The organism is Cryobacterium sp. TMT4-31, from assembly GCF_004403385.1.
Lineage (GTDB): Bacteria > Actinomycetota > Actinomycetes > Actinomycetales > Microbacteriaceae > Cryobacterium > Cryobacterium zongtaii.
The window spans coordinates 113904-169803 of the sequence record NZ_SOGI01000058.1 but is presented as its reverse complement, the minus strand read 5'-3'; the positions used below and the strand labels follow the sequence as shown (position 1 = coordinate 169803).

At 69.5% G+C, this 55900-nt stretch carries 53 protein-coding genes (1 of these 53 running past the window's edge); 29 read left to right on the top strand and 24 right to left on the bottom strand.

The features are described from left to right. Nucleotides 1-32 precede the first annotated feature (32 nt). The 3 genes from pflB (at nucleotide 33) to E3T19_RS13810 (ending at nucleotide 3902) form a co-directional block, all read left to right on the top strand. Nucleotides 33-2300, top strand: coding sequence for a formate C-acetyltransferase (gene pflB, locus E3T19_RS13820; RefSeq protein ID WP_088455935.1), 2268 nt, complete (start codon nucleotides 33-35; stop codon nucleotides 2298-2300). A gap of 46 nt (nucleotides 2301-2346) precedes the next feature. After that, nucleotides 2347-3231 (top strand): pyruvate formate-lyase-activating protein, encoded by an 885-nt coding sequence (gene pflA, locus E3T19_RS13815; RefSeq protein ID WP_088455936.1) that lies wholly within the window; start codon nucleotides 2347-2349, stop codon nucleotides 3229-3231. Nucleotides 3232-3416: 185 nt separating this feature from the next. Then, nucleotides 3417-3902, top strand: coding sequence for an aromatic ring-opening dioxygenase LigA (locus E3T19_RS13810; RefSeq protein WP_088457954.1), 486 nt, complete (start codon nucleotides 3417-3419; stop codon nucleotides 3900-3902). Nucleotides 3903-3982: 80 nt separating this feature from the next. Here E3T19_RS13810 and E3T19_RS13805 read toward each other — a convergent pair whose 3' ends face one another. Next, nucleotides 3983-4546, bottom strand: coding sequence for a hypothetical protein (locus E3T19_RS13805; protein ID WP_088455937.1), 564 nt, complete (start codon nucleotides 4544-4546; stop codon nucleotides 3983-3985). Between the two features lie 212 nt (nucleotides 4547-4758). Here E3T19_RS13805 and E3T19_RS13800 point away from each other — a divergent pair, with 212 nt between their 5' ends. Then, a complete protein-coding gene (locus tag E3T19_RS13800; RefSeq protein WP_166788881.1) occupies nucleotides 4759-7029 on the top strand; it encodes a transglycosylase domain-containing protein in 2271 nt (756 codons plus the stop codon). Between the two features lie 3 nt (nucleotides 7030-7032). On the opposite strand, the gene E3T19_RS13795 is transcribed toward E3T19_RS13800, so the two are convergent. Both E3T19_RS13795 and E3T19_RS13790 read right to left on the bottom strand, forming a co-directional pair. Continuing rightward, a complete protein-coding gene (locus E3T19_RS13795; RefSeq protein ID WP_166788880.1) occupies nucleotides 7033-10506 on the bottom strand; it encodes a DNA polymerase III subunit alpha in 3474 nt (1157 codons plus the stop codon). 7 nt (nucleotides 10507-10513) lie between these two features. Beyond that, nucleotides 10514-10822, bottom strand: a complete 309-nt coding sequence (locus E3T19_RS13790) for a hypothetical protein (RefSeq protein WP_088455940.1) — start codon at nucleotides 10820-10822, stop codon at nucleotides 10514-10516. 149 nt (nucleotides 10823-10971) lie between these two features. Between E3T19_RS13790 and E3T19_RS13785 the strand changes: the two genes are divergently transcribed. The 4 genes from E3T19_RS13785 to E3T19_RS13770 all read left to right on the top strand — a co-directional run bounded on the left by E3T19_RS13785 (nucleotide 10972) and on the right by E3T19_RS13770 (nucleotide 16982). Further along, nucleotides 10972-12213, top strand: coding sequence for a glutamate decarboxylase (locus E3T19_RS13785; RefSeq protein ID WP_134409089.1), 1242 nt, complete (start codon nucleotides 10972-10974; stop codon nucleotides 12211-12213). Nucleotides 12214-12547: 334 nt separating this feature from the next. After that, on the top strand, nucleotides 12548-13327 hold the full coding sequence (locus tag E3T19_RS13780; protein WP_166788879.1) for an SDR family NAD(P)-dependent oxidoreductase: 780 nt from the start codon (nucleotides 12548-12550) through the stop codon (nucleotides 13325-13327). Nucleotides 13328-13506: 179 nt separating this feature from the next. Further along, nucleotides 13507-15657 (top strand): glycosyltransferase, encoded by a 2151-nt coding sequence (locus E3T19_RS13775; RefSeq protein ID WP_134409087.1) that lies wholly within the window; start codon nucleotides 13507-13509, stop codon nucleotides 15655-15657. Then, a complete protein-coding gene (locus tag E3T19_RS13770) occupies nucleotides 15654-16982 on the top strand; it encodes a glycosyltransferase (protein ID WP_088455944.1) in 1329 nt (442 codons plus the stop codon). The genes E3T19_RS13775 and E3T19_RS13770 overlap by 4 nt, the downstream gene beginning before the upstream one ends. A 17-nt stretch (nucleotides 16983-16999) precedes the next feature. Here E3T19_RS13770 and E3T19_RS13765 read toward each other — a convergent pair whose 3' ends face one another. Beyond that, nucleotides 17000-17542: a DUF2017 domain-containing protein gene (locus E3T19_RS13765; RefSeq protein WP_088455945.1), complete on the bottom strand. Its 543-nt coding sequence runs from the start codon at nucleotides 17540-17542 to the stop codon at nucleotides 17000-17002. A gap of 13 nt (nucleotides 17543-17555) precedes the next feature. Next, nucleotides 17556-17840 carry an ATP-dependent Clp protease adapter ClpS gene (clpS, locus tag E3T19_RS13760; RefSeq protein ID WP_088455946.1) on the bottom strand — a complete coding sequence of 95 codons (285 nt, stop codon included), beginning with the start codon at nucleotides 17838-17840 and terminating at the stop codon, nucleotides 17556-17558. Between the two features lie 104 nt (nucleotides 17841-17944). Here clpS and E3T19_RS13755 point away from each other — a divergent pair, with 104 nt between their 5' ends. Next, nucleotides 17945-18796, top strand: coding sequence for an HNH endonuclease family protein (locus E3T19_RS13755; protein WP_241980225.1), 852 nt, complete (start codon nucleotides 17945-17947; stop codon nucleotides 18794-18796). Nucleotides 18797-18847: 51 nt separating this feature from the next. On the opposite strand, the gene E3T19_RS13750 is transcribed toward E3T19_RS13755, so the two are convergent. After that, complete coding sequence (locus E3T19_RS13750) at nucleotides 18848-19564, bottom strand: YoaK family protein (RefSeq protein WP_341476132.1); 717 nt, start codon at nucleotides 19562-19564, stop codon at nucleotides 18848-18850. A 136-nt stretch (nucleotides 19565-19700) separates the two neighbouring features. Between E3T19_RS13750 and E3T19_RS13745 the strand changes: the two genes are divergently transcribed. The 5 genes from E3T19_RS13745 (at nucleotide 19701) to E3T19_RS13725 (ending at nucleotide 25820) form a co-directional block, all read left to right on the top strand. Further along, nucleotides 19701-20798 (top strand): acetamidase/formamidase family protein, encoded by a 1098-nt coding sequence (locus E3T19_RS13745; RefSeq protein WP_088455948.1) that lies wholly within the window; start codon nucleotides 19701-19703, stop codon nucleotides 20796-20798. Further along, nucleotides 20791-22383 (top strand): AtzH-like domain-containing protein, encoded by a 1593-nt coding sequence (locus tag E3T19_RS13740; RefSeq protein ID WP_134409085.1) that lies wholly within the window; start codon nucleotides 20791-20793, stop codon nucleotides 22381-22383. The genes E3T19_RS13745 and E3T19_RS13740 overlap by 8 nt, the downstream gene beginning before the upstream one ends. Nucleotides 22384-22507: 124 nt before the next feature. Further along, nucleotides 22508-23698: an alanine--glyoxylate aminotransferase family protein gene (locus E3T19_RS13735; protein ID WP_134409102.1), complete on the top strand. Its 1191-nt coding sequence runs from the start codon at nucleotides 22508-22510 to the stop codon at nucleotides 23696-23698. Then, the gene (locus E3T19_RS13730; RefSeq protein ID WP_134409084.1) at nucleotides 23695-24978 is read left to right on the top strand and encodes an allantoate amidohydrolase; all 1284 of its coding nucleotides are present in this window, start codon (nucleotides 23695-23697) and stop codon (nucleotides 24976-24978) included. Before E3T19_RS13735 ends, E3T19_RS13730 begins: the two co-directional genes overlap by 4 nt. Next, the gene (locus tag E3T19_RS13725; protein WP_103431617.1) at nucleotides 24975-25820 is read left to right on the top strand and encodes a MurR/RpiR family transcriptional regulator; all 846 of its coding nucleotides are present in this window, start codon (nucleotides 24975-24977) and stop codon (nucleotides 25818-25820) included. Before E3T19_RS13730 ends, E3T19_RS13725 begins: the two co-directional genes overlap by 4 nt. Here E3T19_RS13725 and E3T19_RS13720 read toward each other — a convergent pair. Then, nucleotides 25774-26463 (bottom strand): NTP transferase domain-containing protein, encoded by a 690-nt coding sequence (locus E3T19_RS13720; protein ID WP_134409083.1) that lies wholly within the window; start codon nucleotides 26461-26463, stop codon nucleotides 25774-25776. The two genes, E3T19_RS13725 and E3T19_RS13720, sit on opposite strands and share 47 nt — an antisense overlap. Nucleotides 26464-26586: 123 nt before the next feature. On the opposite strand from E3T19_RS13720, the gene uraD reads away from it, so the two are divergent. After that, a complete protein-coding gene (gene uraD, locus E3T19_RS13715; protein ID WP_134409082.1) occupies nucleotides 26587-27135 on the top strand; it encodes a 2-oxo-4-hydroxy-4-carboxy-5-ureidoimidazoline decarboxylase in 549 nt (182 codons plus the stop codon). Further along, a complete protein-coding gene (gene uraH, locus E3T19_RS13710) occupies nucleotides 27135-27479 on the top strand; it encodes a hydroxyisourate hydrolase (protein WP_088457957.1) in 345 nt (114 codons plus the stop codon). Before uraD ends, uraH begins: the two co-directional genes overlap by 1 nt. On the opposite strand, the gene E3T19_RS13705 is transcribed toward uraH, so the two are convergent. Then, complete coding sequence (locus tag E3T19_RS13705) at nucleotides 27480-27998, bottom strand: hypothetical protein (RefSeq protein ID WP_121678480.1); 519 nt, start codon at nucleotides 27996-27998, stop codon at nucleotides 27480-27482. It abuts the gene before it with no gap. A 145-nt stretch (nucleotides 27999-28143) separates the two neighbouring features. On the opposite strand from E3T19_RS13705, the gene E3T19_RS13700 reads away from it, so the two are divergent. Beyond that, complete coding sequence (locus tag E3T19_RS13700; RefSeq protein ID WP_088455955.1) at nucleotides 28144-28362, top strand: sigma-70 family RNA polymerase sigma factor; 219 nt, start codon at nucleotides 28144-28146, stop codon at nucleotides 28360-28362. Nucleotides 28363-28407: 45 nt separating this feature from the next. After that, nucleotides 28408-28932: a Clp protease N-terminal domain-containing protein gene (locus E3T19_RS13695; RefSeq protein ID WP_134409081.1), complete on the top strand. Its 525-nt coding sequence runs from the start codon at nucleotides 28408-28410 to the stop codon at nucleotides 28930-28932. Here E3T19_RS13695 and E3T19_RS13690 read toward each other — a convergent pair. Both E3T19_RS13690 and E3T19_RS13685 read right to left on the bottom strand, forming a co-directional pair. After that, a complete protein-coding gene (locus tag E3T19_RS13690) occupies nucleotides 28929-29654 on the bottom strand; it encodes an SOS response-associated peptidase (protein WP_088455957.1) in 726 nt (241 codons plus the stop codon). The genes E3T19_RS13695 and E3T19_RS13690 overlap by 4 nt on opposite strands. 95 nt (nucleotides 29655-29749) lie before the next feature. Beyond that, nucleotides 29750-30205, bottom strand: a complete 456-nt coding sequence (locus E3T19_RS13685; RefSeq protein WP_166788877.1) for a VOC family protein — start codon at nucleotides 30203-30205, stop codon at nucleotides 29750-29752. A gap of 54 nt (nucleotides 30206-30259) precedes the next feature. Between E3T19_RS13685 and E3T19_RS13680 the strand changes: the two genes are divergently transcribed. Beyond that, complete coding sequence (locus E3T19_RS13680) at nucleotides 30260-30775, top strand: DinB family protein (RefSeq protein WP_088455958.1); 516 nt, start codon at nucleotides 30260-30262, stop codon at nucleotides 30773-30775. Between the two features lie 104 nt (nucleotides 30776-30879). Here the strand turns inward: E3T19_RS13680 and E3T19_RS13675 are convergent, their stop codons facing one another. The 4 genes from E3T19_RS13675 to add form a co-directional block, all read right to left on the bottom strand. Further along, the gene (locus E3T19_RS13675; protein WP_134409080.1) at nucleotides 30880-32316 is read right to left on the bottom strand and encodes an amidohydrolase family protein; all 1437 of its coding nucleotides are present in this window, start codon (nucleotides 32314-32316) and stop codon (nucleotides 30880-30882) included. After that, a complete protein-coding gene (gene pucL / locus E3T19_RS13670; RefSeq protein WP_088455960.1) occupies nucleotides 32316-33224 on the bottom strand; it encodes a factor-independent urate hydroxylase in 909 nt (302 codons plus the stop codon). Before pucL ends, E3T19_RS13675 begins: the two co-directional genes overlap by 1 nt. A gap of 51 nt (nucleotides 33225-33275) precedes the next feature. Then, nucleotides 33276-34637 carry an allantoinase AllB gene (gene allB, locus E3T19_RS13665; RefSeq protein ID WP_134409079.1) on the bottom strand — a complete coding sequence of 454 codons (1362 nt, stop codon included), beginning with the start codon at nucleotides 34635-34637 and terminating at the stop codon, nucleotides 33276-33278. A gap of 165 nt (nucleotides 34638-34802) precedes the next feature. After that, complete coding sequence (add, locus tag E3T19_RS13660) at nucleotides 34803-35834, bottom strand: adenosine deaminase (RefSeq protein ID WP_134409078.1); 1032 nt, start codon at nucleotides 35832-35834, stop codon at nucleotides 34803-34805. A 353-nt stretch (nucleotides 35835-36187) separates the two neighbouring features. Between add and E3T19_RS13655 the strand changes: the two genes are divergently transcribed. The 6 genes from E3T19_RS13655 (at nucleotide 36188) to E3T19_RS13630 (ending at nucleotide 41593) form a co-directional block, all read left to right on the top strand. Then, the gene (locus tag E3T19_RS13655; protein ID WP_088455963.1) at nucleotides 36188-37276 is read left to right on the top strand and encodes an ABC transporter substrate-binding protein; all 1089 of its coding nucleotides are present in this window, start codon (nucleotides 36188-36190) and stop codon (nucleotides 37274-37276) included. A 106-nt stretch (nucleotides 37277-37382) separates the two neighbouring features. After that, nucleotides 37383-38216, top strand: a complete 834-nt coding sequence (locus E3T19_RS13650) for an ABC transporter ATP-binding protein (protein WP_240632439.1) — start codon at nucleotides 37383-37385, stop codon at nucleotides 38214-38216. Further along, nucleotides 38216-39019 (top strand): ABC transporter permease, encoded by an 804-nt coding sequence (locus tag E3T19_RS13645; protein ID WP_134409077.1) that lies wholly within the window; start codon nucleotides 38216-38218, stop codon nucleotides 39017-39019. The genes E3T19_RS13650 and E3T19_RS13645 overlap by 1 nt, the downstream gene beginning before the upstream one ends. After that, on the top strand, nucleotides 39016-39891 hold the full coding sequence (locus E3T19_RS13640) for an ABC transporter permease (protein ID WP_088455965.1): 876 nt from the start codon (nucleotides 39016-39018) through the stop codon (nucleotides 39889-39891). The genes E3T19_RS13645 and E3T19_RS13640 overlap by 4 nt, the downstream gene beginning before the upstream one ends. 2 nt (nucleotides 39892-39893) lie before the next feature. Continuing rightward, a complete protein-coding gene (locus E3T19_RS13635; protein WP_103461913.1) occupies nucleotides 39894-41009 on the top strand; it encodes an XdhC family protein in 1116 nt (371 codons plus the stop codon). A gap of 122 nt (nucleotides 41010-41131) precedes the next feature. Further along, nucleotides 41132-41593: a hypothetical protein gene (locus E3T19_RS13630; protein ID WP_088455967.1), complete on the top strand. Its 462-nt coding sequence runs from the start codon at nucleotides 41132-41134 to the stop codon at nucleotides 41591-41593. Between the two features lie 32 nt (nucleotides 41594-41625). Here the strand turns inward: E3T19_RS13630 and E3T19_RS13625 are convergent, their stop codons facing one another. The 6 genes from E3T19_RS13625 to E3T19_RS13600 form a co-directional block, all read right to left on the bottom strand. Further along, nucleotides 41626-44484 (bottom strand): molybdopterin-dependent oxidoreductase, encoded by a 2859-nt coding sequence (locus E3T19_RS13625; protein WP_134409076.1) that lies wholly within the window; start codon nucleotides 44482-44484, stop codon nucleotides 41626-41628. Continuing rightward, nucleotides 44481-45332 (bottom strand): FAD binding domain-containing protein, encoded by an 852-nt coding sequence (locus E3T19_RS13620; protein WP_134409075.1) that lies wholly within the window; start codon nucleotides 45330-45332, stop codon nucleotides 44481-44483. Before E3T19_RS13620 ends, E3T19_RS13625 begins: the two co-directional genes overlap by 4 nt. A 262-nt stretch (nucleotides 45333-45594) precedes the next feature. Further along, complete coding sequence (locus E3T19_RS13615) at nucleotides 45595-46035, bottom strand: molybdenum cofactor biosynthesis protein MoaE (protein WP_174776720.1); 441 nt, start codon at nucleotides 46033-46035, stop codon at nucleotides 45595-45597. Beyond that, nucleotides 46025-46660 carry a molybdenum cofactor biosynthesis protein B gene (locus E3T19_RS13610; RefSeq protein ID WP_134409074.1) on the bottom strand — a complete coding sequence of 212 codons (636 nt, stop codon included), beginning with the start codon at nucleotides 46658-46660 and terminating at the stop codon, nucleotides 46025-46027. The genes E3T19_RS13615 and E3T19_RS13610 overlap by 11 nt, the downstream gene beginning before the upstream one ends. Beyond that, nucleotides 46657-47163, bottom strand: a complete 507-nt coding sequence (gene moaC / locus E3T19_RS13605) for a cyclic pyranopterin monophosphate synthase MoaC (RefSeq protein WP_134409073.1) — start codon at nucleotides 47161-47163, stop codon at nucleotides 46657-46659. The genes E3T19_RS13610 and moaC overlap by 4 nt, the downstream gene beginning before the upstream one ends. Further along, on the bottom strand, nucleotides 47156-48517 hold the full coding sequence (locus tag E3T19_RS13600; RefSeq protein ID WP_134409072.1) for a molybdopterin molybdotransferase MoeA: 1362 nt from the start codon (nucleotides 48515-48517) through the stop codon (nucleotides 47156-47158). Before E3T19_RS13600 ends, moaC begins: the two co-directional genes overlap by 8 nt. A 157-nt stretch (nucleotides 48518-48674) precedes the next feature. On the opposite strand from E3T19_RS13600, the gene E3T19_RS13595 reads away from it, so the two are divergent. Next, nucleotides 48675-49259 (top strand): dihydrofolate reductase family protein, encoded by a 585-nt coding sequence (locus E3T19_RS13595; RefSeq protein ID WP_088455973.1) that lies wholly within the window; start codon nucleotides 48675-48677, stop codon nucleotides 49257-49259. Continuing rightward, on the top strand, nucleotides 49256-49564 hold the full coding sequence (locus E3T19_RS13590) for a MoaD/ThiS family protein (protein ID WP_241980223.1): 309 nt from the start codon (nucleotides 49256-49258) through the stop codon (nucleotides 49562-49564). The genes E3T19_RS13595 and E3T19_RS13590 overlap by 4 nt, the downstream gene beginning before the upstream one ends. Before the next feature lie 21 nt (nucleotides 49565-49585). Here E3T19_RS13590 and E3T19_RS13585 read toward each other — a convergent pair whose 3' ends face one another. Beyond that, a complete protein-coding gene (locus tag E3T19_RS13585; protein ID WP_134409071.1) occupies nucleotides 49586-51406 on the bottom strand; it encodes an alkyl/aryl-sulfatase in 1821 nt (606 codons plus the stop codon). A 196-nt stretch (nucleotides 51407-51602) separates the two neighbouring features. Then, nucleotides 51603-52823, bottom strand: a complete 1221-nt coding sequence (locus tag E3T19_RS13580) for a ThiF family adenylyltransferase (RefSeq protein ID WP_134409070.1) — start codon at nucleotides 52821-52823, stop codon at nucleotides 51603-51605. A gap of 120 nt (nucleotides 52824-52943) precedes the next feature. Between E3T19_RS13580 and E3T19_RS13575 the strand changes: the two genes are divergently transcribed. Both E3T19_RS13575 and sufU read left to right on the top strand, forming a co-directional pair. Next, nucleotides 52944-54305 carry an aminotransferase class V-fold PLP-dependent enzyme gene (locus E3T19_RS13575; RefSeq protein WP_134409069.1) on the top strand — a complete coding sequence of 454 codons (1362 nt, stop codon included), beginning with the start codon at nucleotides 52944-52946 and terminating at the stop codon, nucleotides 54303-54305. Continuing rightward, entirely contained in the window at nucleotides 54302-54799 is a 498-nt protein-coding gene (gene sufU / locus E3T19_RS13570; protein WP_134409068.1) for a Fe-S cluster assembly sulfur transfer protein SufU, read from the top strand. Before E3T19_RS13575 ends, sufU begins: the two co-directional genes overlap by 4 nt. Nucleotides 54800-54825: 26 nt before the next feature. Here sufU and E3T19_RS13565 read toward each other — a convergent pair whose 3' ends face one another. Further along, nucleotides 54826-55755 (bottom strand): BadF/BadG/BcrA/BcrD ATPase family protein, encoded by a 930-nt coding sequence (locus E3T19_RS13565; RefSeq protein ID WP_134409067.1) that lies wholly within the window; start codon nucleotides 55753-55755, stop codon nucleotides 54826-54828. Beyond that, nucleotides 55752-55900, bottom strand: partial view of a 1,4-beta-xylanase gene (locus tag E3T19_RS13560; RefSeq protein ID WP_241980235.1) — the end only. Its footprint extends 883 nt past the window's final position; 149 of the gene's 1032 nt are visible here — the last part of the coding sequence; its start codon lies beyond the right edge, outside the window — the gene reads right to left on this strand; the stop codon is at nucleotides 55752-55754. The genes E3T19_RS13565 and E3T19_RS13560 overlap by 4 nt, the downstream gene beginning before the upstream one ends.

Here is a 55900-nt window from a genome sequence, read left to right as displayed (position 1 = left end):
AAAGCCTCGATCCTACAAGGAGAGCACACCATATGACCGTCACAGATGGCATCCGAAGCGACCAGCAGGGTCTTGCAGAAACCGGCGCCGCCGAATTCGTCAGCGGCCCGTGGCAGGACTCGATCAACCTGCGCGACTTCATCCAGCGCAACTACACGCCGTACCTCGGCGACGCGAGCTTCCTCGCCGGCGCCACCGAGCGCACCACCGGCATCTGGGCAAAACTGTCCGCGATGTTCCCGGTCGAGCGCGAAAAGGGTGTCTACGACATCGACGCGACGACCCCGTCGTCCATCACCGCGCACAAGCCCGGCTACATCGACGAGGCCAACGAGGTCATCGTCGGACTCCAGACGGATGCGCCGCTCAAGCGTGCGATCATGCCGTTCGGCGGCTGGCGCATGGTCGCCACCTCCCTCGAGACCTATGGCTACCCCGTGTCGCCCGAGCTCGAGACGATCTTCACCGACTACCGCAAGACGCACAACACCGCGGTCTTCGACGTCTACCCTCCCGGTGTGCGTCGTGCGCGCAGCAGCCACCTGATCACGGGACTCCCGGATGCCTACGGCCGCGGCCGCATCATCGGTGACTACCGCCGTGTCGCCCTCTACGGTGTCGACGCGCTGATCGCCGGCAAGAAGAACGACCGCGCCGAGCTGGACATGGAGCCCTCGACCGAGGACATCATCCGTGCCCGCGAGGAGAACTCGGAGCAGATCCGGGCCCTCAAGGAACTCGTGCAGATGGCAGCCAGCTACGGCTCCGACATCTCCAAGCCCGCCACCACCGCCAAGGAAGCCGTTCAGTGGCTGTACTTCGCGTACCTCGGTGCGGTCAAGGAGCAGAACGGTGCGGCAATGTCGTTCGGCCGTAACGCGGCCTTCCTCGACGCCTACATCGAGCGCGACCTCAAGGCCGGCACCCTGACCGAATCCGGCGCCCAGGAGCTCATCGACGACCTCGTCATCAAGCTGCGCATCGTCCGGTTCCTCCGCACCCCCGAGTACGACGACATCTTCGCCGGCGACCCCACCTGGGTCACCGAGTCGCTCGCCGGCATCGGTGAAGACGGTCGCCCGCTCGTCACCAAGACCGCGTTCCGCTTCCTGCAGACCCTGTACAACGTGGGCCCCGCACCCGAGCCGAACCTGACCGTGCTGTGGAGCGACAAGCTGCCCGAGGGCTTCAAGCGCTTCTGCGCCCAGGTCTCGATCGACACGTCGGCCATCCAGTACGAGTCCGACGACCTCATCCGCAACGAGATGGGTGACGACGCCGCGATCGCATGCTGCGTCTCGCCGATGCGCGTCGGCAAGCAGATGCAGTTCTTCGGAGCCCGCGTCAACGCTGTCAAGGCGCTGCTGTACTCGATCAACGGCGGCCGCGACGAGGTGTCCGGCAAGCAGATCGCACCGGCCACCGCAGCGAACACCGACGAGGTCCTCGACTACGACACCGTCTTCCCGGCCTACCTCGAGACCCTCGAATGGCTCGCCGAGACCTACGTCACCGCGCTGAACTGCATCCACTACATGCACGACAAGTACGCGTACGAGCGCCTCGAGATGGCCCTGCACGACCAGAAGATCATCCGCACCCTGGCCTGCGGCATCGCCGGCCTGAGCGTGGTTGCTGACTCGCTGTCCGCCATCAAGTACGCCACGGTCCGTCCGGTGCGCGACGAGACCGGTCTGGTTGTCGATTACACCGTCGAGGGCGAGTTCCCCGCCTTCGGTAACGACGACGACAGGGTCGACGCCATCGCGATCGACGTCATGGAACGCTTCATGACGATGATCCGCAAGCACCCGACCTACCGCGACGCCATCCACACCCAGTCGATCCTGACGATCACGTCCAACGTGGTCTACGGCAAGGCCACCGGCAACACGCCGGACGGCCGTCGCAAGGGTGAGCCGTTCGCACCGGGTGCAAACCCGATGAACGGCCGCGACACCCACGGCATGCTCGCGTCGGCACTCAGTGTCGCCAAGCTCCCGTACAGTGAAGCGCAGGACGGCATCTCGCTGACCAACACCGTCGTTCCCAGTGGCCTCGGTCACACCAAGGACGAGCAGGTCACCAGCCTGGTCGGACTGCTCGACGCGTTCACCTCGGCCAGCGGATACCACCTCAACGTCAACGTGCTCAACAAAGAGACTCTCGAAGACGCCATGGAGCACCCGGAAAACTACCCGCAGCTGACGATTCGCGTCTCCGGCTACGCGGTGAACTTCGTCCGGCTCACCCGCGAGCAGCAGATGGATGTCATCAGCCGCACGTTCCACTCGCACTAAGAGAACACCCTTACAGATGACCGGCAACGCTAGGTAGGACGAGACCATGACCGCAATCAACCTCGGCTTCCCTAGCGTTGCCTGTCCTGTAGTCGTCGAGCACGTCGACCTTTCGGTCGACGTGGCCGACGAGATCAGTGCCCTGAACGACGTCGACCGCAAGGCCGAACTGCACACCCTCGAAATGAAGGCAATCCGCGAGGGCACCGTCGCCAGCGTGCACTCCTGGGAGCTCGTGACGGCCGTTGACGGCCCCGGCACCCGCATGACCCTGTTCCTCTCCGGCTGCCTGCTGCGCTGCCAGTACTGCCACAACCCGGACACCTGGAAGATGCGCGACGGCCTGGTCACGCCCATCGACGACCTGGTCGCCCGCATGACCCGCTACCTGGGCGTCTTCAAGGCCACCAACGGTGGCCTCACCATCTCCGGCGGCGAACCGCTGATGCAGCCCGCTTTCGTCAAGCGGATGTTCAAGGAGGCGCACGCCCTGGGCGTGCACACCACCCTGGACACCTCCGGCTACCTCGGCAAGAGCGCCTCCGACGAACTTCTCGACAATGTCGACCTGGTTCTGCTCGACGTCAAGTCGGGCCTGCCGGACACCTACAAGAAGGTCACCGGCCGCGAACTTGCACCGACGATCGCCTTCGGCGACAGGCTCGCCGAGCGCAACATCCCGGTCTGGGTGCGCTTCGTGCTGGTGCCCGGGCTCACCGACGCCGTCGACAACGTCGAAGCCGTCGTCGACATCGTCGCGAGCTGGCCCAACGTTCAGCGCGTCGAGGTCCTGCCCTTCCACCAGATGGGCGAGGACAAGTGGGACCGCCTGAGCATCCCGTACCCGCTGCACGGCGTGCACCCGCCGGAGAACGACGTGCTCACCCGGGTGCGCGGCCAGTTCGAGGCACGGGGACTGACGGTCTTCTAGGAGTCGAGAAATCTGACACACCGACGAATATCGGCCTTACGCATATAAATGTGTGAGGCCTTTTTTCGTTCTGATCAGCGCCTTAAGTGTTACGAATTTGAAGCCAGGGACTTTGTACCCTGACTGGGAAAACCGGATGCTGCCAGACTGTGAGCATCTTCAGAATCGCAACGAAAGGCAACATCGTGTCAACAGCAACCGTTCCGGCCACCACCCTGGGAGCCACCAAGGTCAAGGTCCTCAAGCTCATCGGCTGGGCCGGAATTCTTGGCGCCGTCGTCATGATCATCGGTGGAGGTGTGGTCTGGGGCGTTGTCAGCTCGCAGCTCTCCGCCGAGAAGATCACCGTCTCCGAAGACGCCGCGTTCCTCGCCGGCGCCCCGGTCGTCGGACCGTTCTCCGCATTCGCCCAGGCCGACATCATCAACCACCACGCGCTGGACATGGCCGAGGGCAAGACCTACGCCGAACTCGACAAGGAAGACCCGCTGCGTGCGACGGTCATGAACGCGTCGTTCCTGCGCACCTCGCTCTTCACCTCCGTGGTGTCGTTCGGTGTCTCGGCCTTCGCCATCGGCATGGGCGTCCTGTCCGGCCTGTTCGGTTGGGCCATCCTTACCCTCGCTCCGGCCTGGCCCAAGAAGACCACGGCCACGGGCGTTCGCGCGTAGTCGTACCCGCTTCACGAACGACCCGGCAGCTTTCGCTGCCGGGTCGTTTCGGGTTTAAGGGGGTTGGCTCGCTCTGGAGCTCAGTACTCGGTCGCGCCCTCGGTGTCTTCGCCCCAACTCACGATGCGCGGCGGCAACGGGTACTCGTGGGTGCCGCTGGCGGCCAACACCTCAACACTCACCACGCGGGGAGCCGTGGTGCCGGCCCGGCTCACAAACCAACCGCCGACGAGCACCACATCGCTCACCGTCGACGCGACAGCCACCCCGGTGACGGTGAACGGCCCGTAGGCCGGGTCGACGAAGAGCACCGAGATCAGGTCGCCGTGTGCCACGGCGGGTGCTGTGAGGTCCTGTTCGATGCCCGGCGCCTCATCCGCCGTCTCACCGTCGCTCGGCTCAAGGGTGCGCAGTGCCTGCAGGGACTTGTGCGGCTTGAGATTCTGCTCGATGGAGCGGCCGCCGACGGTGAGTGTCTTGACCGACGCGGAGATGAATGCGGTGCCGTCGATCGTGAAGGCGCCGTAGCGCTTGGTCAGGAACATGGCGGACACGCCGGTTCCGGATTCGAGGGCGATGATCGCATCCGTGAGCACCTTGACGTTGCGCCTGCTGGGCACATTGGGCATTGCCGGTCCGGCCATCTTTCCTCCAGAGAACGTGACACGCAACTCTAACGCCGCCCGAAACCCGCGCCGTCCGTCCAGCGGCGCACTGCCCCTGTTCGAGGGGTTCGGCAAGCCCCTAGCGAAGCGTTCCCGAGCGGCATTGAGTGGATGACTACTGGCGCGATTGGGCGTGCCTGGTGTGTGGAGGGGCGGACGGCGGAACCATGGTGAGCAACGGCACAAACGGGATGAACGGAACCGGAGTCACCCCACCGCGATCCTTCGGCGGTGTGGTCGGCGGCCTGATCGGTCTGGCCGCGACGAGCGCCATTGCCGGGCTGTTGGTCACTGTGAGCCTGACACCGGTCGTTGCGCTCACCGGCGTGGCGGCGACCAGCACGATCAACGTCTTCGAGACCCTGCCGAACTACCTCGAGATCGAGCCGCTCGCCCAACGCAGCAACGTCTATGCCACCGGCCCGGACGGAACGTCGATCCTGCTCGCGACCCTGTACGACCAAAACCGGGTCGAGGTCGGCTGGGACGACATCGGCCAGAACGTGAAGGACGCCGCGATCGCCGGGGAAGACCCGCGCTTCTACGACCACGGCGGCGTCGACCTGCAGGGAACCATGCGCGGCGCGTTGACGACGGCGTTCCGGGGAAGCGTGCAGGGCGGATCGTCGATCACCCAGCAGTACGTCAAGAACGTGCTCGTGCAGAAGTGCGAGATGCTCCCCACCGAGGAGGAGATCTCGGACTGCTACGCGGCGGCCACGGTGACGACGGCATCGCGCAAGCTCAAGGAGATGCGACTGGCGATCGGCGTGGAAAAGAAATACGCAAAAAACGACATCCTGCGCCAGTACCTCAATATCGCCGGCTTCGGCGGCCGCGTGTACGGCATCGAGGCCGCGGCCGCCTATTACTACGGGAGCACGGCGGCCGATCTCACGGTGGCGCAGGCGGCCAGCCTCGTGGCCATCGTCAACAATCCCGGCAAGTTCAGGCTCGACCGGCCGGCGAGCGAGACCAATGGCGTGGCCAATGGCTACCTGGACAACCGGCAGCGCCGCGACTACATCCTCGGGGAGATGCTCAGATACGGCAAGATCACCCAGGTCGAGTTCGATGAGGCCATGGCGGCCCCCATCGAACCGACCATCCATGAGCCCAGCACCGGATGCCAGACCGCCGGGGCAAACGCGTACTTCTGCGACTACGTGATCCATGTCCTGGCGAACGACCCGGTCTTCGGCGACGACGAGGATGCGCGGATCAAGAACATCCGCCGGGGCGGCTTCGACGTGTACACCACCCTCGACCTCGACCTTCAGAACGCCGCAGTCGCGACGATGAACGAGAACGTGCCGAAGACCCGCGCCGGCTGGGACGTGGGCGGTGTCATCTCGAGCGTCGAGGTCGGCACCGGCCGAGTGCTCGCCATGACGCAGAACAAGGACTACAGCCAGGACCCCGAGGTGCAGGCCACCGGGAGCAACTGGAGCAGCGTGAACTACAACACCGACTTCGTCGCCGGGGGATCCCGCGGGTTCCAGCCCGGCTCCACCTACAAGGTCTTCACCCTCGCGGACTGGCTGAACACCGGCCATTCCCTGGACGAGCGCGTCGACTCCGCGCCCAGATCACAATGGGGAACCTTCAACGACAGTTGTTTCGGCCCACAGAACTACGATTCGGAGGGCTGGAGCCCCAAGAACGACGCCAACGAATCCGGTCGCAACTACAGCGCGCTGGAGGCCACCATCGGGTCGATCAACACGGGGTTCATCGCCATGGCCAAGCGGCTCGACCTCTGCGGGATCCGGAAGATGGCCGAGGCCTTCGGAGTGCACCGCGCCGACGGCGAACCGCTGAGCCAGAGCGCGGCATCCGTGATCGGCACGAACGAGATCGCCCCGTTGAGCATGGCCGTCGCCTTCGCCGGCATCGCCAACAACGGGACAACCTGCAGCTCGATCGTGATCGACCGGATGATCGGCGCCGACGGCACCGAGGTGCCCATCCCCGTCTCGCGGTGCGAGGACTCAGTGCTGCCGGAAACCCAACGTCAGATGGTGGCCGCTCTCAGTCAGGTGATGTCGAGGGGAACCGCCGTGCAGTCGAACACCGGCACGGTGCCGTGGGTGCCGATGTTCGGCAAAACCGGAACCACCGACAACGCCAAGGACACCTGGATGAGCGGAGCGAGCAGCAAGGTGGCGACCGTCGTCGGCGTCGTGACCGTCACGGGGAACGCCAATCAGCGCGCAATCAACTTCGAGAGCGGGCCCGCCGCCACCGCGCGGCACCGGATGTGGCCGGCCGTGATGTCGGTGGCGAACGCGAAGTACGGTGGAGATCCGTTCCCCGGGGTGTTCGTCACTCCACCGGCGGTCGCGGAGGAGGAAGACGTGGGTGTGGACGTCGACGAAGACGTCGATGCAGACCAGGATCTCGGGGGCGACGACACCGAGCAGAACGATCCGGCACCTGACGTTCCAGAGGGGACCGACTAGAGATCACGCGCTCTGCGTCGACCACAGGTCGAATTCAGTCGTACCGGAGCCGGCCGCCCGCCGCATCGGCGGCCGGGCCACCGCGGCCGCCGTTGCCTCGGCGACGGACGGTTCGGCGTCCAGCGCCGCCGCCCTGGCCGCCTTGAGAGCCTTGGCCTGTGCCCTGGCCCGGTCCCTGGCCACCGTGACGAGGTCCCACATGCCCTCACCCGTCACCGAGACCCCGCGGGCACCCGAGCGCCGGGTGCGGCCACGCACCAGCATCAGTTCGGTCTGGAAGACGCCGCCGCCGATGCGTTCCTGGGCGTCGTGGAAGAACACCACGTTGGCCACCGGACCGGTGCCGTCGTCGAGGCTGACGAACACCACCCGGCGCCCGTCACGCATCGGCGGGGTATTCGTGGCCCGGCGCACGCCGGCCAGGAGCACATCGGTGCCGCCGGGCAGGGTGGCCAGCTGGGCGGCCGGGGTGACGCCGAGTTCGGCGAACAGCGGGTAGTACTTGCGCATCCGGTGGCCGGCGACGGCCAGACCGGTGTCGAGCAGCTCGAGGTCGGACTGGGTGCGCCCGCGCAGCTGCAGCGAGGTGACGGTGTCGAAGCGCGCACCCTCGTAGTCGAGCACCGGCAACGGAACCTCGAAGGCGAGCTGGTCATCGGCGATGGTGATGGCCGTGCCCCGCAGCGACTGGATGTGCGCGAGCAGCTCGTGCCGGCGGGTGCGATCGTGATCGATGAAGCTGTCCAGCGCGCCGACGCGGGCGAGGGCCTCGAAGGTACGCCGACGCGGGTGCACCCGGTCCCGAAAGTCCTGCAGCGACGTGAACGGCTGGTGCCGCACGATGCGGGCGCGCTCGGCGTCGCTCGATCCGGAGAGCTCCGGCAGCGGCATCCGGATGCCCTGGCCCTCACCGACGGACTCCACCCTGTAGTCGAGGGCGCTGTGCTGCACGTCGAGGCCCAGAACCGGCACGCCGAGCACCCGGGCTTCGGCCACGAGCAGGTCTTTGGGCCACATGCCCGGATCGTGCGTGAGCAGTCCGGCCAGGAACGCCGCCGGGTGGTGGGTCTTCAACCAGGCGGACTGGTAGGTGGGCAGGGCGAACGCCGCCCCGTGCGCCTTGGCGAAGCCGAAGCTGCCGAACCCGGCCAGCACGGTCCAGACCCTGTCGATGGTGCCGGCATCGAAGCCACGGCCGAGGGCGTTCTCGCGCACGTACGCCTCGATCACGCTCAGCTGCTCCGGCCGGCCCAAGTGCCGGCGCAGCACGTCGGCGTGACCGAGCCCGCAGCCGGTGAGCTCGTCGAAGAGGCGCATCACCTGTTCGTGGAAGATGACGACGCCATTGGTCTCGCGCAGGATCGGTTCGAATCGAGGATGGATGTAGTCGGGCGCGACCTCACCGTGCCGAGCCTCGAGGTAGCGCAGCGGCATGTTGTTCTTCATCGGCCCGGGGCGGAACAGCGAGATCTCCACGGTGAGGTCGTTGAACACCTCCGGCTGCAGCTTGCCCACCAGCTCCATCTGGCCGGGGGACTCGATCTGGAAGATGCCTAAGGTGCGGGTGGAGCGGATGAGCTCGAAGGTGGCCGGGTCATCCAACGGCACCCGGTCCAGGTCGATGTGTTCGCCGGTGAGCCGGTGGTGTTCCTCCACGGCGTGCGCCATGGCCGACTGCATGCGCACACCGAGGATATCGAGCTTGATCAGGCCCATCGGGTCCATGTCGTGCTTGTCGAACTGGGACATCGGCAGGCCCATCCCCGAGGCCTGCACCGGGGTGCGATCCAGCAACGAGGCATCGGAGAGGATGACGCCGCAGGGGTGCACCGAGATGTGCCTGGGCAACCTGTCGAGCCTGGCGGTGAGGTCCACGAGCAGGTCGAGCTGCGAGGACTCCCGCACCTCGGCGGCCAGCTCCTCCAGCTCCGGCTTCTCGGCCAGGGCCGCACGAAAGTCGCGGGCGTTGAACCGCCACATCTGCTTGGCGATCGTGGCGACCTGGGCGTCCGGCATGCCCAGGGCGAGGCCCGCGTCCCGCACGGCGCCCCGACCCCGGTAGGCGTTGGTCATCGACATCAGCGAGACCCGGCTGGCGCCGAACGTCTCGAAGACCTTCCGATAGATGTCGTGTCGCCTGGCCGACTCCACATCGAGGTCGATGTCCGGCAGCGTCTGCCGTTCGGGGGAGAGGAAGCGTTCCCAGAGCAGGCCGTTGCCGATCGGTTCCACCGACGAGGTGTGCAGGGCGTAGTTGAGCACCGAACCGACCCCGGAGCCGCGGGCCTGGATGCGGATGCCCATGTCACGCACGAGGTCGGCGACGGTGGCCACGGTGAGGAAGTAGCTGGCGAAGCCGAGCGATTCAACCGTCGACATCTCGTGGGCGAGCCTGTCGTGGGCCGCCGTGAGCCCGCGGCGCCCGGCGTCGGCGTAGCGCTCGTCGATGCCGTGACGGGCGCGGGCCCACAGCTCGGCGAGCGGGTCGCGGGTGACCCCGATCACGCTCGCCTCCGGCATCCGCGGCCGGCCGAGCCCGATGTCACCGACAGGGTCGAGCGCACAGCGTTCCGCGAGGTCGTGGGTGTCGCGCAGCAGCCGGGCCAGCGCTCCGTCGCTGTGCTGCCCGGCGTCGACCACCATGCGGGCCACCTGCCGCATGGCGGCCGCCGGCTTCAACCAAGCTTGGCCGTTGACCTGCAGGGGACGGGCCTCGGTTTGAATGTTCGGCGGCTGGGCCTGTGCTGGCTGGGCGAGCTGCGCGAGCGGCATGAGGTGCCTGGCCGCATCGGCGAGGTCGGCGGTCACCGCCTCCTCGGCGGTGCCATAGCGCACCGCGTTGCTGAGTACGGCGGGCAGCCGGGCGTACTCGGCGAGGGCGAGCATGCGCGTGGCCGGGGCGACGCTGCCCGGCATACCCGGTTCGGTGAGATGGCAGACGACCTCGAGAGCGAGCGACTGGGGCGGCATGATCCGTTGCCACTCGGCGAGGGTCGCGCGGGCCAGCGGGTTGTCCCGGCGCTCAATCGCGTGGCCGACATCGGAGGCCGGGCCGAGCAGCACCGTCAACGAGTTCAGGCCGGCCAGCTCGGCGAGGCGGCTGCGTGGGATGCTCGGCGGGTGGCCGGGCACGCGCACCGTGGTCTCGTGGGCGCTGGAGACGGCCCGGCAGAGCGCCGCGTAGCCGCGGCCGGCACCGCCCTCACCAGCACTGCCGCCGTTCGCCAGCACCACCACCCGGCCGAGAGGTGCGAGGGTGTCGTCGTCGTGCACCTCGAGATCGGCGCCGAGCCCCGGGCGAATGCCGGCAGCCACACAGGCACGCACGTGCTTGACGGCCCCGTACAGTCCGTTCCGATCGGTGACAGCCAGGAAGGTCGCCCCGTCGGCGGCCGCCTGCCCGGCGAGGGCCTCCGGCAGGGTCACGCCATAGTGGGTCGAGTAGGCGCTGGCGACGTGCAGGTGCGGAAAACTCATCGCGGCGTCACCCCCAGTCGAGCGCGAGCACCCAGGTGCCGTCGGCGTCGTGGCGCAGGTCGTACCGGTGCTGGTCCTCGCCGCCCTTGGCGGCATCCAGCCGCCACAGTTCGGTGTCGATGCGGGTGGGCGTACCGCTGTGCTCCCACCATCGGGTGCGCGTGAAGACGGCCTGGGGTTGCCCGATGACAGTGTGTTCGAATCGGTCCCACACGAAGGCCCGGGGGTCGCCGTCGGCGGAAAGCTCGACCTGCACTGCTTTGTCTATGATCACGGCTGTGTCTTCGAACTGAGGGGCGTCGACAATCTGGGTCATGGGCCCACCTTCCGCGTTACTTCGAACAAATGTTCGATATTCGAAAGTGTACGTCACGCCTCCGACAGACGCCAGCGGATGGAGCGCGCGGTCGGTGGGTGGTTCGCGGGGGTAGCCCACGGACCGGCGCGGGCGCACTCTGGTGTTCCATGTCGACGAATCCGGAATTCACGCAGATCAATCCGCTCTTCGCCCGGCCCGGTGAAGATTCCCGCGCCCCCCGCCACACGTTGGCGGCCGGCCCGATGGGGCCGGAAACGGCCTACCAGATCATTCACGACGAGATCATGCTCGACGGTAATTCCCGGCTCAACCTGGCGACCTTCGTGGGCACCTGGATGGACGACTACGCCCGCAGGCTCTACGCCGAGTCCTTCGACAAGAACATGATCGACAAGGACGAGTACCCGCAGACCGCGGCCATCGAGGACTACTGCTGGCACATCATCGCCGACCTCTGGCACGCGCCGGAACCGCGGGCGACCATCGGCACATCGACCATCGGGTCGTCCGAAGCCTGCATGCTCGGCGGACTGGCCTTCAAGCGTCGCTGGCAGCAGTCCCGTCGCGCGGCCGGGCTGCCCACCGACAAGCCCAATCTGGTGATGAGCAGCGCCGTGCAGGTCTGCCGGGAGAAGTTCTGCAACTACTGGGAGGTCGAGGCGCGTCTGGTGCCGGTGACCGACGAACATCCGTGCCTGGACGGGCACGACCTGGCCGCCCACGTCGACGAGAACACCATCGGTGTCGTGGCCATCATGGGCGTCACCTACACGGGGATCTACGAGCCGGTACAGGAGATTGCCGCCGCACTCGACGCCATCCAGGCCGCGACCGGGTTGGATGTTCCGATCCACGTCGACGCGGCGTCGGGCGGCATGGTCGCGCCGTTCCTGCAGCCCGAGCTGATCTGGGACTTCACATTGGAGCGGGTGCATTCGATCAGCACCTCGGCGCACAAATACGGCTTGGTCTACCCGGGGCTGGGCTGGGTGGTCTGGCGCAGCCGCGAGCTGATGCCAGAGGAGCTGGTCTTCAACGTGAGTTATCTCGGCGGAGACATGCCGACGCTGGCCCTGAACTTCTCCAGGCCCGGCGCCCAGGTGCTTCTGCAGTACTTCCTATTCCTCAGGCTCGGCTTCGAGGGCTATCGGCTCGTGCAGCAGACCTCGCAGAATGTCGCGCTGTTCCTGTCCAGCGCCATCGCGGAACACGGCGCCTTCACCCTCATCAGCGATGGATCCGACATCCCGGTGTTCGCCTGGAGTCTCAAGGCCGGGCACACCGACAAGTGGAACCTGTTGACCGCGATCACCGAGGAGACCGCATACCTCGACAGGCTGGAGGGTGCGATGCCGGCGGAGAAACACCACCCGGGCTTCACCCACTGAGCGCCCGAACTGAGCGCCCGAACTGAGTGCCCGGTCTGAGTGCCCGGTCTGAGTGCTCGATTGAAATGACCGGCAATCCTCCCTATTCCGAGCCGGCCGAGCGTAGCATTTGCTTGGGGCGCATCGACATAGACGCCCGCGTTAGAAGGTACTCATGACACTCAAAGTGGAGTCTCAAGAATCGGTGGAGGTTCGGCCGGCGGAGTCTCCAAAAGCAGAGTCGTTGACAACGGAGTCTTTGAAGACAGAGCCGCGGAAAACGGAGTCGCTCCGAACGGAAACTCGGAAATCGGAATCCCGGGAAACGGAGCCTCCCGCGACGCGGTCTCACGACATGAGGCCCCAGACGATGGAGGACCAGGCCGCGGAGGTCGTGAAGGCCCCGAGCCCGGTTGCGCTGGTCACCGGAGCCGGCTCGGCGATGGGACGGGCGGTCGTCCGCAAACTCCTGGAGAACGGCTATGCGGTCGCCGGCATCGACGCCAAACCCACCGACCTCGCCGGCGAACAGCACTTGGTGCTCGTCGGCGACATGAGCACCGAGCACGGCTCCAGGCTGGCGGTCTCGCAAGCCATCGACACCTTCGGCCGGCTCGACGCCGCCGTGTTGCTGGCCGATATCGGCGCGTCCAGCACTCTGCACATGCCCGGAACGGAGGCCGAGGGGGAGCGCCTCCTTGCCCGCAATCTGAACAGCATCGCCCTGGGCATTCAGGCGGCTGTCGAGGGACTCTCGATCGACGGGCACCGGAGCATCGTGGCGACGGCGTCCGTAGCGGGACTATTGGCCGACCCGGGCAACTGGGCCTACCACGCCTCGAAGGTCGCCATGATCGACCTCGTGCGCTCCACAGCCCTGACCTATGCGGCCAGGGGAATCCGGGTGAACAATGTGGCCTCCGGCCTGATGCGGGCGGATGAACCGAATGACACCCCGGCCACTCAGACCTTCGGCCGGGATTTCTCCCGCCGCATCCCACTCTTCAGGCTCGCCCAGCCATCGGAGATCGCGGCGGTGATAGCTTTTCTGATCTCCCCGGCAGCGTCCTATGTGACGGGCACCACCCTCGCCGTCGACGGCGGGCTGACGGCATCCGCCGGGCTCGTGTTCTGAAGCGAGAGCGGCCGACAAACCTGCGAATGCCCTGACCAAATACCCGCGGCCCACGGAGCGAATGATCCACATGGGAGAATGTCGCTCCGGGGCAAACTCTTACGGGATCGGCACCGAAGTACCAGCGCGGAGTCCGCTCCGCCACGAGAGGCGGACGCATCCGCCGCGAGGGAGACACCGTGGGGACTCACACGACGCTGGACGAGATGCGCCAGGCCGACAGCATCCTGGCCGGCATCCGCTCTGCAGACGACCTGACCATCGCCGCCAGCCGGGACGGCGGTAACCGTGCCGTTCGCCTGCTCACCCAGGCCGCGCTCGACCCTACCGACCAGCTCACCGCCATAGCGGCCGTGCACTCGCTCGCCCAGGTATTCGACGAGTCCGCCGACGACGTCCTGGTGTCGCTGCTCGAGCACGACTCGGCCTACCTGCGCGAACACGCCGCCTGGGCGTTCGGCACCAGGCTCCCGCGCTTCGATGCCATCGGAGGCCTGTTGCAGATGGTCGTCGCCGGCGGCTTCTCCGGCATGATCGCCCAACGTACCCTCGAGCAGTGGGCGGCATCCGTCCCCGAACACGTGGCACTGGCCACCGAAGGCGCCATGCTCGGCATCGCCGACCCGGCCGCCCGCGCCCGCCTCGTCGAAACCCTGGGCCTGATCTCCGGGCGGATCCCGGAGCGGATGCTGCGACGCATCGCCGGGGACGCCGGCGAAGGCCTCGACCCCCGGGCGGCGGCCGTGGCCGCCCTCGGCGATAGACCGGCCACCGACGCCGCCATCAGCTTGGTGACGGTCCTCGCCCGCGGCGACGACGACCTGGCCGACGTGGCCAGGCTCGCCCTGCTCGACCTAACCGTGCCCGCCTACCCGCGTGCGCCGTGGAGCCGGGGCCAGACCGTGGCCCAGCTGTTCCTGCACGCTGACATCGACCGTGAGCTCAGCCAGGTGGGGTCCGGCGACAACGGCGGCATCGCCACCCTCCTGGTGCGGCTCGGCGACGCCCTCGTGGCCGGTGACGACGGCTCACCGGCCGTCGACAGGGTGCTCACCCTGTCCCGTGGCGGACCCGCCGCCGCCCTGGCCTGCCTGCCGGAGGTCAGTTCCACCCTCTCCGGGCACGCCTTCGCCACGGTGCCGTTCCTGGGCGCCCCGATCTCCTCCGCCGACGCGTGGCCCCGCCGGGTGGCCGTGCAGCGCGGCATCCGCCGGATTCTGCGAGCCGCAGGCACCGTCGACGTCATGCACCTGCGGATGGCCGACGTCGGCACCCTCGCGGCATCGACCGTCGCCCGCGAGCTCGAGATCCCCATCGTCTTCACCGTCGCCCCAGACCCGCACAGCGTCATCAACGCCATGGACGCCTCCGGCGCCCTCACCCGGGCCAACTTCGGTACCGTCGACGAGGTCGAGCACTTCTGGTTCCGAGCCCGACTCGTTCAGCGGATCGCGGCCGATGCCGCGCACACCGTGCTCTTCCCCCGCCCTGAGCTGGAGCGGGACATGCGCGACCTCGTCGGTATCGACATCACCGCGCACCCCGAGCGGCACTCGGTCGTCGCGGAGGGCATCGACCTGACCGTGATCGAACGCTCCGGGCAGGCCGCCCTGCAGGCCGACCCCGCCGACTTCACCGACCTCGACGCCCTGCTGGAGACCCTGCCGGCGTCCCGACGCCACCTGCCGCTGGCGGTCACGGTGGGCCGGTTGCACAGGGTGAAGGGCATGGCCACGCTCGTGCACGCCTGGGCCGATGACGCCGCCCTGCGGGAACGGTGCAACCTGCTGATCGTCGGGGGAGACCTGCTCACCCCGTCGGTCGACGAACGCCGTCAGCTCGACCTGATCGGCACCGCGGTGCCGCTGGACGCCGCCGCCGAACACGGCCTGCTGCTGGCCGGCCACCGTGCCAACGACGCGGTCGCCCGCTGGCTGGCCGCCGCCCGGCATGGGCGGCCTGGTCTGGCCGCTCCGCGCGGCGTGTACGTCTGCGCAAGCATGAAGGAAGAATTCGGCATCGCCCTGCTCGAGGCCATGGCGACCGGGCTCACGGTGGTGGCCCCCGACGCCGGCGGGCCGGCGACCTACGTCGAGGACGGCACCACGGGGTTCCTGGTGAACACGGCGGATGCCCGCAGCCTCGCCGGCGGGATCACTGCGGCTCTCGACCTGGCCTCCAGCCCGTTCGGCGACGAGTTCGCCCAGCGGGCCGCCGACATGGTCTCGTCGACCTTCGCCATCCAGGCCATGGCCGGAACCCTCGGGGGCGTCTACACCTCCGTCGCCGAGGCCCAGGAAGCACTCAACTGGGCGTTGAGCGTCTCATGACCCTCCTGATCATCAGCCCGGACTACGCCTCCCACCTGTTCCCGCTCGCGACCCTCGGCAGCGCCTGGCAGGCCGCCGGCGAACGGGTCGTCGTGGCCAGCGGACCGGCCACGGCCGGCATCGTCGCCGACTTCGGCTTCGAACGGGTGAACCTGCAGCTCGGCCGCGGGTCCAACCCCGGCACCATCCGCGCCGAAGACCAGCCCACCGGCGAGGACGACGCCCTGCGCGGCTTTTTCGACGCCACCAGGGTCGGCCTCGTCGAAACGCTGAGGTTCCAGGCCGAGGCGCGCAGCACCGACCTGCTCTGGAACCCCGTGGTCGTGGCCCGCGAGGTGCAGCGCATCGTCGCCGAGATCCGGCCGGACCAGGTGATCGTCGACCACCTCGCCTTCAGCGCCCGTCTGGCCCTGATCAGCGCCGGGGTGCGGCACGCGGACGTGGTTCTCGGGCATCCGTCGGCACTGCCCGTTGGCGACGAGGTCTACGGGTACCCGGGCGCCTGGCCCGCCGCATTCACCCCTGACCCCCAGGAACTGGTGCAGCTGCGACTGCTCTGCGAGCGGGTGCGGGACGACTTCACCCTGGCGTGGAACGATGCGCTGCTGCAGCTGGATCCGACCGCGCCGCCCAGCGGCGATGCCTTCACCGAGACCGGCGACGTGCTGCTGCTCAACTATCCGGCCGAGCTGCACCCGGTGGCGCGCACGGCGCTACTGCCCGAGCACGCCTTCCTCGGTTCGGCGGTGCGGAGCGAGGCCGACGACCCCCAGGTGACCCGCTGGCTGGCCGACGCCGACGAGCGTCCCCTCGTCTACGTGAGCTTCGGCAGCTTCCTGTCGGTGCGCGGCGATGTACTCGCCCGGGTGGCCGAGGCCCTGCGCGGCCTCGACGTGCGGGTGGCGATCGCGGTCGGGTCCACCGACGCCGCCGAGCTCGGGCCCATCCCGGAGTCCTGGCTGGTGCGATCGTTCCTGCCCCAGGTGACGGTACTCGGCCACGCGGCCCTGGCCGTCACCCATGGCGGCAACAACTCGGTCACCGAGGCCATGACGGCCGGGGTGCCTCTGCTGGTGCTGCCGTTCTCGACGGACCAGTTCGCCGGCGCCGCAGCACTCGACGAAGCCGGCTTCGGCATCTCCCTTGACCCCAACACGGCGGGTGCGGATGCGCTGCGGCAGGCCGCCGCGACGCTGCTCGGGTTGAGCGATGAACCGCGGCAACGGCTGCGGGCGCTCAGCGCGTCGCTCGCCGACGGCGCGGGGCCGCAGCGGGCCTACGCGGCACTGCAGGGGGAGTCCAGCGACGCCCGACCGGCGGCCTGAACCGCGGCACGGCGGGGCTACGCGTCGATCGCGTAGACCAGCGACTCCTGCATCATGCCCAGCCAGTTATAGACGTCGTTGACCACGTGCGCCTGTTCGTCGTCGAGCTGCGGAGTGCCGTGCGGGTCGATCTGCAGGCGGTCCGCCAGGACCAGGCGCAGGTCCGTGAGGGTGCGGAGCCAGGACTGCACCTGCTGCTCGGTGAGCACGATCGGCACCGGCAGCGGGTCGTGCGCCGGGGCGTCCAGGGAGGCGTCCGCTGAGGCATCCGTCGGCTCGTCGTCGCCGAGGGCGGCGAGTACCGTGGTGGCGTTGGCGAGCTTGCCCTCGAGCAGTCCGTCGGCCGTGAAGCGGCGGAACTCCTCGGCGGCCTCCGGGTCGTTCGGGTAGGCGTCGGGCAGTAGTCGCCGGATCGCCGGTTGGGCGAGCATGGCCGCGTCGTCGGCGTCGACGGAGCCGAGCATCTGCAGCAGCTGGGACGTCACGTTGCGCAGCAGGTCGACCTCGATGGGTTCGAACATGGCCGAGACCGTGCCGGAGTCTTCACGGCGGAATTCCATCACGCTTCGGCGCTCATTCTTCGGCACGGTCCAGGGTGGCCCAGAGCCCGTAGCCGTGCATCGCCTCGACGTGCCGTTCCATCGACTCGCGGTCGCCAGTGGCCACAATCGCGCGGCCGTTGTTGTGCACCTGCAGCATGAGGCGCTCGGCCTCTGCCGCGGTCACGCCGAAGTAGCTGCGGAACACGTAGGCCACATAGGACATCAGGTTCACCGGGTCGTCCCACACCACGGTCACCCAGGGGCGGTCGAGGGAGATCGCCTCTCGGACTCGGGTGGATTCATCGATCTGGGGCACCCGTTAAGCCTCACACGCCCGCGCCGATCCTGCCACCACCGGGGGAGAAGCGGCGCATGGCAAGATGGGGAGATCGTGAGACACCAGCACCCTGAGACACCCGCATGAGCCGCCGCCGACCCAATCCGTCCCTCTTCCCCCATCGACGGGGCACCCGGGGCCAGAGCCCACGCCTCCTGCTGACCCTGCTCGTGATCGGCGGTATCGTCGCGGGCGTCAGCTACTTCTCCACCGACCTGGCCGACCGGCCCACGACCCAGGCGACGGTCCCACCCGGCGCCTCGTCGACCGCGCCGATGCCGGTACCGCCCTCCGGGCTCACCAGCGCAGAGGCGCTCGCGTTGGTCGCCGCGCTGCCAGACGCCGTCTACACCGACAACGGCAGCTATGCCGGCAACCGGGAAGAGCTGTTCGGCGATGCCTGGGCCTTCGATTTCGACCAGAACGGCTGCGACACCCGCAACGACATCCTCACCAGGGACCTCACCGGCACCGACATCGATCCGGCCACCTGCCGGGTGTACACGGGCATCCTCACCGACCCGTACACGGGCGAGACCATCGATTTTGTGCGTGGGCAGGACACCTCGGCCGACGTGCAGATCGACCACCTGCTGCCGCTGAAGGCCGTGTACGCCACCGGCGGAGAGGCCTGGCCGGCCGAGAAGCGGGAGGCGCTGGCCAACGACCCGGTCAACCTGCTGGCGGTGAAGGGCACCGAGAACTCCTCCAAGTCCGATTCGCTGCCGAGTGAATGGCTGCCCGGTTTCTACCCCGACGTGTCCGACCGGCACGACCTGGGCCAGCGCGTGGTCTGGGACGACCTGCCGGAGGACACCGGCCTGCAGTGCTGGTACATCGACAAACTGGTGCCGGTCTTCGTCGCCTACGACCTCGGGCTCACCCCGGAGGACCGCGCGGCGATGACGGCCGTCCTCAGTACCTGCGACGCCTGAGCCTGACAGCCGCGATTCCGTTCAGCCCAGTGCTGACCGCGGGCCAGGGGATCAGGCCTGGGGCACGGGGGCGTGGTGCGGGCGGCCCGCGGCATGGCCGATGGCGGTCACCACGAGGGTGATCACGGCTGTGAGGGCGATGCCCCAGCCGATGTGCACCATGAGCAGCAGGGCGCCGACGCCGGCTCCGGCCAGGATCAGCACGATCGCGGCGAAGCGGCGGAACCAGGGCTGGTTCTTGGCGCCGCCGAAACGGGAATCGGCGGCGAAGCCGGTAATGGTGGAGGTGACGACGACCGTGGTGACATCCTTCACGGCGATGTGCCGGGCCACCGCTGCCTGCAGACCCATCACGGCCGCCAACAGCCCGGTCACGATCAGGTCGAACGGGGCCGGGGGAGTGCCGTCCACCACGAACAGGACGATCGACAGCGCGGCCATCACCACGCCGACCGCGCCGAACAGCACCGTCGACTCGGTGGTCCAGCCGACCTTGACGTGGCGCAGCACCCGGCCGCCGATCGCGGCACCGACCATGAAGGTGAACAGCGCGATCAACGGGCCCACCACGGGCAGGTCGTCGGCGCCGGCGATGGCCATGCCCAGGATGACGACGTTGCCGGTCATGTTGCCGGTGAACACCTTGTCCAGGCCGAGGTAACCCACCGCATCCGCCACCCCGGTGGAGAACGTGAGGGCCAGCATCAGGCCGAGGTGCAGGTGGTCGGGCTTGCTGCGCAGACGGTGGATGACGGGGGTGGAGGGCACGGGTGTCCTATCGGCTCGGAATTGTCACGGTAGTGGCTGGTCGTCCCGGCCGCAAAACTGGCGCTACTCTCGACCAACGGGGATGCGCCGGCCGGCGTCGAGCCGGCTCCCGACCCACAACGGAAAAGGCGCATCCATGCCATTCGACGTCACGCCATTCGACATCCTGCAGCCCGGCACCGGGCCCATCCGCGCCGCGCAGTACCTGGCCGCCACCCCGGCCACCGTGCTCTGGGGCCGGCTGCCCTGTGCCACGGATGCGCCGGTGCTCGTGATCGATGCCGGCACCGAGGTCACCATCGACACGATCAGCCACGAGGGCGTGCTCGAAGACCAGGGCCGCGACCCGGCGGCCTTTTTCGCCGGCCACGGTGTCGACCGCGCCGCGGTGCTCGACGACGCCGTGCTGCTGGCCGCCTCGAACACGACCCGGGACCCCGGCGTGGACGGACCACACCTGGTCACCGGCCCGATCCACGTGCGCGGCGCCCGGCCGGGCGACCTGCTCAAGATGACCGTGCTCGAGGCCACCCCGCGGGTGCCGTACGGCGTGATCTCCAACCGGCACGGCCGCGGCGCCCTGCCCGGCGAGTACCCGCTCGGCGAGGGCAATGTGAGCGTGTTCGCCGCGCTGGCGGACACCGAGACCGGCCAGGTCGGCACCCTGCCGCTGGTGCCGGGCGGGGCGCGGAGCGTGCACTTTCCGCTCCGGCCGTTCCTGGGCATCATGGGCGTCGCCGTCGCCGGTGACACCCGCCCGCACTCGGTGCCGCCCGGTGCGCACGGCGGCAACATCGACATCAACCTGCTCACGGTGGGCTCGGCCCTCTACCTGCCGGTGCAGGTGGACGGCGCGCTGGCCTACGTGGGCGACCCGCACTTCGCGCAGGGCGACGGCGAGGTGGCGCTCACGGCCATGGAGGCGTCCCTACGGGTGACCATCCGCTTCGACGTGGTGAGCCAGGCCGACGCTATCGCGGGCTTCGGCGAACTGGTCGGACCTCTCGCCGAGACCGGCGAATTCCTGGTACCGACCGGCCTGGACGCCGACCTCGACGAGGCCGTGCGCAAGTGCGTGCGCGCCGCCATCGACCTGCTCGCCGCCCGGTACGGCATGGACCGCACCCTCGCCTACGCCTACCTGAGCGCCGCTACCGACTTCAACATCTCCCAGGTGGTCGACCTCGTCGCCGGCGTGCACGCCCGCATCCGGGTGGCGGACTTCAATGCCTGAGCCGCTGGTTGTCCCGACACCCACGTCGGTCACGGGCGCGCTGCCCGATGGGCTCCTGACCGCCTTCGCCGGCTATGAGGACGCGCTGGCCACCAACGACCTCGCGGCGCTCGACGCCTGGTTCGCGCCCGGCGAGAACACCTTGCGCGGCGACGCCGCAGGTCTGCTGGTGGGCCACGACGCGATCAGCGGCTTCCGCGGCGCCCGCAGCGCCCGCAGCGGAACGGTGGCCAGGGGCATCCGGTCGCTGCACGTACGCGTGATCGACCCGCGGCACGCCGTGATCGTGTCGGTGAACGCCCCGGATGCCGGCGGCGCCGGCCTTCTCACCCAGCTCTGGTCGCTTTCGGCGGCGGGGGATTGGCAGGTGGAGGTGGCCCAGGTGGCCGGGCCGCCGGCCGCGATCAATCCCACGGTGTGGCGTCTGGTGGGCAACCCGCTGATGGCCGCGGCCGCCTCGGGTACTCTGGCCGGCGAGACCATCGCCGTGAAGGACCTCTACGACATCATTGGCTTCACCGTCGGCGCCGGAAACCCCGCCTACCTGCGCGAGGCCTCTCCCGCCACCGAGACGGCTGCTGCCGTCGCCGCGCTGCTGGGCGCCGGCGCGAGCGTGCGCGGTATCGCCCAGACCGACGAGTTCGCGTACAGCATCGCCGGCGACAACGAGCACTACGGCACCCCGCCGAACGTGCGGGTGCCCGGCGGGCTGCCCGGTGGCTCGTCGAGCGGACCGGCCGCCGCCGTGGCGCTGGGTCAGGCCAGCATCGGCCTGGCCACCGACACGGCGGGGTCTATCCGGGTGCCCGCCTCGTACCAGGGCCTCTGGGGACTGCGCAGCACGCACGGCGCCGTCGACAGGGCCGGTCTGCTGCCGCTGGCGCCCTCGTTCGACACCGTCGGCTGGCTCACCCGCACACCGGGTGTGCTGCGGGCCGCCGCTGCCGCCTCGCTCGACCCCTCGCAACAGACCAGCGCTGCCCAGGCGGATGCCCCCACCCGTTTCGCCGTGTCGAGCGCGCTGGTCTTCGCCTGCGACGACGACGTGCAAGACGTATTCGTGGCCGGACTCGACAGGCTCACCCGGGCCGGGCTGCTGCCCGCACCCGACCTCGTCGATGTCGGCGACCTCGCCGAGGCGCTGCGCATCTTCCGCGCGATTCAGATGGCCGAGGCGTGGAAATCCAACGGGGACTGGGTCACCGCTCACCCCGGCACCCTCGGTGCCGCCGTCGCGGGCCGGTTCGAGATCGCGTCCCGCACCGACCCGGCCGCCGAGGCCGAGGCTCGCATCGCGCTGGCCGCCGCCCGCGAGCGGTTGGACGCTGTGCTGGACGGACGCATCCTGCTGCTGCCCTCGGCATCGTCGACCGCCCCGTCGCGGCACGCGAACCCGGCCGCGATCGATGCGACCCGCACAGCCACGCTCACCCTGACCAGCCCGGCCGGGATCGGCGGCTACCCGGCGCTGTCCGTGCCGCTGTTCGAGTCGCGAGGCAAACCGGTGGGGCTCTGCCTGGTGGGACCGCGGCACACCGACCTCGCCCTCATCGACATCGGGGCGAAGCTGGCCGCCGGGAGGTAATCACTCGAAACACGACTGAAACACCTGTTGCGTAGACTGGGAATCTGAAACAGATGATTCAGAATTGCCGAAGGGTGAAACAGTCATTTCCAGTCTGCCGATCAATCCGCCGTCCCGCCTGCTGATGGGCCCCGGCCCGGTGAACGCCGACCCCCGGGTGCTGCGTGCCATGTCCGCCCAGCTCGTCGGCCAGTACGACCCGTCCATGACGGCGTACATGAACGAGACCATGGCGCTCTACCGCGGCGTCTTCAAGACCACGAATGAGCACACCCTGCTCATCGACGGCACCTCCCGCGCCGGGATAGAGGCGGCGTTGGTTTCGCTGATCAGCCCCGGTGACCGGGTGCTGGTGCCCATCTTCGGCCGGTTCGGCCACCTGTTGCGCGAGATCGCCGAGCGCGCCGGCGCCGAGGTGCACGTGCGGGAGATCGAGTGGGGCACCGTGTTCACCCCCGCCCAGATCGAGCAGGCCATCCGCGAGACCAAGCCGGCGCTGCTGGCGATCGTGCACGGCGACACCTCCACCACCGTGGCCCAGCCGCTCGACGAGCTCGGCGATATCTGCGCCAGGCACGGCGTGCTGTTCTACACCGACGTGACCGCGTCGCTGGCCGGCAACACCTTCCAGGCGGATGCCTGGGGGCTGGACGCCGTGACCGCCGGCCTGCAGAAGTGCCTGGGCGGCCCCTCCGGCTCGGCACCGGCCACCTTCTCCCCGCGGGCCGTCGAGGTGATCAATGCCCGCAAGAGCATCGAAGCGGGCATCCGCGAGGCTGGCGACGCCGTGAACGCCAACCCGATCCGCTCCAATTACTTCGACCTGTCGATGATCTTCGACTACTGGGGACCCAAGCGCCTGAACCACCACACCGAGGCCACCACCATGCTCTACGGGGCCCGCGAATGCGCCCGGCTGCTCGTTGACGAAGGTATGGACACGGCCGTGGAACGGCACCGGCTGCACGGCGCGGCGATGCTGGCCGGCGTGCAGGGCCTGGGCTTGAACGTCTTCGGCGACCTGGAACACCGGATGAACAACGTCGTGGCCGTGCACATCCCCGACGGTGTCACCGGCGACGCCGTGCGCGGGGAGCTGCTGAACGACTTCGGCATCGAGATCGGCACCTCGTTCGGGCCGCTGCGCGGCTTGGTCTGGCGCATCGGCACCATGGGCTACAACGCCCGCAAGGACACCGTGCTGACCACCCTGGCCGCCCTCGAGCAGGTGCTGCGTCGCGCCGGCGCGAGCGTGACCGGCGGGGGCGGCGTCGGCGCCGCCTACGAGGTCTATCAGGATGCCGCGGGCGCATGACGACGCCTGATCCGTCGAAACCACTCACCGGCGCCGCCGCCGTGCTCGAACGCTGCGACGAACTCGCCAGCCACTCCAGCCTGTCCGACGGCCTGATCGAACGGGTCTACCTGTCGCCGGAGCACGCTGCGGTGAACGCTCTCGCCGCCGGCTGGATGCGGGACGCCGGCATGGCCACCTGGCAGGACGCCGCGGGCAACCAGTGCGGCCGGCTCGAGGGAGCCACCCCCGGCCTGCCCGCGCTCCTGCTCGGCTCGCACCTGGACACGGTGCCCTCGGCCGGCCGGTACGACGGCATCCTCGGGGTGCTCACCGCCATCGCCGTGGTCGAGCGCATCAACGCCGACGGCCGCAGCCTGCCGTTCGCCCTCGAGGTCGTGGCATTCGGCGACGAGGAGGGCACCCGGTTCGGCACCGCGCTGCTGGGCAGCCGGGCGCTGGCCGGCACCTGGCTGGATGCCTGGTGGGAGCTCACCGACGAGGTGGGAATCACCCTGCACGACGCGTTCGTGGCCTTCGGCCTCGACCCGGCCGCCGTCACCGCCGCCGCCCGCACCTCCAACGACTTCGTCGGCTACCTCGAGACCCACATCGAACAGGGCCCGGTGCTCGAGGAGAACGACCTGCCGCTGGGCATCGTCTCGTCGATTGCCGGCGCGCGGCGCTTTCAGATCACCATCACCGGCAAGGCCGGACACTCCGGTACCCCGTGGACGCACCGCCGCGACGCCCTCGCCGGGGCCAGCGAGGCCATCGTGGCCATCGAACGGCTCGCCCGCGATGCCGACCTGATCGCCACCGTCGGGCACCTCGAGGTGTTCCCCGACGCCGTCAACGTGATCGCCGGCCGGGCCGAATTCAGCCTCGACCTGCGTGGCCGCTTCGATGCGGACCGCGACGCGGCCTGGCAGCGGATCGAGGCCCTGCTCGAGGAGATCTGCAGCACGCGTGGACTGCACGTCGCCGTGCACCAGACGCACGCGGCACCGGCGGCGCACTGCAGCGACCGGTTGCGCGGCGTCATCGCCGCGGGCATCCGTGCCGCGGATGGCTCTGACGACGGGTCGACGCCTCTGGAGCTGCTCTCGATGGCTGGACACGACGCGATGGCCGTGGCGCACATCACCGAGATCGGCATGCTCTTCGTGCGCTGCGCCGGGGGAGTGAGCCACCACCCCGACGAGTCGGTCACCGAGCCCGACGTCGCCAGGGCGCTGGATGCCTTCGAGGCCGCCGTGCTCGCCCTGGCCGACGGTCACACGCTGCAGGACCCGGCATGACGCTGAATATCGGGCAACGCATCGACGGCCGCTACGGCGAGCTCTCCCCGCAGGAGCAGCGCGCCGCCGACTTCATCCTCGACCACATGAGCGACCTCGCCGTCTATAACGCGTCCGAGCTGGCCCGGCTCAGCGGCGTGTCCAAGGCCACGGTGTCCAGGCTGTTCCGCCGGCTCGGTTTCCAGGACTCGGCCGAGGTGCGCGAGCACGCCAGGTCACTGCGCAACCTGGGCTCACCGCTCGGCGGCCCCGGCGCATCCGCCGGCACCCCTTCGCGGCTCGCCGCGCACGCCGAAGCCGAACAGGACAACCTGCGCCGTCTGCTGGTCACCCTGGAGGACGGCCGGCTGGATGCCGCGGCCCGGCTGGTACGGTCGGCCCAGAACGTCGTGATCGTGGGGCTGCGCAACAGCTACCCGCTGGCGCTGCACCTGCGCCAGCAGCTGGTGCAGGCCCGTGACCACGTGCGCCTCGCGCCGCTGCCCGGCCAGTCGCTCGGCGAAGAGCTGGCCGGCCTCGGCCCGCGTGACGTGGTGGTACTGATGGGCTTCCGCCGGCGGGTCTCCGGCTTCGGGGACATCGTTGCGGCCATCCGGAGCCGCGAGGTCCCGCTGGTGCTCATCGCCGACTCCTCTGCTCGCAAGTACTCCGACCAGGCCACCCACTGGCTCGAATGCCCGGTGGATTCGGTGTCGGCCTTTGACAGCTACGCCACGGCCATGAGCCTGATGAACCTGCTCGCCACCGGCGCGATGGGCGCGCAGGTGCGGGAGAGCCGCACCCGGATCGCGGCCATCACCAGCGTGTACGAGGACCTCGACGAGCTCGAAGCACCCTGGTGAGCGCGCCCGGTTCCGGGTGTGGCGCGGACTGCCGCGTGCCCGGCTCGTCGACGTCCAGGCCCGTGCCCAGGTCGTCGCAGGCCACCGCGGTCGCGTCTCGTGCCACCAGGTACTGTCGTGCACCGCTGTCGCCGGTCAGGCTCGCTCGCAGCGGCGCCCAATGCTCGCGACCGATCACCACCGGATGCCCTGGCCGGCCGCCGAAGTGCGCCTGCCGGAGGGTCTGCGGGATTGCTCCGTCGATCAGCCGGCGCACGGTGGCGGCAGTGAGGTCGGGCACGTCCACCAGAACCAGGGCTACCGCGGTGACGATGTCGTTCTCTCTCTGCTGCAGCCGCGCCAGGCCGGCATCTAGGGATGCCGACAGTCCCGCTGCCCAGTCCTCTGCGTGCACCACCGTCAGCCGGTGCGGCCTTTCGAATCGGGCCGCGGCCGAGCGCAGCAGGCCTTCGGCCTGGGTCCCGCTCGCTCCGAGCACCACAACAACGGGGTCGCAGCCGCCGGCCTCCAGGGCCAGGGCGGCTCGCACCAGCCAAGGCTCGCCGGAGGCGTCGACGACCAGCGACTTGGGTTTGCCATACCGGCTGCCCGCGCCGGCGGCCAGGACCAGTCCGGCCACCCGAGGAGTCTCTGCGGAGTGCATGCCTGTCATCGTACGGGCAGCGGCCCGGGCTGCACGTCGTCTTGTGCCCCGCTCGCCGCTCACCGCCCCGACCCTCGTCATTCCACCCCTCGTCAGCCCGATTTTCGTCACCCGGAGGACCCCATGACCACGATTCCTGTCGGCGACGAGCTGCGCGCCGCCCTCCTGGCCTGCCTGGCCGTTCCGCGCTGGGCCGACGCGGTGGCCGTCCGGGCGCCGTTCTCCTCGGCCGCAGACCTCATCGAAGCGGCCAGGGCGGCCGCAACACCGCTGCCCTGGAGCGAGATCGACGAGGCCATGGCGGAGCATCCGCGGATCGGCGAGAAGCCCGCGGGCGACTCGCAGGCAGCGGGGTTCTCCCGGGCAGAACAGGCGTCGGTCGACTCCGACGACGCCGAGCTCGCGGCGGCCATCGCCGACGGCAACCGGATCTACGAGGAGCGTTTCGACAGGGTGTTCCTCATCCGCGCCGCCGGCCGCAGCCGCCGGGAAATCCTCGCCGAGCTACGGCGCCGGCTCACCCTGGACGACAACACCGAGGCGGCAATCGTGGGCTCAGAGCTGCGCGACATCGCCCTGCTCCGGTTAGGGGTTCTCGCCCGTCAGTGGCAGGATGACTCGGTGCAGAAAACCGAAGCCACCGACTCAGCAGCCCCGCGGGATGCCCGGTGATGAGCGCGCGCAGCCACATCACCACCCACGTGCTCGACGCGGTGTCCGGCAGCCCAGCGGCATCCGTGGGCGTGGTCCTGGAGCAATACCTCGACGGGGGTTGGCGCGAACTCGCCACGGCGCAGACGGATGCCGACGGCCGGGTTGCCGACCTCGGGCCAGAGGCTGTGTCCGCGGGTCGGTACCGCATCACTTTCGAGACCGGCAGCTATTTTTCGGCTCGGGGCCAGAGCACGTTTTACCCCTACGTCACCATCGTCTTCGAATTGGACGACGAGTCGGCGCACTATCACGTGCCGCTGCTGCTCAGCCCGTTCGCGTACTCGACCTATCGGGGTAGCTGACTAGAGGGGTCGCTGAGCCGTCCGGCTGCGAACCTCGAGCTTTTTCATCAATACGGAGGCCGGGAGCAGGGCGAGGCCGAGTGGAATCACGATGTTCCGCAGTGGACTGACCACGAAATAGAGCGCATCCAGGGCGATGCTGGGGCGTCCCTGTGCGGCCAGTGTGCCCATCCAGCCGTCCAGCGAGGCGACCACGAGCAGGCCGACCAGCGTGAAGACGATCCCGGCCCAGAACACCCCGGCGGCGGTGATGCGGCGGGCCGGCTGCGCGGGCACCGTCGGGACCCGCTCGATCAACCGGGCGACGAAAAACGCCGCAATCATCAATGTACCCAGGGGTGCCACCAGCAGGAACACGACGTCGAACGAGCCGAACCACCAGCTGTTCGCCACGGCCTGGAGCGAGTCGGTGGCGACGAGGCGGTAGGCGAGGTCCCTGCCGACCTGGACGAGGACGCTGGCCGTGATCAGGCCGATGCCGATCCAGAGGATGCTGCGTGCGGACAGGTTCGCGGGCATGGTGTCCAATCTGTGTATGCAGAGGCAGGTCAGCAGCGAGATCACTGGGGGCGCTGCCCAACCTAGTGGTCTAATCCGACGGCGACACCCGCTGGGTCATCAACTTTTGTTGACACTTGCGCTGAGCATCAACTAAAGTTGACGCATGTTCGAGACCAGCGGAATTCCCACCCCGGACCATCCGGACGAAGCCTTCGCGGCCGTAGTCGCCTTGCGTCGGCTGTCGGCTCGGCTGGAGCGGTCCGCGGTGGATCACGCCCTCGAACAGGGCTGGACCTGGAACCAGATCGGCCAGGCTCTCGGCATGACCGCCCAGGCGGCGCACAAGCGGCTCTCGCCGCAGCGCCGCGCACCCCTGGACTAGTACCGCAACGACGACGCGCACCACCGACAACGAAGGACTTCTGACATGGGAATTCGACAGGCGATCGCAGACATCCGCATGATGAATGAGCTGTTCACGACGGCGGAACAGGAAGCCGCCGCACTGGGCGACCAGGTGCCGGGGGCTGAGCATCTGCTGCTGGCCGTGCTGGCATTGCCGGACGACTCTGCCCGACGCGCGTTCGCCACCTTCGACGTGACGACGGCGGATGTGCGGACCGCCATCGTCCAGACGCACGCGCTGGCCCTCCAGTCCGTGGGAGTCGACGCGGAGGCAGAACCACCGGAGCCGTCGCAACACGCAGCGCCGTCGCCCGCGCGCACGGGCCCGTACCGCAGCGCCGGCAGTCTGCAGGATGTCTTCCAGCGGGCCGTGGCCCTGTCGAAGGAGGGCGCGGGCCGTGGTCACGAACTCCGGTCGGCTCACGTGGTGTGGGCGGCCGCCGAGGTCGAGCACGGCACGATGAGCCGGGCCCTGCGCCAGCTGGGGGTCGACCGGACTGAGCTGCAGCAGGCCGCCCGGCAGGCCGTCACTGGCGCCGCCGGTTAGGTTTCGAGCGCCGCCACCAGCGTCGCGTCCTGCGGGTCGATGGCCCGCACACTGTTGACCCTGCGGTCCACCAACCGGGTGCGTATGGTGGCCGCCACCGCGGTGGACGTGCGATCCAGCAGGTCGATCATGGTCGAGCGGTTCGCCGCCGACTCGGTGGGGTTCGCCCCGGTGATCGACTGCGGGTTCAACCAGGTCGCCCAGGTGTCGGGTTCGAGGAAGGCCGGCATCCGGTCATGGACCTCACCGGAGGCGTCCCTGGCCTCCCTGGTGACCACGGCGAAGACGCGCGACCAGTCACCGTCGGCATCCTTGGATGCCCAGCTGACCCCGGCCGCCGCGAGCAGACCGTCGCCGTGGATGAAGTGCGGCTGTTTCGCGCCCTTCTCTCCGGTCCACTCGTAATAGCCGAGCATGGGAACTATGCAGCGGGCGTTGGAGAAGGCGCCTACCCAGAACCGCTGGTCAAGCTTCTCCAGCCGGGCGTTGATGATCGGGCCGCGGCGCGGCGCCCCCGCCGGTTGCGGCCAGTCCCAGGTGGCCAGGGTGACCTCCCGGGTGGGGGCGTCGGCGCCCTCCGGCTGCCACTCGCGCACGATGGGGGCCGAGTCGGTCGGCGCGATGCTGTAGCTGGGCCGCCAGTCCCCGGCACGGCCGCCGGCCGCGACGAAGTCCCGGATCAGATCGTCGACGTCCTCGTTCATTGCAAATCTGCCGCACATGAGGGCGAGATTACCCCGTGCGGGCGACCGAGTCACGCGGATGCTGCGAATCGGGGAGACCACGGCGGGCGCCGACGTCAGGTTCAGCTGCAGAGTCAGCCCTCGGCGCTCACCCGCGACGAGAACCGCACGAGGTAGCCGTCCGGGTCCTGCACCAGGAACTGCGCCACGCCGGCCTGGGTGTCGCCGGTGTCGTACCACCTGGTCTCGGCGGCCATGAAGAGCGGCCAGTCGGCCGCCGCGAGGCGCTCCAGCAGGGGAGCGATGTTCGGCATCATGATCTGGAAATTGATGCCGCGCCCCAGCGGACGCTCCAGGGCGGCGGGGATCCAGTTGCGTCCGATGCCGACCTGTTCGAGCATCAGGTGCGCGGTGCCGGCCCGCAGGTACGCGAATCCGTCGTCTGGCCGGTCGTAGAGCACCTCGAAGCCACACAGTTCGACCCAGAAGCTCAGGCTGACCGTAAGATCGCCAACCAGGAGTTCGGGCACGAGATCCGGGAAGAACACCGGTTCCGGTGTCGGGGGTAGTGCGGCATCGGCTGCTGTCATGCGTTCCAGTATGGCGCTGGGCCGCGCCGGAAGGTGCTGTGGGAGGCTGAGGTCATGACACGCACCGACCCGCACCCCGCCAGCGACGAACACCGTTCGCTCAACGAGTTCCTCGACTTCCAGCGAGAGACGCTGCTGATCAAAGCCGAGGGACTGGACCGCGCGGGCCTCAACCTCGCCGTGGCACCATCCACTCTCACGCTGGGCGGCTTGCTCAAACACCTCGCCTTCGTGGAGGACCGCTGGATCCAGTCCCGGTTCCTCGGCCGCTCCGACGACGAGCTCGAGCCCTGGGGTAGCGCGCCGTGGCACGACGACCGCGATTGGGAGTTCACGAGCGCCGCGGGCGATGACCCGGACGAGCTGCGCGGGCTGTACCGGTCGGCCTGCGAACGCAGCCGACGGGCCACGGCCGGCCGGGGCCTCGACGAGCTCGTCGCGTCCCCGGGCCGGGACGGCGAACTGTGGAGCCTGCGCTGGATCCTGCTTCACTTGATCGAGGAGACGGCCCGGCATTGCGGCCATGCCGACCTGATCCGCGAGGCCGTCGATGGGACCGTCGGCGAGTAACTGTTGCCGCATCGGACAAATGGTCCCGGTGCGCCGGACGCACTTGTCCGCACGGGCAACAGTTGGGCCGGGACCGGACGGCGGTGTGGGCGGGCCGGGCCGGGCTAGGCGGCCGTGACGCGGCGGCCTCGCACGAAGACGCCGGTGATGGCCGGCTGGCGAAGCGCCATCAGCAGGGCGAAGAGGGTCTGGTCGGTGGCCATCGCCTCGTCGTCGGCCCGGATGCCGTTGGCCAGCACCGCCGCGAGCGGCTCCCACTTGTCGGGCTCGACGAGCAGGAAGTCGGCATCCTTGCCCACGTCGAGGTTGCCGTAGCGCTCCTCCATGTCCAGGGCACGGGCACCGGCCAGGGTGGCGGTGAAGAGCAGCTCGGCGGGGCTGATCGACAGGCCGGCATCGCCGGGTTCGGACAGGTGCACCTTGAAACAGTCGTTCAGCACCCGGCTCATCAGCCACTCGTCGCCCGCGCCGATGTCGGAACCCAGCGCCACGTTCACGCCGAAGCCGGTGGTGCGGGTCCACGGCATGGTGCCGGAGCCGAGGAACTGCTGCGAGGTGGGGCAGTGTGCGATTGACGAACCGGTCTCGGCCAGGCGGGCCAGCTCGACGTCCTCGCAGTGCACGGCGTGTGCCAGGATGCTGCGTCGGCCGAGCAGGCTCGACCCGCCGACGGCCGAACCCGGCAGGAACCTGCCGTCGTAGGTGTCCAGGTAGTTCTCGACCTGGTAGATCGCCTTGACCACGTCGATCTCGCCGGTCTCCGGGCGGTTGTTCTCGTTGAGGTGGCTGTGGAAGTAGACGCCCCGATCGCGCACGCCGTCGTAGAGCTCGCCGAGCGCCGCGAGGGTCTGCGGCGTCACCGACAGGCTGAACCTGGGTACGACGGCCACCTGCAGCAGCGCCGTGTGGGAATCACCGGTGTCGCGGGCGTGCCAGCGGGAGATCTCGTCGCTGACCAGGTCGACCGCCTGGCGTTCCGAGGTGATCAGGGCGCTGGCCGAGTCGGGGCCGACGGTCTGGATGCCGCGCCCGCTGACCAGCCGCAGCCCCGCCCGTTCGGACTCGGCGAACAGTGCGTCCTGGGCGTGCGGAAAGGCCGACCCGAACACCAGGGCGCTCGTGGTGCCTGCCGCGGTGCGCCGGCGGGTGAAGTCGCGGGCGATCGCCGCCGCGAAGTCGTCGTCCTGCAGCCGGGTCTCGGCCGGGAAGACGCAGTTGTCGAGCCACTCGAGTAGCTGGCCGCCGCCATAGGCATCCGTGGAGTAGGTCTGCGGAAAGTGGATGTGGGTATCGACGAAGCCGGGCAGGATGAAGCCGCCGCGGGTGTCGGTGACCGGCAGCGCTGCGAAGCTCGACGGCAGGTCGACGGCACGGCCGACCCAGGCGATGGTGCCGTCGACGGCGGTGACCAGTGCGCCCTGCGGCAACGACACCAGGTGCGCCGGCGCTTCGGCGAGGGTGGGGGAGCCGGCCACGTGGAAGACGTGGCCGAGGTAGACCTGCTCCAACGACGGCCCCACCGAACCTGCGGCCAGGCTCATCAGACCAACCCGGTGTAGGAATCCCAGGCGGGCCCGGCATCCGCGGCGTCATCGTGCATCACGGTGGCCTGGATCAGCCCGTACGGGCGGTCGGCGGCGTGATAGACCTCGTTGTTGTTCTCCACACCGAATGGTGACAGGTCATAGAGGAAATGGTGCTTGTTGGGCGCGGAGAGCCGGATCTCGGCGATGTTCGGGTAGGCCGCGAGCACGGCCTCGCCCATCTTGTAGAGGGTCTGCTGCAGGGCCAGGGAATGCACCACGGCGAACTGGGTCTTCAGCAGCGCGGAGATACCGGCGTAGCTCGCCTCCCAGTCCACCACGGTGTGGTCGGTGAAGCGCCAGCCGGCTGTGAGGGAGGTGGCCATCACCCTGTCGGTGGTGGGCTGCAGCAGCGTGTACGGGTCCTGCATGAAGCCGGAGAACTCCGAGCCGGTGGACTTGAGCAGGATCAGATCTTTCAGCCCGCCGACCACCCAGACCCGCTGATCGGTGCCGGTGCCCTCCACCGAGATCGACGCGGTGCGCACCTCCTGGCCGCGCCGCACCCAGGTGTGGTCGTGCTCGGTGCCGTCCACGACAACGCGTTCCCAGGCGAACTCCTCGATCTCCACCCTGGCGCCTGCCACCGACGTGATGTGATCGACGAAATGGGTGGCCAGATCGAGGCCGTAGCTCTCGATCGAGAGCAAGCCCTTCTCCTTGGCGAAGGAGTACGCGGTCTGCTTCTGGGTGTCGGTGGGCAGCACCTGCAGCTGATCACCGGCGAGGTGTGCGTCGGCGAAGTCGCCGTGCAGGGCAGTGGAGACGCTGATGTCGTGGATCTCGTGGCGGGGCGTGTCGCGGTAGATGCGCACGATGCGGTTCTCCGCCTTGCCGTAGCGGTTGGGTCCGAGAACTATCGACATGGGTGCTCCTTCTGGTTCGTACATGATGCGGTGTTCGGGAAAAAGTTCGGGTCAGCGGGCGGTCAGCATGCGGCCGGCTGGTGGCCGGGCGGATGCGTCGGATCCATCGAATGCGGTGTCGTCGACCGCGTAGATCACGTTTCCGGCCAGCCAGGTGGTGTGCACCCGGCCGATCAGGGTGGCGCCGTCGAAGGCGCTCACCCGGTTTTTGTGCCGCAGGGTATCGACGTCCACGGTGAAGACCTCCTCGGGCGCGAAAGCCACCAGATCGGCGGCCGCACCGACACGGATCCGCCCGGCCGGCAGGCCCACGAAGTCGGCCGTGGCACGGCTCATCCAGTGCAGCACCTGCTCGAGCGTGAGCCCGCGAGCCCTGGCGGCCGTCCACACGGCGGGCAGGCTCAGCTGCAGGCCGGAAATACCACCCCAGGCCAGGCCGAAGTCACCGCCGTGGCCGAGCTTGAGTTCCCGGGTGGCGGGGGAGTGATCGGAGGCTATGAGATCGATGACACCGTCGGCCAGGCCCTGCCAGAGCAGGTCACGGTTGTCTTCGCCGCGGATCGGCGGGCAGCACTTGAACGCCGTTGCGCCGTCGGCGATGCTCTCGGCGGCGAAGCTGAGGTAGTGCGGGCAGGTCTCCACCGTGATCGGCAGGCCCTCGGCGCGGGCCGCGGCCAGTCTGGGCAACACCAGTGCGGAAGACAGGTGCAGGATGTGGGCGCGCACGCCGGTGCGTCGCACGACGGCGATCACCCGGGCGATCGCGGCGTCCTCGGCCGCATCCGGTCGGCTGGCGACGAAGTCCCGGTAGCCGGTGCCGCCGGCGTTCTCGGCGCTTTCGAGCACGGACGGGTCTTCGGCGTGCACCACGAGCAGTCCGCCGAATCCGGCGATCTCGGTCGCAGCGGCCTCGAGTTGCTCCGAGGAGAGGTGCGGGAACTCGTCGACGCCGGAGGGGGAGAGGAAGGCCTTGAAGCCGAAGACCCCCGCGTCGTGCAGCGGCCGAAGCGAACCGAGGGTGCCCGGAATCGCACCGCCCCAGAAGCCCACATCGACCGTGGCTTGGGGCGCGGCCGCGGCGCGCTTGAGCTCGAGAGCCGGCACCGTCGTGGTGGGCGGGATGCTGTTCAGCGGCATGTCGATGATCGTGGTCACACCGCCGGCCGCGGCCGCGCGGGTGGCACTCGCGAAGCCCTCCCAGTCGGTGCGGCCGGGTTCGTTGACGTGCACGTGGGTGTCCACGATGCCCGGCTGCAGCACCTGGCCGACCGGGAGGGTGACGTCCTGCCGGGCCGCCAAGGGCGCATCCACCGGCGCGATCGCACGGATGACGCCGCCCGCGATCGCGACGGCCGCCGGGATGAAACCCTGCTCGGTGAGCACACGAGCCGAGCGGATGACCAGGTCGTACATCGGTTCTCCTTCTCGGTTTCTGTGCCGGTCCGAAACGACTCCAGCGGCCCCGTTCGGTGGCTCACCGCTCACCCTAGTGAAGTCGTTCCGGCCTCGTTCCGGGGTTCCGAAACCTGTCGGACACACGACATTCCCGGTGATGAAACACCGACGGTGCCCAGCAGGTCAGGCAGCCGGGTACCCTGCGACGTACGCGTCGATTTCCGCCAGGTAGGCCTGCTTCTCGGCGTCGGGCAGCCAGGAGGCCTGGAAGGAGTTCTTGGCCAACTGCACCAGCTCGTCGGTGTCGAGCCCGGCCTTCTCGGCCAGCGCCAGGTAGTTGTCGGCCACGTAGGCGCCGAAGTAGGCGGGATCGTCGGAGTTGACGGTGACCAGGACACCGAAGTGGAGCAGGGCCACCATTTCGACGGCCTTCATGTCTGCCGTGACGAAGCTGTTCGACACCGGACAGCAAGTGAGCCCCAGGCCGCGCTCCCGCACCAGGGTGACCAGTTCCGGGTTCTCGACGATATTGGTGCCGTGGTCGATGCGGTCCACCTGGATCTCCTCGAGTACCTGGCGGATGTTCTCGATGCTGCCGACCTGGTCGATGTCGCAGTGCATGGTGAGCTTGAGGCCGTTCGCCCTGGCCAGCGCGAAGACCTCGGCGAACTTCGCCGGCGGGTTACCACGCTCGTCAGAGTCGAGGCCGACACCGATGAACCTGTCCAGATAGGGGAGTGCGGACTGCAGGGTCTCCAGCGCGCTCTCGGCGGTGAAGTCGCGCAGGAAGCAGAGGATCAGCTCCGCGGAGACGCCCAGACCGGCGGCATCCACGGCGGCCCTGTGGTAGCCGAGGATGACGGTTTCGATGGGGATGCCCCGCGAGGTGTGCGCCTGCGGGTCGAAGAACGCCTCCACCCGCCGCACCCCGTCGGCGGCGGCGCGGCGGAAATACGCGGCGGCGAGGTCGTAGAAGTCGGCCTCGGTGACGAGCACGTCCATCGCGGGGTAGTAGACGCCGAGGAAGCTCGCGAGCGAGTCGAACTCATAGGTGGCGCGCACCTGCTCCACCGTGCTCTGGCCGATGTCCACGCCGTTGCGTCGGGCCAGCTCGAGTTTGAGCTCGGGTTCGAGGGTGCCCTCGAGGTGCAGGTGCAGTTCGGCCTTGGGCAGGCCGGCGACGAACGCGATGCTCGGTACGATAGCGGAAGACATTGGGGTTCCTTTCTGGGTGAACTCCGTGACGCTATCACGCCAGGGTTCCGGGACCGCTCGGGGAGGAATCCAGTGTTCCAGCACGACTTTTCGGACGTAATGAGCCGGAAATGATTCGGTCTTCGCGGCGTCACACGCAGCAATTAGTGTTCGAGTGATCCGAACATCTGTTGCAGCGGATGCGCTGCGTTGAAACACCTTGATCACCCCAGCAACGCAGTCACACCAGCAGCACCCCAGCACCGCGATCACAGCCGCACCGCAGCACATTCCATTTCAGCATTCAGGCATTCCGCCCCAGCACGCCGTTGAGTTCCACGGCAATCCCCGAGCACCATCGAGAGGACCGCGTCATGACGCAAGCCCCAGTTTCCCCGTTCACCCGTCGCTCGGCCAAGCGCGTCGGCACCGGCGTCGCCGTGGCCGCCGCACTCACCCTGCTGCTGTCCTCCTGCGCCGGCGACGCCGGCTCCGCCGAGTCGGGCTCCGGCGACGCAGCCTCGTTCGGCGAGGCGAGCATCCAGCTGTCCTGGATCAAGAACGCCGAGTTCATGGGCGAGTTCGTGGCCGAGGATGCCGGTTACTTCGCCGAAGCGGGCTTCGACTCCGTCGACCTGATCCCCGGCCCGGCGTCGGCCGAGGCCGGCGTCATCTCCGGCAACGTCGATCTCGGCGTCGGCAACGCCATCTCCACGGGCACCGTCATCGCCGAGGAGGGCGCACCGCTGAAGATCATCGGGGCGACGTACCAGAAGAACCCGTTCACCATCCTCTCGCTCGCCGGCGTGGGCAACATCGCCACCCTCGACGACCTTGCGGGCAAGACCATCGGCGTCCAGGCCAGCAACCAGAGCCTGTGGGACGCCTTCCTCAAGGTCAATGAGATCGACCCGTCCACGATCACCGTCGTCCCGGTCGAGTACGACCCGACCCCGCTCTTCAACGGCGAGGTCGACGGATGGTTCGCGTACCTCACCAACGAGTCGATCGACGCCGAGCTGGCCGGTCTCGACCCCGTGAACCTGCCGCTGGCCGACAACGGCCTGCCGTTCGTCGCCGAGACGTTCACCGCCTCCGAGGATGCGATCGCCAACGACCGCGAGATGCTCAAGGCACTGCTGGTCGCCGAGATCAAGGGCTGGGCCGACGCGATCAACGATCCCGCTGCCGCCGCGAAGCTCACCGTCGACACCTACGGCAAGGACCTCGGACTGACCATGGAGAAGGAGACCCGCCAGGCGGAGATCCAGGCCACCGACCTCGTCGTCAGCCCCGACACCGCGGCCAACGGGCTGTTCACCATCAGCGACGCGCTGCAGAAGGAGTCTGTCGCCACGCTCAAGGCCGCCGGTATCGACATCGACACCGCCACCCTGTTCGACATGAGCCTGCTGGCCGAGGTGTACGAGGAGAACCCCGACCTCATCGCCTACAGCAAGTAGCCACCCGCAGCACAACTCTCGTCGCGGCACCCGTCTCACCGAGGCGGGTGCCGTCGGCGATACTGAACTACCGGCATCCGACGACGCCCAGTAAGGAAAGTACGACGTGAGCACGATCGACACCGCTCCACCCATCGCTTCGGGAACCGGCCTGCACGGTACCGGCCTACACATTGAAGCGCTGCACAAGACCTTCTCGGTCGGTCGCAGGGAGGTTGTCGCGCTCGACAACGCGAACCTGCACACCGACAAGGGCAGTTTCCTTTCGCTGCTCGGCCCCTCCGGCTGCGGCAAATCCACGATCCTGCGGATCCTCGCCGGCCTGGAGAACCCGACCAGCGGCACCACCCGGGTGGACGGCAAGAGCCCCGCGGAACTCCGCAGCGGCCACGAACTCGGCATCGCCTTCCAAGACTCCGCCCTGCTGCCCTGGCGGAGTGTGCGCAGCAACATCAAGCTTCCGTTCGAGGTCGCCAGGATGCCCGTCGACGAGGACTACGTCACCGAACTCATCCAGCTCGTCGGCCTTGCCGGATTCGAGAAGGCCAAGCCGGCCCAGCTGTCCGGCGGGATGCGCCAGCGCGTCTCGATCGCCCGTTCCCTCGTGCTCAAGCCGTCGGTGCTGCTGCTCGACGAACCGTTCGGTGCCCTCGACGACATGACCCGGCAGCGCCTCAACATCGAGCTGCTGCGCATCTGGACCGAGAAGCCCGCGACGACCTTGATGGTCACCCACGGGATCTCCGAGGCGATCTTCCTCAGCGACCAAGTGGCCGTGATGAGTCCGCGGCCCGGCCGCGTCAAGGAAGTCATCGAGATCGACCTGCCCCGCCCGCGCCTGCCCGAGATGATGCGCAGCCCCGAATTCCACGCCCTGCACGACCGGGCGTCCGAACTGCTCTTCGGCGCCGACACCCCGGCCGCCGCCGGGGCGCACTGATGCCGGTCAGCCGCGGCCTGCCCGGTTGGGCCACCGGGCTTCTCGGCGTGATCGTCGTGGTGGCCCTGTGGTGGATCAGCGCGCTCACCATCTTCCAGAACGCCGGCTCGGTGCCCGGCGGTGCCATCCCCACCCCGGCCGAGGTATTCCGCCAGTTCGCCGGCGACGGCATCGGCTTCTACCTGCCGCACATCACCATGACCCTCAGCGAAGCGGCGATCGGGTTCCTCTGGGGCAACGGCCTGGCGCTGCTGCTGGCCGGACTGGTCCTGGTGCTGCCGCGCATCGAGAAGATCGCGCTGCAGATCGCCGTGATCACCTACTGCGTGCCGATCGTGGCGATCGGCCCGATCGCGTATACCGTGATCGGCCCGCCGCGCGGCGACCCGTCCGGCACCGCGATCTTCCTGGCCGCCATGTCGGTGTTCTTCACCACGGTGGTCGGCTCGTTGGTGGGGCTCAAGGCCGCCGACACGGCCAGTCTCGACCTCGTCACCGTGTACGGCGGCACCAAGTTCACCCAGCTGCGGAAGGTCAGGCTGATCGCCGGGCTGCCCAGCGTGCTGAACGCCCTGCAGATCGCGGCTCCGGCCGCGCTGCTCGGCGCCATCCTCGGGGAATACCTCGGCGGCGCCGAGCGGGGCCTCGGCCTGGCCATGCTCGCCGCCGGCAACTCCGCGAACGTGGAACGGGTCTGGAGCCTCGCCCTCGTCGCGGGACTGCTGGCCGGCATCGGCTACCTGCTCTTCGCGCTGATCTCCCGTTTCGCCACCCCCTGGACCACCGGACGGAGCAGCTCATGAGCGCGCAAACCCATGTTGCCGAGGCCATCGTCGTTCAGGCCGCTGTCCTCACCAAGAGCAGCGGGGCGCAGGCGCGCGGCATCGGCGCCTACATCGGCCGGGCCCTGGCGACGGGCCTGCTGACGCTCGTGATCGTCCTCGTCGCCTGGCAGGGCCTGATCCTGCTGCTGGGGATCTCGCCGTTCATCGCCAAGGGACCGCTGGATGTGTTCAACTGGCTCTTCACGGTGCCGGATGCCGCCGAGAACCGGGCGCTGATCCTCACCAACCTCGGTGTCACCCTCACCGACGCGTTCCTCGGTTTCGTCGCCGGGCTGCTGCTCGCCCTGGTGCTGGCCACCCTGTTCACCTTGTCGAAGGGCATCGAGCACGCGCTGATGCCCATCGCCCTGCTGCTGCGCAGCGTGCCGCTGGTGGCCTTCGTCCCGGTGCTGATCCTCATCACCGGCCGCGGACCGAGCATCGCCGTGGTGACCGGTGCCATCGTGGTGCTCTTCCCGGCCCTGGTGAACATCGCCTTCGGCCTGCGGTCGGCGTCCCCTCAGGTCAGCGACGTCATAGCCGTCTACGGCGGCACCCCGTTCACCGCGCTCCGCAAGGTGGCGCTGCCCAGCTCGCTGCCGTCGTTCTTCGCCGCCGTCAAGATCTCCATCCCCGGCGCCATCACCGGCGCCCTGCTGGCCGAGTGGCTCGCCACCGGCCAGGGCCTGGGCTACGGCATCGTCGTCGCGGTCTCGCAGGTGAAGAACTTCGAGGTGTGGTCGTCCGTCGTGGTCATCACCATCGTCTCGATGGTGCTCTACGGTGTGGCGCAGTTCGCCGAGAACCTGGTGCTGCGACGGATGGGCATGGACCAGAGCGCGAGCAACTGACCGTGCTCGAAATCGCCGGTGCACTCCTGGACGCCCTCGCGGACGGTCGCCGGGTGGCCGTGGCGACGGTGACCCGGGTGCTCGGCAGCGCGCCGCGCACCCTCGGCACGGCCATGGCCGTCACCGACTCCGGTGCGGTACTCGGCAGCATCTCCGGCGGCTGCGTCGAGGGTGCGATCTACGACAGTGCCCAGGAGGTGCTCGAGACCGGCCGCGGGCACCTCACCGAATTCGGGGTGAGCGATGACGACGCGTTCGCCGTAGGGCTGTCCTGCGGCGGCACCGTCGAAGTGTTCCTCGCCGAGATCGCCCCGGCCGGGCGCAACGCCATGACCGCGGAGGTGCGCGCCCAGCTGGAGCGAGCCGCGGCCGGCCAGGCCGCCGGGCTCGCCCTGGTCGTCGCGGGAACGGGGGCCGGCCTGATCCTGGCACCGGACGGCGCAACCGACCGCGCAACCGACCGCGGGGAGTCCGCCGGCCTCGACGCCGACTCGGTACGCCGCATCCGGGCGCAGCTGGCCGCCGCTGTCAACGCCGGCGAGACCAGCCTGGGCTCGGTGGACTGCGACGGGGCGATCAGCCGGGTGCTCTACCTCGTGGCCCAGGCCCCGCCGCGCTGCCTGATCTTCGGCGCCGTGGACTTCGCCGGCGCTCTGTCGGCCGCCGCGACCCTGCTGGGCTATCGGGTCACCGTCTGCGATGCCCGCGCCGTGTTCGCCACCCCGGAACGTTTCCCGACCGCTGCGGAGGTGGTGGTCGAGTGGCCGAGCGACTACCTCGCCCGCACCCACACCGACGCCCGCACCGTGGTGTGCGTGCTCACCCACGACGAGAAGTTCGACCTGCCGCTGCTCAGCACGGCCCTGAGCCTGGACGTCGGCTACGTGGGCGCCATGGGGTCCCGGCGCACCCACGAAAGACGGATGCTGCGCCTACGAGAGGCGGGCGTGTCCGCCGCCGCCCTCGACAGGCTGCACTCGCCGATCGGCCTGGACCTCGGCGCGAGCAGCCCGGCGGAGACGGCGGTGTCGATCCTCGCCGAGGTTCTCGCCACCCGCTCCGGGGCATCCGGCGCCCCCCTGCGGGACCGGCAGGGCCCGATTCACCCCTCGGTCTGACGCGACCGATTCCCCTCCGGGCTGACCGGGATTTTCCTTCAGCCCTCACCCCATTCGGGGGACGAATCGGGCGCGCCCGCGCATTAGCGTGCTCACCGAATCCCTTGAATGGAGGAGTCACCATGACCAGCACACGGCAGGCACCGGGCAGCACGACCGGGGCGGAAACCAACAACTACACAACCGACAGCGGTACGTCGGGCTGGACCGGCTGGATAGTCTTCGCAGGCGTCATGATGTTGATGATGGGCGCGTTCCACGTCATCCAGGGCCTGGTCGCACTGTTCCAGGACACCTATTACCTCGTCGGCCAGGAAGGACTGGTGGTGCAGGTCGACTACACGACCTGGGGCTGGGTGCACACGATCCTGGGTGCTGTGGTGATCCTGGCCGGCGTCGCCCTGCTCGCGGGGCAGATGTGGGCACGAGTCGTCGCCGTCATCCTGGCGTTCGGAAGCGCCCTGGTGAACATCGCCTTCCTCGGCGCCTACCCGCTCTGGTCGCTCACCATGATCGCCATCGACGTTTTGGTGATCTACGCGGTGACCATGCACGGCAAGGAAATGAAGCCGATCAGCTCCTAGCCCTGGCGCTGTGAGCCACGTGCGACCGCCTGTCAGGCGCCCCTGTTCATCAGGCGCCACAGGCGGTCGCGCGACATCGGCAGTTCGTACGAGCGGATGCCGAGAGCATCGCGCACCGCGTTGGCCAGCGCCGGCGCCACCGGGTTGTACGGCGACTCGCTCATCGACTTGGCGCCGTACGGCCCCAGGTCGTCGGCGGTGTCCGCGAAGTACACCTCGGTCACCGGCAGGTCCGCCAGCTGCGGTATGTGATAGTTGCGCAGCACCCTGGTTTCAACGGTGCCGGCGCCGTCGAGGATGAGTTCCTCGTACAGCGCGGTACCGATGGCCTGCGCCACCCCGCCCTCGATCTGGCCGCGGCACTGTTCGGGATTCATCACGAAGCCGGCATCCGCGGTCTGGATGGACTGCAACATGCGCACCTCGCCGGTGGCGGTGTTCACGGCCACCCGGAACGCGTGCACGTTGAATGCCAGCGAACGGCGGGCGCCGTCCTCCCGGCCTGTTCCGGTGAGGCCGTCCGGGCCGGAAAGCGCGGCCAGCGGCACGAACACGTCGCCGGCCCGCAGTCCGTCGGCCGCCAGGACGAAGTCCCCGGCCGCAATGCCGGTGAGTCGGGCCGCTTTCTCGCGCAGCAGACCGGCCAGCTCGAGCGCCGCGCCGTGCACGGCCTTGCCGGCCACCACTACCCCGGCCGACCCGAAGGCGCCGGTGTCGTAGCCGGCGGCGTCGGTGTCGGACTGGCGGATCTCGATGCGATCCGGGCCGGTGTTCAGCACCGTCGCCGCGATCTGGGTGTGCACCGTCGTGGTGCCGTTGCCGAACTCGGCGGTGCCCACCCGCACCAGGTAGCGTCCATTCTGGTCCAGGGTGATGGTCGCCTGCGAGAAGTGGCCGCGCGGCGGGGTCGTCGCGATCATCGCCGACGCCATGCCCTCGCCCACCCGCCAGGTGGCGCCGGTCGGGGCGGTCACCCCATTGCCGCGAGTCAGGGCCGCCTGGGCCAGGTCGAGGCACTGGTCCAGGCCATAGCTGGCGAAGCCGATGTCGTCGCCCTCCTGATGGGTCACCACAAGAGGGTCGCCGGGGCGCACCGAGTTGATCCGGCGGATGTCGAACGGGTTCAGGCCCAGCTCGACGGCGAGTTCGTCGAGGGCGCACTCGATCCCGTAGATGACCTGGCCCAGCCCGTAACCGCGGAACGCGCCCGACGGCGGATTGTTCGTGTACACGGCCTGAGCATCCACCCGTTTGTTGGGCACGTTGTACAGCGCCACGGACTCGCTGGTGCCGTGGAACATGACGCCGGGGGCGTGGTTGCCGTATGAGCCGGTGTCGGAGAGCACGTCGACCGTCAGGGCGGTGAGCCGGCCGTCGCCCGTGGCAGCCAGGGTGACGCCTACCCGCATCGGGTGCCGAGTGGGCGAGGCGGCGAGTTCGTCGGTGCGGGTGAACTCGTACTGCACGGGCCGCCCGGTCTTCAGCACCGCGAGGGTCACGATGTCCTCGGTGAGGATCTCCTGCTTGCCGCCGAAGCCGCCGCCGACGCGGGCGGTGAACACCCGCACGGCCTCGAGATCGAGGTCGAAGATGCGGCTGATCTCCTTCTGCACCAGGAACGGTACCTGGGAGCTGGTACGCAGCACGAGCCGTTCGTCCTCCAGCCAGCCGATGGTGGCGTGGGTCTCCAGCTGGGTGTGGGCGACCCGCTGGGTCTGCCAGGTTCCGGTCACCACGGTGTGCGCAGTGGCCAGTGCCGCCGTCACATCGCCGTACTCGCCGTGCAGCTCGGCGACGAGGTTCCGGGACGGGTCGGCCAGGCGGCTGATCGTCGCATCCTTCTCGCCGTGCACCAGCGGGGCGCCGGGGCGCAGCGCTTCGGCGGGGTCGAAGACCGCGGGCAGTAACTCGTAGTCCACCTCGAGCAACCGGCAGGCGTGCTCCGCGATGGCCACGGAATCGGCGACCACCGCGGCCACCCGCTGGCCGCGGTGCCGCATCACGGAGTCCAGAACCAGGCTGTCATCGGGGTCGTCGAGCCGGCTCTCGTGCCGGGCCGAGGAGTACAGGGCGGCGGGGGAGTCGGCGGCGCTGAGCACGGCGTGCACCCCGGGCAGGGCGCGGGCGGCGGTGTCGTCGAGGGAGATCACCCTGGCGTGGGCGTGCGGGCTCCGCAGCACGGCGAGGTGCAGCAGGCCCGGCACGGCCACGTCGAGGGTGTACGGCTCCTGTCCGCTGACCACCCTGGCGGCGGCGGGGGCGCGGAGCGAGCCGCCCACGCGGCCGTCGGTGGCGGAGGTGCGCGCGGTGGTTCGGGGCTTGGTGGGGCGCACCGGGCCGAGGCCGGAGATCGGGGCGGCGACCGGTGCGGAGCCGGCTGCGGAGTCGGGGGTTGCCGCATCCGCTGCACCGGCGGCGGTCTGTTGGTGGTCGTGGTCGTGCCCGCAGCCGCCGTCGGCCGGGGTGTGCCGGTCGCGGATGGCGTCGTCGATGGCCCGGTAGCCCGTGCACCGGCACAGGTTGCCCTTGAGCAGGCGGGGCAGGTCGTCGAGCTGGTGCTCCTGGATGGTCGACGCCGTCACGATCATGCCCGGCGTGCAGAAGCCGCACTGGAAACCGGCCGCGTCGATGAAGCGCTGCTGGATCGGGGCCAGGGTCTCCGGCCCGCCGATGCCGGTGGCGGTGGTGACCTCGCGACCCTCGGCGCGGTAGGCCGGGTAGATGCAGGAGTGCACCGGGGTGCCGTCCACGAGCACCGAGCAGGCGCCGCAGTCGCCGGTGTCGCAGCCCTTCTTGACCTCGAAGTGTTCCTGCTGGCGCAGGTAGGTGCGCAGGGCCTGGCCGGCCGCGGCCGGCGCGTCGATCGGGTTGCCGTTCACGGTCAGCTTCATGCGCGGCTCCCGTCGCCGGTGCCGGGTCTGGGCGGGTCTGCCGGCGCGGCCAGTTCTTGGCGGATTTCCTCGCCGAGCAGTCCGCTCATGGCGCGGCGCCAGTCCGCGGCGCCGTGCGCATCCGTGAACCAGGCGTCCAGACCTGCGATGTCGGCGGCCAAGGCGGCCGAATCGGGCAGAGAGGGGTAGCGCAGTTGCACCGGGCGCACGGTGCCGCCGGTCACGGTGAGCACAAAACGGCCGTCGGTGTCGAGGCGGCCGATGAGCACGGCGCCGGAGCGGCCGAGGGGGGACAGGGCGATCTTGCGGTACGCGGTGCGGGCAGTGAGCGTGGCGGCGGGCACGTGGATGGAGCGCAGCACGTCGCCGGGTTCGAGCACGTTGGTGGTGTTGCCGGTGACGAAGTCGAGGGCCGGCATCCGGCTGTCGGTGCCGTCGGCGTGCCAGATCAGGACCTCGGCGTCGAGGGCGGCGGTGAGGCAGATCATCGGGCCCGCGGGCAGCGAGGTGCACAGGTTGCCGCCGACGGTGGCGATGTTCCAGACCTTGAAGGAGCCGAACAGGGCCGTGCAGGCCAGGTGGAAGATGGGGTGGGCGACCCAGCCGGGCTCGGCGGGCATCCGCGACAGTTCGGCGAGGGTGCAGGTGGCGGCGATCTCGAGTCCGTCTGCGCCGGTGGTCAGCGCCGGCCAGCCCATGGTCTGCAGGTCGACGAGGCCGGTGAGGTGGATGCGCGGGTCGGCGAAGAGTTCGGAGCCGCCGGCCAGCGGCACCACGGTCTCGCCGAGGGCGGCCAGGTCGGCGCGGGTGCGGGCCTGCGTGATGGTCGCAACGGTGGTCAGGTCCATCCGTGCCTCCCAAGGTCGTGGATGCGCAGCATCCGGGTGTCGCCGGGCCTGTGGGCCCGCCGAGGGGCGCCCTCGCGGGCGCCGACATCCCTAGTCAAGCGCAGCATTGTGTCGGTCGTGTAAACCGGCCCGGCCGCCCTCAGCCGATGCCCAGTTTTGTGGCGTGATCTGGGTGCACCTGTTGCCCGTGCGGACTTCTGCGCCCGTGTGCCGGGATTATTTGTCCGTTGGGGGAACCGTTGGCGGGGCGTCGGGGGACGGGTCAGCCGAGCGCGGCGACCCACTCGGTGCTGCCGTCGGTGAAGCCCTGTTCCTTCCAGATGGGCACGCGGGCCTTGATCTCGTCTACCAGGGCGGCGCAGGCCGCGAAGGCCTCGGCCCGGTGCGCGGACGCCACGGCGCAGGCCAGCGCCACGTCGCCGATGCCCAGATCGCCCACCCGGTGCGCGGCGGCGATCCGGCAGCCCGGGTGGGCCAGGGCCACCTCGTGCGCGACCTCCTCGAGCACGGTCTGGGCGCTCGGATGGGCGCTGTAGCGCAGCCAGGTCACGCCGCGGTCCTCGTCGTGGTTGCGCACAACACCCGCGAACGACACGACGGCGCCTGCTGTGGCGTCGGCCACGGCATCCGTACACTCGTCGACGGTGATGGGGGTGTCGTCGACGCGGGCGAACAGCACGTGCGGGGTGGGCTCAGTGGCCATGTCGGGGGTCCTTAGGGGGTGTGCCAGTACGGGGTACGGCCTTGGGCGATGGGGCCTTCGACGATGAGGCCTTGGCTGGAGCGGCCTGGTGGTCGGCGGCGGCCGGCGTGCCGGCATGGTCGACTCCGCGCACCTGGTCGATGAGGTGGTCGAGCAGCTCGGCGAGCACGGCCAGCCCGTCGCGCACGCCCCCGGTGGAACCGGGCAGGTTGATCACGACGGTGCGGCCCCTGGCGATGCCCGCGTAACCGCGAGAGAGCACGGCGAGCGGTGTGGCGGCCGTGCCCCGCCGCCGCAGCTCCTCCATGATTCCGGGCAGCTGGCGATCCAGCAGCGGCAGGGTCTGCTCCGGGGTCTGGTCGGTGGGGCTCACGCCGGTGCCGCCTGTCGTGATGACCAGGTCGAGGCCGGCTTCGATGGCCGCGGCCAGAGCGTCGCCGACGGGTTCGCCGTCGGCGACGACGGCCCGGTCCAAGACCAGCCAGCCGCGCTCGCGCAGCCAGGCATCGATGACGGGTCCGGTGCGGTCGGTGTACACGCCGGCGGCCGCGCGGGTCGACGCCACGATCACCTGCCCGGTGCGCCCGTCGCCGGGCCGTCCGCTCGGCCCGACGGTCGCGCTCACTCGGTGCTCCAGTCGCCGCTCTTGCCGCCGGACTTCGCCAGCACCCTGATGTCGGTGATCACCGCGTGTTTGTCCACGGCCTTGATCATGTCGTACAGGGTGAGCGCCGCCACGGACACCGCGGTCAGCGCCTCCATCTCGACACCGGTCACCCCGGTGGTCTTCACCGTCGCGCTGATGAGCACCCGATCGTCACCGGGAGCGAAGTCGATGGTGGCACCGCTGAGCGGGAGGGGGTGACAGAGCGGGATCAACGCCGAGGTCTGCTTGGCGCCCATGATGCCGGCCACCCTGGCCACGGCGAGGGCCTCGCCCTTGGGTAGTTCGCCGGCGATCAGCAGGGCGATCACGTCGGGCCGGGTGATCAGCGTGGCCGTGGCGGTGGCTCGTCGTTTGGTGACGGGCTTGTCGGTCACGTCCACCATGAGGGCGGCGCCGTCGGCGCGCACGTGGCTGAGCCGGCCGGGCGGGGCCGGGGTGTTGTCGGACGGTGTTTCAGTCATCGATACTCCAATAGTCCACGGGTTCGCCCGCGGCGACACTGCCGACCCCGACGGGCAGGTGCACGAGCACCGTCGCGGTGGCATAGGCGTGCAGGAGGTGCGAACTGGCACCGCCCACCAGTTCGAGGGCGCCGTCGGGGCGCAGGATGCCGCGCCGCAGCTGGTGCTTGCCGGCCGGCGACTCCACCGGCGCGGCGAGGGGGGCGCTCCGCAACTCCCGGTCGGGTCTCGCCAGTCCGGCCAGGCGCCGCAGCACCGGCCGCAGGAACACCTCGAACGAGATGAGGGCGCTCACCGGGTTGCCGGGGAAGGTGATCACGGGCACGGTGGTGCTCGGCACGGTGGTGCTCGGCACGGTGGTGCTCGGCACAGCGTTGATCGGCACTGTGTTGATCGGCACAGCGTTGATCGGCACCGCGATCGCGCCGAGCCCCTGCGGGCCGCCGGGCTGCATCGCGACGTGCTGGAAGGTCACACCGAGGGGGCCCAGCGCGTCGCGCACCACCTCCCGGGCCCCGGCGCTGACGCCGCCGACGGTGACCACGAGGTCCACCTCCGGGGCCTCGGCGAGGAGGGCGAGGAGGTCGGCGGCATCGTCGGAACGGCACGGCCGGGCGGTCACCGTGCAGCCGGCATCCCGCAGGGCCTGGCCGAGGATGACGCTGTTGGAGTCGTAGATCTGGCCGGCGGCCAGGTTCTCGCCGGGCTCGCGGATCTCGTGGCCGGTCGCGATGAGCAAGACCCTGACACGCCGCAGCACGGAAACCGAGGTCAGCCCGGTCCCGGCGAGGACCCCGTACTGGGCCGGGCCGAGCCGGGTTCCCGCGTCGAGGAGCCTGTCACCGGGGTGCACGTCGCTGCCGGTCGGGCGCACGAACCCGCCGACCGGAACGGCGGCGCGGAACGAGACGCTCTGAACCTCGGGAGACATGCCGTCGGGGTCCTGCGGCTGGAAGCGGGGCGGATCGGCCTGCTCGATCGGCACCACGGCATCCGCGCCCGCCGGGATCGGCGCGCCCGTCATGATCGGGGCGGCGGTGCCCGGCGCCAGCTGCCCGGCGGGGTCACCCGCGGCGATCCGGTCGGCCACGGTCAGGGTGGTCGGTGTGAGCTCCGAGGCCGCCGCGAGGTCCCCGGCGCGCACGGCATAGCCGTCCATCTGTGAGTTGTCGAAGGGGGGCAGCGCCACGGGGGAGTCGACGGCGATCGCGAGGGACCTGTCCCGGTAGCTGTCGGGGTCACCGGTCAGTCGAGCACTCGAGAGGGGGAGCACCTCAGCGGCGCGGTTGTGGAAGAGCGGTGCGAGAAGCGCCGCCACGGCCTCCCGGTGTTGGTCGATCGTGCGCGCGCTCATGCCACCATCTTGCCGCAGTTCGCCGCCGCGAAGCCGTGTGTGCACCGGCTCCGGCGGCGGCCGGCGCAGCCCGGTTGCTTGAAGGCGGCTCGGCCCGGGCGTATCGTGCCTCGAATACACGGGCCGTAGGACGGGCTCTCATACGGAAGGGCAACTCATGGGACACCTCGTGGTGCAGCAGTTCGTGACCCTCGACGGCTTCGCGGCCAACCTCGACAACGAGTTCACGGCCTACGAACTTCTCGACGGCCGCACCGACGAATTCGACCGGAGCCAGCTGGCGTGGCTCGACGGCGTCGAGACAATGGTGCTCGGCGCCAACACGTACCGCATGTTCGTGGGCTACTGGCCCACACCGGAAGCGGCGGACGAGGTCCTCACCGGCCCACTCAACGCTTTGCGTCGCCACGTGTTCTCCCGCACGCTCAGCCACGCCCCGTGGGGCGACCTGCCCGCGGCGACCCTGGAGTCCGGCGACGCCGTCGAGGCCATCCGCCGGATCAAGGCCGAGACCAGCGGCATCGTCGTGCTGTGGGGCAGCCTGAGCCTCAGCCGGGCCTTCTTCGCCGCCGGCGAGGTGGATGAGGTGCGCCTCGTGGTGATGCCCGTCGTGATCGGCGCCGGCCGCGGGGTGTTCCCGGCCGACTCCGACCCGGCCGTTCTCGACCTGCGCGGTGCGCAGAGCTTCGATGACGGCCTGGTCGAGCTTCACTACGCCCTGCGCGCCGCTCCGGAGTGGTGACCCGTCGTAGGCTGGACGAACGGGCCGGTAGGTACGGCCCGCCCACCGACGAAGGGTTCATCACCATGCAGGTGCAGGTGCGCTATTACGCCGCGGCCAAGGCGGCGACGGGGGTAGCTGAGGAAACCCGCGACCTGCCGGCCGGGGCCACCATCGGCGCCTTCCTGACGGATCTCGGCAGTAGCTCGCCCGCCGTCTTCGCCCGCTGCTCCTTCATCGTGAACGGAACGGCCACCACCGACCGCGCCCGCGTGCTGAACGAGGGCGACAGGCTCGACGTCCTGCCGCCGTTCGCCGGCGGCTGACCTGTCCGGAGGGTCAGGGCGCTACGGCGTCACAACGGCGAAGGTCGGATCCGGGCTGTCCAGCAGCGCGAACAACCTCGGCAGCACGCCGGCGTCCCCGGTCATGTCCACCCCGCTGAAGGAGCCGCCGGCCACGGCCTGGGCCAGCCGGGCGTGGGTGATGCGCACGTTGAGGTCCGCCGGGCGGGGTCTGTCGATCGGATAGTGGATCAGCGCTCCGTGGCTGAGCTCCAGCCTGTAGAGCTCCCGCGTGTCCGTGATCACCCAGTTGATGGCGAAGCCCTCGTTCCACGACCGGGGCCCCACCAGCCGGATCGCCAGGGTGTCGAAGAGCTGGGTGACGGTGAGCACGTCGAGCAGACCGCCGGCCTCGAGGTCGTTGCGGCCCACGCCGTACCGCAGCTCGGTCGCCCCGGTGAGGAAGACGTTCCGCCAGGTGGCGTTCTCCGCGCCGAAGCCCAGCCGCTCCAGGCCCGTGGCCAGCAGTTCGCGGGCCGCGCCGTCACCGGGGTCGGCGAAGACGGCGTGACTGGCCAGCTCCACGGCGAACCGCAGATCACCGGCATCCAGGTAGCGCCTGGCGTGCTCGAGGGTGGCTGCGACGCCGCCCATCACATCGACGTACCGGGTGGCCGCGGCCGTCGGCGGATGCTGCCACAGGTGCGCCGGGTTGCCGTCGTACCAGCCGAGGTAGCGCTGGTAGATCGCCTTGACGTTGTGGCTCACCGACCCGTAGTAGCCGTGGGTGTGCCATTTCCCGGCCAGCGACGGCGGCATTTCGAAGTCCTCGGCGATCTCGCTACCGGTCTGGCCCTGGTTCATCAGTCGTACGGTCTGGTCGTGCAGGTAGGCGTAGAGGTCGCGCTGCTCGGTGAGGAAGGCGACGATGGCGTCGGTTCCCCAGGTCGGCCAGTGGTGCGACGCGAATTCCACGTCGGACCGGTGGCCGAACAGTTCGGTGGCCTCACTCAGATAACGGGACCACATGCGGGGGTCGCGCACCTGCGCCCCGCGCAGGGTGAGCAGGTTGTGCATGGTGTGGGTGGCGTTCTCGGCCATGCACAGGGCGCGCTGCGCCGGGAAGTACAGGTTCATCTCCGACGGGCACTCGGTGCCGGGGGTGAGCTGGAAGACGATCCGCACGCCGTCGAGCTCCTCTTCCTGGCCCGTCGCCGTGATGTCGAGGGTGGGCACGACCAGGCCGATGCTGCCTGTCGACGCGCCGGCGCCCAGGCCGATACCGATTCGGCCGGCGGCGTTCCGGGCCAGTGGGTGCCCGTCGTAGTAGTAGCCGCGGCGGAACATCGCGGTTCCGGCGTAGACGTTCTCGGACACCGCGTTGTCGAGAAAGTGTTCGGGGGCGACGATGGGGATGCCGGTGTCGGGTTCGATCACACCGAGCACGCCGCCGAAGTGGTCGGCGTGAGCGTGGGTGTACACGACCGCCGACACCGGGCGGTCGCCGCGATGGCTGCGGTACAGCGCCAGTGCGGCCGCCGCGGTCTCCGCCGAGATGAGCGGGTCGATCACGATGACCCCATGGTCGCCCTCGACGAGAGTCATGTTGGACAGGTCGAAGCCGCGTACCTGATAGATGCCCTCGGTCACCAGGTAGAGGCCGTGCCTGGCGGTCAGGGCGCTCTGCCGCCAGAGACCGTCGTGCACATTCTCCGACCCCGCACCGGCCAGGAAGGCGAGGGACTCCATCTCCCAGACCACCCGGCCGTCGGCGGCGTGGACGATCAGGGGGTCGAGGGTGCCGAGGAAACCACGGTCGACGCCCTCGTCGCTGCCGCGCGACCCCGTCGCCGTGTTCCCGGTTGGATGTTTGTCATCGCCCATGATGACCACCTCTCTTGCCGTGCTCTCTCGGGACGTTCTACCGTGCCCGTTGCGCACACCATAACCGGGCGCCCACCCGGCAACCACCCCGCGATTTCCACGGGCCAGGCGCCAGTGCGGGCATCACCCTCGGTGCTGCCCACCTCGACCGGGACGCCAGCCGGCTCTCCTACTGCTGTCTCAACGTGCGGCGAGATCAGTACCGCGCTTTGTCCGGTTCGATCTGCCGCACCCAGTCGTCGACGCCGCCCGCGAGGTGGGTGACCGCCGACCAGCCGTTGTCGCGGAGCACCTCTCGGGCGTACTCGGACCGGGCGCCGTGGTGGCAGTAGAGGACGACGCGGTCGTCGGGTTCCATCACCGTGCGGGCCTCGTCGGTGAGCAGCTGCGCCATCGGCACCAGCGCCGATCCGTCGATGGCGACGATGTCGCGCTCCCACGGCTCCCGGATGTCCACGAGCACGAAGTCGGCGAGCCCCGCCTGCCGGTCGGCGAGCAGGCCGGCGAGCTCGGCCGAGGTGACCTCGTCGGGTACCGGTGCGCCGGGGCGCGCCTGCACCGGGATCGGGTGGGTGTGAACCTGGCTGTGGCTGGTGTCGCGGGGCGGGTCGGCGGCCGCGGCCGGCTCGAGGGGGCCGGTCACACCTGTCGCGGCGGCCGCACCGTATGGCACCTCCCGCCAGGAGGCGTCGAGGCCGTCGTGCACGAGCAGCCGGCCGAACAAGGGTTCGCCGAAGCCCACGATGAGTTTGAGCGTTTCGGTGGCCATCATGGCGCCGACGCTGGCGCACACCGAGCCGAGCACTCCGGCCATGGCGCAGGTTTCGGCCTCGTCGGCGCCCGGGGTGCTCGGGAACAGGTCTTCCAGGCGGGTGCCGTCGGCCGGCCCGTCGACCCAGAACGTCGTGACCAGGCCGTCGAAGCGCAGCACGGAGCCCCAGATGTACGGCTTGTGCAGCAGCGCCGCGGCGTCGTGGGCGAGGTGGCGGGTGGCGAAGTTGTCGGTGCCGTCGATGACGATGTCGTAGTCGGCGATCAGGGCGAGCACGTTGGCAGCCGTCAGGCGGGTCTGATGCGCCACGACCTCGATCAGCGGGTTGTGCGCGCGCAGGGCGGCCGCGGCGGCCTCGGCCTTGGGGCGGGCCAGGTCGGCCATCGTGTAGATGGTCTGGCGGTGCAGGTTGGAGACCTCCACGCTGTCGGAATCCACGATGCCGAGAGTGCCGACGCCCGCGGCGGCCAGGGCGGTGAGCACCGGGGAGCCCAGCCCGCCGGCACCGATCATCAGCACCCTGGCGGCCGCGAGGCGGCGCTGACCGAGATCGCCGACCTGCTCGAGCGAGACCTGTCGGGCGTAGCGTTGGCGTTGGGCCGGGGTGAGCGGCGGTCCCGGCGAAACCAGGGGAGCGTGCGGCATGGTGGCCCTTTCTGCTGGCTTCCAGCCTAGGCCTGAACCGCGCCAGGACGGCCGGCGCCGGCGTTTCGTATCCCGCCGTCATCCTCTGCCGGGGCCCGGCCTGTGGCGGTACCCTGAAGTATGACGTTCGTCGCACCACCCTCTGCCCCCGCGCGTGACCAGGCTCCGCATCACGAGAGCCTGCCTGACGGGAGCCTGGCCGACCAGACTCTGAGTTCCGATGAGGTGCTGCGGATTCGCAATGACTTCCCGGTGCTGCACCAGCTCGTCAACGGGCATCCGCTGGCCTACCTCGACTCCGGTGCCACCTCGCAGAACCCGATCAGCGTGATGGAGGCCGAGCAGGAGTACTACGAGCAGCGGAACGCCGCCGTGCACCGCGGCGCGCACACCCTGGCCTTCGCCGCCACCGAGGTGTTCGAGGCCGCCCGCGCCACGGTCGCCGCGTTCGTCGGCGCCCGGGAAGACGAGATCGTCTGGACCTCCAACGCCACCGAGGGTGTGAACCTCGTCTCGTACTCGTTCTCCAACGCGTCCCTCGGCCTCGGCGGCGCCGCCGCCGCCCGCTTCAAGCTGGGGTCCGCCGACGAGATCGTCGTCACCGAGATGGAGCACCACTCCAACCTCATCCCCTGGCAGCAGCTGGCGCTTCGCACCGGAGCCACCCTCCGTTTCATCCCGGTTCTGCCGGACGGCACCCTCGACATGGCCGCCGCCGCCGAGATCCTGAACCCGCGCACCCGGCTGCTGGCCGTCACCCACGCCTCCAACGTGGTGGGCACCATCAACCCCATCGACGAGCTCGTGGCCATGGCCCACGCCGTCGACGCCCTGGTCTTCCTGGACGCCTGCCAGTCGGCGCCGCACCTTGCCCTGGACCTCACCGCGCTCGACGTGGACTTCGCGGTGTTCTCCGGGCACAAGATGCTCGGCCCCACCGGCATCGGCGTGCTCTACGGCAAGGCCGAGCTGCTCGCCGCGATGCCGCCGTTCCTCACCGGTGGGTCCATGATCACCACCGTCGACATGCAGGGCGCCGAGTTCCTCACCCCGCCGCAGCGGTTCGAGGCCGGCACCCAGCGCATCTCCCAGGCCATCGCGCTGGCCTCCGCGGTCGACTACCTCAGCCACACCGGCATGGGCCGCATCCGCACCCGCGAAGCCGAACTCGGCCGCCGGCTCGTCGAGGGCGTCACCGCCATCCCCGGCGTGCGGCTGCTCGGCCCCGGACTCGGGGTCGAACGCATCGGCCTGGCCGCGGTGGATGTCGCCGGCGTGCACGCGCACGACGTCGGCCAGTTCCTCGACGAGGCCGGCATCGCCGTGCGGGTCGGGCACCACTGCGCCCAGCCGCTGCACAAGAAACTCGGCGTCACCGCGTCCACCCGCGCGAGCACCTACCTGTACACGACCGACGACGAGGTCGACCAGTTCCTGGCCGTGCTCGCCGAGGTCGGCCCGTTCTTCGGAGTAGCCCGATGACCTCGTCCGCCATGCAGCAGCTGTACCAGCAGATCATCCTCGACCACGCGAAGTCCGCGCACGGCGCCGTCGCCGAGCTGTCGGAGCTCGACGAGGACGCGGCAGCGGCCGCCGCCGCCGCCGGTCTGCGCCAGGCCCAGTCGCACCAGGTGAACACCACCTGCGGCGATGAGATCACCGTGCGGGTGGCCCTGTCCGGCGCCGGGGCGGATGCCCGGATCGACGGCTTCGCCTGGCGGGGCGTCGGCTGCTCCATCTCGATGGCGTCGGCCTCAGTGCTCAACGACACCGTGCGCGGCGCCAGCGTCGCCGAGTCGCTGGTCATGCTCGATCTGTTCCGGGAGATGCTGCGCTCCCGCGGCACCATCGAACCCGACGAAGAGGTGCTCGGCGACGCCGCGGCGTTCGCCGGCGTCTCCAAGTACCCGGCCAGGGTCAAGTGCGCCATGCTGCCCTGGGTGGCCTTCGAGGCCGCCCTGCTCCAGCTGGGCTAGCCGACTGACAATCCGGCCTGCCGGCGCTAGCCGATCGAGCTGGCGATGCGGTCGCGCAGGGCGCTGGTGGGGGCCAGCCGGGCCAGGTACTCGGCGCCGTCGAGGGCGTTGGCGATGGCGGGGCGGATGTCGACGTCTGGCCACAGCTCGCGCAGACCCCGCTCGAACCGGGTGGCGATCTCGGGGGCGCGCAGCACCCCGCCGATGCCGCAGACCACGGGGGACGGGCCGGTGTCTTCGCCGACCCGGCGGAGCCCGGTGGCGGCCGAGAGCACCAGCTCTGCGGCGGCTCCGGCGCAGATCGCGGCGGCGACGGCATCCGTTGCGGCCAGTTCGGTGACCTGACGGGAGTAGGCGGCGATGCGGCTCACTCGCAGCGGATCGGCCTGCAGCTCGAGGTAGGCCATTTCGATGTGGGGGAACTCCCGGCGCATGACGGCGGACAGCGCCGTTGCGGGGCCGCGGCCGTCGTAGGCGCGCATCACGGCGTCCAGGGCCGCGCGGCCGAGCCAGTAGCCGCTGCCGGCGTCGCCGATCAGGTTGCCCCACCCGTCGATGCGGGCCACATCGTTCGCACCCACCGCGAGGGTGACCACGCCGGTGCCGGCGGCGACGACCACGCCGAGCTCGTCCCCGAGGGCGCCGAGGTAGCTCGTGACGGAGTCGTGGGCGAGGAAGACCTCGCGCACCCCGAGTGCCGCGCCGGCGGCGAGGAGTTCGCGCGGGTCGGTTTCGGCCTTCGAGAAGCCGGAGATGCCGGCGCTGACGGTGACGATCGGCTGCCGGGTCGCTGACGCGACGGAGGCGACGACCTCGCCGAGCTGGGGGATCAGGGCACTGTCGGTGCGGATCCCGCCGAATTCGAACGGAACCCACTCGCCGTTCCCGGTGTGCAGGCGCGCCCGGATCCCGGTTTGGCCGGCGTCGATGGTGAGGGAGCTGGAGTCGACACTCATGGGTGGTCCGTTCTTGCGGGTGGTACGGGTGCGGGTCGTACGGGTGCGGGTCGTACGGGTGCGGGTGGTGTTGAACTGAGCAGTGTGGAACTGGGCGGTGCGGAACTGGGCGGTGCGGCCAGCCAGGCCCGGTACTGGCGGCCCA

Excerpts from the sequence above, each read along its gene's own strand:
- pflB (WP_088455935.1), top strand. The coding sequence starts at position 33 with ATGACCGTCACAGATGGCATCCGAAGCGACCAGCAGGGTCTTGCAGAA.
- pflA (WP_088455936.1), top strand. The coding sequence starts at position 2,347 with ATGACCGCAATCAACCTCGGCTTCCCTAGCGTTGCCTGTCCTGTAGTC.
- E3T19_RS13805 (WP_088455937.1), bottom strand. The coding sequence starts at position 4,546 with ATGGCCGGACCGGCAATGCCCAATGTGCCCAGCAGGCGCAACGTCAAG.
- E3T19_RS13800 (WP_166788881.1), top strand. The coding sequence starts at position 4,759 with ATGAACGGAACCGGAGTCACCCCACCGCGATCCTTCGGCGGTGTGGTC.
- E3T19_RS13795 (WP_166788880.1), bottom strand. The coding sequence starts at position 10,506 with ATGAGTTTTCCGCACCTGCACGTCGCCAGCGCCTACTCGACCCACTAT.
- E3T19_RS13790 (WP_088455940.1), bottom strand. The coding sequence starts at position 10,822 with ATGACCCAGATTGTCGACGCCCCTCAGTTCGAAGACACAGCCGTGATC.
- E3T19_RS13785 (WP_134409089.1), top strand. The coding sequence starts at position 10,972 with ATGTCGACGAATCCGGAATTCACGCAGATCAATCCGCTCTTCGCCCGG.
- E3T19_RS13780 (WP_166788879.1), top strand. The coding sequence starts at position 12,548 with ATGAGGCCCCAGACGATGGAGGACCAGGCCGCGGAGGTCGTGAAGGCC.
- E3T19_RS13770 (WP_088455944.1), top strand. The coding sequence starts at position 15,654 with ATGACCCTCCTGATCATCAGCCCGGACTACGCCTCCCACCTGTTCCCG.
- E3T19_RS13765 (WP_088455945.1), bottom strand. The coding sequence starts at position 17,542 with ATGGAATTCCGCCGTGAAGACTCCGGCACGGTCTCGGCCATGTTCGAA.
- E3T19_RS13755 (WP_241980225.1), top strand. The coding sequence starts at position 17,945 with ATGAGCCGCCGCCGACCCAATCCGTCCCTCTTCCCCCATCGACGGGGC.
- E3T19_RS13745 (WP_088455948.1), top strand. The coding sequence starts at position 19,701 with ATGCCATTCGACGTCACGCCATTCGACATCCTGCAGCCCGGCACCGGG.
- E3T19_RS13740 (WP_134409085.1), top strand. The coding sequence starts at position 20,791 with ATGCCTGAGCCGCTGGTTGTCCCGACACCCACGTCGGTCACGGGCGCG.
- E3T19_RS13735 (WP_134409102.1), top strand. The coding sequence starts at position 22,508 with ATGGGCCCCGGCCCGGTGAACGCCGACCCCCGGGTGCTGCGTGCCATG.
- E3T19_RS13730 (WP_134409084.1), top strand. The coding sequence starts at position 23,695 with ATGACGACGCCTGATCCGTCGAAACCACTCACCGGCGCCGCCGCCGTG.
- E3T19_RS13725 (WP_103431617.1), top strand. The coding sequence starts at position 24,975 with ATGACGCTGAATATCGGGCAACGCATCGACGGCCGCTACGGCGAGCTC.
- E3T19_RS13720 (WP_134409083.1), bottom strand. The coding sequence starts at position 26,463 with ATGCACTCCGCAGAGACTCCTCGGGTGGCCGGACTGGTCCTGGCCGCC.
- uraD (WP_134409082.1), top strand. The coding sequence starts at position 26,587 with ATGACCACGATTCCTGTCGGCGACGAGCTGCGCGCCGCCCTCCTGGCC.
- uraH (WP_088457957.1), top strand. The coding sequence starts at position 27,135 with ATGAGCGCGCGCAGCCACATCACCACCCACGTGCTCGACGCGGTGTCC.
- E3T19_RS13705 (WP_121678480.1), bottom strand. The coding sequence starts at position 27,998 with ATGCCCGCGAACCTGTCCGCACGCAGCATCCTCTGGATCGGCATCGGC.
- E3T19_RS13700 (WP_088455955.1), top strand. The coding sequence starts at position 28,144 with ATGTTCGAGACCAGCGGAATTCCCACCCCGGACCATCCGGACGAAGCC.
- E3T19_RS13695 (WP_134409081.1), top strand. The coding sequence starts at position 28,408 with ATGGGAATTCGACAGGCGATCGCAGACATCCGCATGATGAATGAGCTG.
- E3T19_RS13690 (WP_088455957.1), bottom strand. The coding sequence starts at position 29,654 with ATGTGCGGCAGATTTGCAATGAACGAGGACGTCGACGATCTGATCCGG.
- E3T19_RS13685 (WP_166788877.1), bottom strand. The coding sequence starts at position 30,205 with ATGACAGCAGCCGATGCCGCACTACCCCCGACACCGGAACCGGTGTTC.
- E3T19_RS13680 (WP_088455958.1), top strand. The coding sequence starts at position 30,260 with ATGACACGCACCGACCCGCACCCCGCCAGCGACGAACACCGTTCGCTC.
- E3T19_RS13675 (WP_134409080.1), bottom strand. The coding sequence starts at position 32,316 with ATGAGCCTGGCCGCAGGTTCGGTGGGGCCGTCGTTGGAGCAGGTCTAC.
- pucL (WP_088455960.1), bottom strand. The coding sequence starts at position 33,224 with ATGTCGATAGTTCTCGGACCCAACCGCTACGGCAAGGCGGAGAACCGC.
- allB (WP_134409079.1), bottom strand. The coding sequence starts at position 34,637 with ATGTACGACCTGGTCATCCGCTCGGCTCGTGTGCTCACCGAGCAGGGT.
- add (WP_134409078.1), bottom strand. The coding sequence starts at position 35,834 with ATGTCTTCCGCTATCGTACCGAGCATCGCGTTCGTCGCCGGCCTGCCC.
- E3T19_RS13655 (WP_088455963.1), top strand. The coding sequence starts at position 36,188 with ATGACGCAAGCCCCAGTTTCCCCGTTCACCCGTCGCTCGGCCAAGCGC.
- E3T19_RS13645 (WP_134409077.1), top strand. The coding sequence starts at position 38,216 with ATGCCGGTCAGCCGCGGCCTGCCCGGTTGGGCCACCGGGCTTCTCGGC.
- E3T19_RS13640 (WP_088455965.1), top strand. The coding sequence starts at position 39,016 with ATGAGCGCGCAAACCCATGTTGCCGAGGCCATCGTCGTTCAGGCCGCT.
- E3T19_RS13630 (WP_088455967.1), top strand. The coding sequence starts at position 41,132 with ATGACCAGCACACGGCAGGCACCGGGCAGCACGACCGGGGCGGAAACC.
- E3T19_RS13625 (WP_134409076.1), bottom strand. The coding sequence starts at position 44,484 with ATGAAGCTGACCGTGAACGGCAACCCGATCGACGCGCCGGCCGCGGCC.
- E3T19_RS13620 (WP_134409075.1), bottom strand. The coding sequence starts at position 45,332 with ATGGACCTGACCACCGTTGCGACCATCACGCAGGCCCGCACCCGCGCC.
- E3T19_RS13615 (WP_174776720.1), bottom strand. The coding sequence starts at position 46,035 with ATGGCCACTGAGCCCACCCCGCACGTGCTGTTCGCCCGCGTCGACGAC.
- moaC (WP_134409073.1), bottom strand. The coding sequence starts at position 47,163 with ATGACTGAAACACCGTCCGACAACACCCCGGCCCCGCCCGGCCGGCTC.
- E3T19_RS13600 (WP_134409072.1), bottom strand. The coding sequence starts at position 48,517 with ATGAGCGCGCGCACGATCGACCAACACCGGGAGGCCGTGGCGGCGCTT.
- E3T19_RS13595 (WP_088455973.1), top strand. The coding sequence starts at position 48,675 with ATGGGACACCTCGTGGTGCAGCAGTTCGTGACCCTCGACGGCTTCGCG.
- E3T19_RS13585 (WP_134409071.1), bottom strand. The coding sequence starts at position 51,406 with ATGGGCGATGACAAACATCCAACCGGGAACACGGCGACGGGGTCGCGC.
- E3T19_RS13580 (WP_134409070.1), bottom strand. The coding sequence starts at position 52,823 with ATGCCGCACGCTCCCCTGGTTTCGCCGGGACCGCCGCTCACCCCGGCC.
- E3T19_RS13575 (WP_134409069.1), top strand. The coding sequence starts at position 52,944 with ATGACGTTCGTCGCACCACCCTCTGCCCCCGCGCGTGACCAGGCTCCG.
- sufU (WP_134409068.1), top strand. The coding sequence starts at position 54,302 with ATGACCTCGTCCGCCATGCAGCAGCTGTACCAGCAGATCATCCTCGAC.
- E3T19_RS13565 (WP_134409067.1), bottom strand. The coding sequence starts at position 55,755 with ATGAGTGTCGACTCCAGCTCCCTCACCATCGACGCCGGCCAAACCGGG.